Annotated in this window: 58 protein-coding genes and 1 tRNA gene (2 of these 59 cut by a window edge); 45 read left to right on the forward strand and 14 right to left on the reverse strand. The window is 43.7% G+C overall.

The window, feature by feature from the left end; all coding sequences use genetic code 11:
• The 6 genes from AC04MM_RS02340 to AC04MM_RS02365 form a co-directional block, all read right to left on the reverse strand.
• Window positions 1–352, reverse strand: partial view of a tetratricopeptide repeat protein gene (locus AC04MM_RS02340; RefSeq protein WP_475378703.1) — the 5' end (the start) only. It extends 3,299 nt beyond the left edge of the window; only the first 352 of its 3,651 coding nucleotides appear in the window; it begins with the start codon at window positions 350–352; its stop codon lies beyond the left edge, outside the window.
• Between the two features lie 54 nt (window positions 353–406).
• Window positions 407–898, reverse strand: a complete 492-nt coding sequence (locus AC04MM_RS02345; protein ID WP_475378704.1) for an ExbD/TolR family protein — start codon at window positions 896–898, stop codon at window positions 407–409.
• A gap of 2 nt (window positions 899–900) precedes the next feature.
• Window positions 901–1,449 carry an ExbD/TolR family protein gene (locus AC04MM_RS02350; protein ID WP_475378705.1) on the reverse strand — a complete coding sequence of 183 codons (549 nt, stop codon included), beginning with the start codon at window positions 1,447–1,449 and terminating at the stop codon, window positions 901–903.
• Between the two features lie 30 nt (window positions 1,450–1,479).
• Window positions 1,480–2,199: a MotA/TolQ/ExbB proton channel family protein gene (locus AC04MM_RS02355; RefSeq protein ID WP_475378706.1), complete on the reverse strand. Its 720-nt coding sequence runs from the start codon at window positions 2,197–2,199 to the stop codon at window positions 1,480–1,482.
• Between the two features lie 67 nt (window positions 2,200–2,266).
• Window positions 2,267–2,839 carry a PilZ domain-containing protein gene (locus AC04MM_RS02360; protein WP_475378707.1) on the reverse strand — a complete coding sequence of 191 codons (573 nt, stop codon included), beginning with the start codon at window positions 2,837–2,839 and terminating at the stop codon, window positions 2,267–2,269.
• 48 nt (window positions 2,840–2,887) lie between these two features.
• Complete coding sequence (locus tag AC04MM_RS02365; protein WP_475378708.1) at window positions 2,888–3,991, reverse strand: hypothetical protein; 1,104 nt, start codon at window positions 3,989–3,991, stop codon at window positions 2,888–2,890.
• 437 nt (window positions 3,992–4,428) lie between these two features.
• Here AC04MM_RS02365 and AC04MM_RS02370 point away from each other — a divergent pair, with 437 nt between their 5' ends.
• Window positions 4,429–5,076, forward strand: a complete 648-nt coding sequence (locus AC04MM_RS02370) for a hypothetical protein (RefSeq protein ID WP_475378709.1) — start codon at window positions 4,429–4,431, stop codon at window positions 5,074–5,076.
• Here the strand turns inward: AC04MM_RS02370 and mazG are convergent.
• Window positions 5,073–5,870, reverse strand: a complete 798-nt coding sequence (gene mazG, locus AC04MM_RS02375) for a nucleoside triphosphate pyrophosphohydrolase (protein WP_475378710.1) — start codon at window positions 5,868–5,870, stop codon at window positions 5,073–5,075. The two genes, AC04MM_RS02370 and mazG, sit on opposite strands and share 4 nt — an antisense overlap.
• 15 nt (window positions 5,871–5,885) lie before the next feature.
• Here mazG and ybeY point away from each other — a divergent pair, with 15 nt between their 5' ends.
• From ybeY to AC04MM_RS02440, 13 genes are all read left to right on the forward strand, one after another.
• Complete coding sequence (ybeY, locus tag AC04MM_RS02380; protein WP_475378711.1) at window positions 5,886–6,335, forward strand: rRNA maturation RNase YbeY; 450 nt, start codon at window positions 5,886–5,888, stop codon at window positions 6,333–6,335.
• A 16-nt stretch (window positions 6,336–6,351) separates the two neighbouring features.
• Window positions 6,352–7,504, forward strand: a protein-coding gene (gene prfB / locus AC04MM_RS02385; RefSeq protein WP_475378712.1) for a peptide chain release factor 2 whose coding sequence is annotated in 2 segments (ribosomal slippage) — window positions 6,352–6,432 and window positions 6,434–7,504 — 1,152 coding nt in all. Because the reading frame shifts where the segments join, the coding sequence is not laid out codon by codon here.
• Entirely contained in the window at window positions 7,497–8,723 is a 1,227-nt protein-coding gene (locus tag AC04MM_RS02390; RefSeq protein WP_475378713.1) for an FtsX-like permease family protein, read from the forward strand. The genes prfB and AC04MM_RS02390 overlap by 8 nt, the downstream gene beginning before the upstream one ends.
• Window positions 8,724–9,392: an ABC transporter ATP-binding protein gene (locus tag AC04MM_RS02395; protein WP_475378714.1), complete on the forward strand. Its 669-nt coding sequence runs from the start codon at window positions 8,724–8,726 to the stop codon at window positions 9,390–9,392.
• Window positions 9,393–9,412: 20 nt separating this feature from the next.
• Window positions 9,413–11,803: an outer membrane protein assembly factor BamA gene (gene bamA, locus AC04MM_RS02400; protein WP_475378715.1), complete on the forward strand. Its 2,391-nt coding sequence runs from the start codon at window positions 9,413–9,415 to the stop codon at window positions 11,801–11,803.
• A gap of 44 nt (window positions 11,804–11,847) precedes the next feature.
• On the forward strand, window positions 11,848–12,369 hold the full coding sequence (locus tag AC04MM_RS02405) for an OmpH/Skp family outer membrane protein (protein ID WP_475378716.1): 522 nt from the start codon (window positions 11,848–11,850) through the stop codon (window positions 12,367–12,369).
• Between the two features lie 35 nt (window positions 12,370–12,404).
• On the forward strand, window positions 12,405–13,223 hold the full coding sequence (gene lpxA / locus AC04MM_RS02410) for an acyl-ACP--UDP-N-acetylglucosamine O-acyltransferase (RefSeq protein ID WP_475378717.1): 819 nt from the start codon (window positions 12,405–12,407) through the stop codon (window positions 13,221–13,223).
• 1 nt (window position 13,224) lies between these two features.
• On the forward strand, window positions 13,225–14,142 hold the full coding sequence (locus AC04MM_RS02415; RefSeq protein WP_475378718.1) for a Gfo/Idh/MocA family protein: 918 nt from the start codon (window positions 13,225–13,227) through the stop codon (window positions 14,140–14,142).
• Window positions 14,142–15,323, forward strand: coding sequence for a lipid-A-disaccharide synthase (gene lpxB / locus AC04MM_RS02420; RefSeq protein ID WP_475378719.1), 1,182 nt, complete (start codon window positions 14,142–14,144; stop codon window positions 15,321–15,323). Before AC04MM_RS02415 ends, lpxB begins: the two co-directional genes overlap by 1 nt.
• Window positions 15,320–16,297, forward strand: a complete 978-nt coding sequence (gene lpxK / locus AC04MM_RS02425; RefSeq protein WP_475378720.1) for a tetraacyldisaccharide 4'-kinase — start codon at window positions 15,320–15,322, stop codon at window positions 16,295–16,297. The genes lpxB and lpxK overlap by 4 nt, the downstream gene beginning before the upstream one ends.
• On the forward strand, window positions 16,272–17,144 hold the full coding sequence (locus AC04MM_RS02430) for a lysophospholipid acyltransferase family protein (RefSeq protein WP_475378721.1): 873 nt from the start codon (window positions 16,272–16,274) through the stop codon (window positions 17,142–17,144). The genes lpxK and AC04MM_RS02430 overlap by 26 nt, the downstream gene beginning before the upstream one ends.
• Window positions 17,145–17,196: 52 nt before the next feature.
• Entirely contained in the window at window positions 17,197–18,204 is a 1,008-nt protein-coding gene (locus tag AC04MM_RS02435; RefSeq protein WP_475378722.1) for a DUF3108 domain-containing protein, read from the forward strand.
• Window positions 18,205–18,206: 2 nt separating this feature from the next.
• Window positions 18,207–19,253 (forward strand): glycosyltransferase family 9 protein, encoded by a 1,047-nt coding sequence (locus AC04MM_RS02440; RefSeq protein ID WP_475378723.1) that lies wholly within the window; start codon window positions 18,207–18,209, stop codon window positions 19,251–19,253.
• Between the two features lie 6 nt (window positions 19,254–19,259).
• On the opposite strand, the gene AC04MM_RS02445 is transcribed toward AC04MM_RS02440, so the two are convergent.
• Complete coding sequence (locus AC04MM_RS02445) at window positions 19,260–20,681, reverse strand: sigma-54-dependent transcriptional regulator (protein ID WP_475378724.1); 1,422 nt, start codon at window positions 20,679–20,681, stop codon at window positions 19,260–19,262.
• A gap of 52 nt (window positions 20,682–20,733) precedes the next feature.
• Entirely contained in the window at window positions 20,734–22,548 is a 1,815-nt protein-coding gene (locus AC04MM_RS02450; RefSeq protein WP_475378725.1) for a sensor histidine kinase, read from the reverse strand.
• 40 nt (window positions 22,549–22,588) lie between these two features.
• On the opposite strand from AC04MM_RS02450, the gene AC04MM_RS02455 reads away from it, so the two are divergent.
• From AC04MM_RS02455 to AC04MM_RS02495, 9 genes are read left to right on the forward strand one after another with little or no spacing between them, the layout of a single operon-like run.
• Complete coding sequence (locus AC04MM_RS02455) at window positions 22,589–23,518, forward strand: bifunctional riboflavin kinase/FAD synthetase (RefSeq protein WP_475378726.1); 930 nt, start codon at window positions 22,589–22,591, stop codon at window positions 23,516–23,518.
• A complete protein-coding gene (locus tag AC04MM_RS02460; protein WP_475378727.1) occupies window positions 23,515–24,252 on the forward strand; it encodes a hypothetical protein in 738 nt (245 codons plus the stop codon). The genes AC04MM_RS02455 and AC04MM_RS02460 overlap by 4 nt, the downstream gene beginning before the upstream one ends.
• Before the next feature lie 50 nt (window positions 24,253–24,302).
• The gene (gene pilB, locus AC04MM_RS02465; RefSeq protein WP_475378728.1) at window positions 24,303–26,021 is read left to right on the forward strand and encodes a type IV-A pilus assembly ATPase PilB; all 1,719 of its coding nucleotides are present in this window, start codon (window positions 24,303–24,305) and stop codon (window positions 26,019–26,021) included.
• A 12-nt stretch (window positions 26,022–26,033) separates the two neighbouring features.
• Complete coding sequence (locus tag AC04MM_RS02470) at window positions 26,034–27,053, forward strand: P-loop NTPase fold protein (RefSeq protein ID WP_475378729.1); 1,020 nt, start codon at window positions 26,034–26,036, stop codon at window positions 27,051–27,053.
• Between the two features lie 3 nt (window positions 27,054–27,056).
• Entirely contained in the window at window positions 27,057–28,292 is a 1,236-nt protein-coding gene (locus AC04MM_RS02475; RefSeq protein ID WP_475378730.1) for a type II secretion system F family protein, read from the forward strand.
• Window positions 28,293–28,299: 7 nt separating this feature from the next.
• Window positions 28,300–29,814 carry a two-component system sensor histidine kinase NtrB gene (locus tag AC04MM_RS02480; protein WP_475378731.1) on the forward strand — a complete coding sequence of 505 codons (1,515 nt, stop codon included), beginning with the start codon at window positions 28,300–28,302 and terminating at the stop codon, window positions 29,812–29,814.
• 22 nt (window positions 29,815–29,836) lie between these two features.
• Entirely contained in the window at window positions 29,837–31,243 is a 1,407-nt protein-coding gene (locus AC04MM_RS02485) for a sigma-54-dependent transcriptional regulator (RefSeq protein WP_475378732.1), read from the forward strand.
• Window positions 31,236–32,126 carry a MipA/OmpV family protein gene (locus tag AC04MM_RS02490; RefSeq protein WP_475378733.1) on the forward strand — a complete coding sequence of 297 codons (891 nt, stop codon included), beginning with the start codon at window positions 31,236–31,238 and terminating at the stop codon, window positions 32,124–32,126. Before AC04MM_RS02485 ends, AC04MM_RS02490 begins: the two co-directional genes overlap by 8 nt.
• Window positions 32,127–32,174: 48 nt before the next feature.
• A complete protein-coding gene (locus AC04MM_RS02495; protein WP_475378734.1) occupies window positions 32,175–32,783 on the forward strand; it encodes a YiiX/YebB-like N1pC/P60 family cysteine hydrolase in 609 nt (202 codons plus the stop codon).
• Window positions 32,784–32,797: 14 nt separating this feature from the next.
• Here AC04MM_RS02495 and AC04MM_RS02500 read toward each other — a convergent pair whose 3' ends face one another.
• Entirely contained in the window at window positions 32,798–33,196 is a 399-nt protein-coding gene (locus AC04MM_RS02500; protein WP_475378735.1) for a response regulator, read from the reverse strand.
• Window positions 33,197–33,374: 178 nt separating this feature from the next.
• On the opposite strand from AC04MM_RS02500, the gene AC04MM_RS02505 reads away from it, so the two are divergent.
• A complete protein-coding gene (locus tag AC04MM_RS02505; protein ID WP_475378736.1) occupies window positions 33,375–33,776 on the forward strand; it encodes a hypothetical protein in 402 nt (133 codons plus the stop codon).
• A gap of 32 nt (window positions 33,777–33,808) precedes the next feature.
• On the opposite strand, the gene AC04MM_RS02510 is transcribed toward AC04MM_RS02505, so the two are convergent.
• Window positions 33,809–33,895 (reverse strand) — tRNA-Leu (locus tag AC04MM_RS02510).
• Window positions 33,896–34,171: 276 nt separating this feature from the next.
• Between AC04MM_RS02510 and AC04MM_RS02515 the strand changes: the two genes are divergently transcribed.
• The 16 genes from AC04MM_RS02515 to AC04MM_RS02590 all read left to right on the forward strand — a co-directional run bounded on the left by AC04MM_RS02515 (window position 34,172) and on the right by AC04MM_RS02590 (window position 51,078).
• The gene (locus AC04MM_RS02515; RefSeq protein WP_475378737.1) at window positions 34,172–35,323 is read left to right on the forward strand and encodes a hypothetical protein; all 1,152 of its coding nucleotides are present in this window, start codon (window positions 34,172–34,174) and stop codon (window positions 35,321–35,323) included.
• 107 nt (window positions 35,324–35,430) lie between these two features.
• Complete coding sequence (locus tag AC04MM_RS02520) at window positions 35,431–35,949, forward strand: hypothetical protein (RefSeq protein WP_475378738.1); 519 nt, start codon at window positions 35,431–35,433, stop codon at window positions 35,947–35,949.
• On the forward strand, window positions 35,915–36,358 hold the full coding sequence (locus AC04MM_RS02525) for a GNAT family N-acetyltransferase (protein WP_475378739.1): 444 nt from the start codon (window positions 35,915–35,917) through the stop codon (window positions 36,356–36,358). The genes AC04MM_RS02520 and AC04MM_RS02525 overlap by 35 nt, the downstream gene beginning before the upstream one ends.
• 194 nt (window positions 36,359–36,552) lie before the next feature.
• On the forward strand, window positions 36,553–37,095 hold the full coding sequence (locus tag AC04MM_RS02530) for a ribosome maturation factor RimP (protein WP_475378740.1): 543 nt from the start codon (window positions 36,553–36,555) through the stop codon (window positions 37,093–37,095).
• Window positions 37,096–37,133: 38 nt separating this feature from the next.
• The gene (nusA, locus tag AC04MM_RS02535) at window positions 37,134–38,522 is read left to right on the forward strand and encodes a transcription termination factor NusA (RefSeq protein WP_475378741.1); all 1,389 of its coding nucleotides are present in this window, start codon (window positions 37,134–37,136) and stop codon (window positions 38,520–38,522) included.
• Window positions 38,523–38,554: 32 nt separating this feature from the next.
• Window positions 38,555–41,377: a translation initiation factor IF-2 gene (gene infB, locus AC04MM_RS02540; protein WP_475378742.1), complete on the forward strand. Its 2,823-nt coding sequence runs from the start codon at window positions 38,555–38,557 to the stop codon at window positions 41,375–41,377.
• A gap of 32 nt (window positions 41,378–41,409) precedes the next feature.
• Entirely contained in the window at window positions 41,410–41,853 is a 444-nt protein-coding gene (gene rbfA / locus AC04MM_RS02545; protein ID WP_475378743.1) for a 30S ribosome-binding factor RbfA, read from the forward strand.
• Entirely contained in the window at window positions 41,853–42,815 is a 963-nt protein-coding gene (gene truB / locus AC04MM_RS02550; protein WP_475378744.1) for a tRNA pseudouridine(55) synthase TruB, read from the forward strand. The genes rbfA and truB overlap by 1 nt, the downstream gene beginning before the upstream one ends.
• 141 nt (window positions 42,816–42,956) lie before the next feature.
• Entirely contained in the window at window positions 42,957–43,226 is a 270-nt protein-coding gene (gene rpsO, locus AC04MM_RS02555; RefSeq protein WP_475378745.1) for a 30S ribosomal protein S15, read from the forward strand.
• A gap of 149 nt (window positions 43,227–43,375) precedes the next feature.
• Window positions 43,376–43,795 (forward strand): hypothetical protein, encoded by a 420-nt coding sequence (locus tag AC04MM_RS02560; protein WP_475378746.1) that lies wholly within the window; start codon window positions 43,376–43,378, stop codon window positions 43,793–43,795.
• Complete coding sequence (locus tag AC04MM_RS02565) at window positions 43,782–45,071, forward strand: hypothetical protein (protein WP_475378747.1); 1,290 nt, start codon at window positions 43,782–43,784, stop codon at window positions 45,069–45,071. The genes AC04MM_RS02560 and AC04MM_RS02565 overlap by 14 nt, the downstream gene beginning before the upstream one ends.
• A gap of 229 nt (window positions 45,072–45,300) precedes the next feature.
• The gene (gene pnp / locus AC04MM_RS02570; protein WP_475378748.1) at window positions 45,301–47,394 is read left to right on the forward strand and encodes a polyribonucleotide nucleotidyltransferase; all 2,094 of its coding nucleotides are present in this window, start codon (window positions 45,301–45,303) and stop codon (window positions 47,392–47,394) included.
• A gap of 18 nt (window positions 47,395–47,412) precedes the next feature.
• A complete protein-coding gene (locus tag AC04MM_RS02575; RefSeq protein WP_475378749.1) occupies window positions 47,413–48,690 on the forward strand; it encodes a M16 family metallopeptidase in 1,278 nt (425 codons plus the stop codon).
• Between the two features lie 56 nt (window positions 48,691–48,746).
• Window positions 48,747–49,187, forward strand: a complete 441-nt coding sequence (gene dut, locus AC04MM_RS02580; RefSeq protein ID WP_475379031.1) for a dUTP diphosphatase — start codon at window positions 48,747–48,749, stop codon at window positions 49,185–49,187.
• A gap of 1 nt (window position 49,188) precedes the next feature.
• Entirely contained in the window at window positions 49,189–50,268 is a 1,080-nt protein-coding gene (locus AC04MM_RS02585) for a hypothetical protein (protein ID WP_475378750.1), read from the forward strand.
• An 18-nt stretch (window positions 50,269–50,286) separates the two neighbouring features.
• Entirely contained in the window at window positions 50,287–51,078 is a 792-nt protein-coding gene (locus AC04MM_RS02590; protein WP_475378751.1) for an enoyl-CoA hydratase-related protein, read from the forward strand.
• Here AC04MM_RS02590 and AC04MM_RS02595 read toward each other — a convergent pair.
• Genes AC04MM_RS02595 through AC04MM_RS02605 form a run of 3 tightly spaced genes read right to left on the reverse strand, consistent with a single transcriptional unit; the run spans window position 51,075 to window position 52,485 of the window.
• On the reverse strand, window positions 51,075–51,419 hold the full coding sequence (locus tag AC04MM_RS02595) for an Mpo1-like protein (RefSeq protein ID WP_475378752.1): 345 nt from the start codon (window positions 51,417–51,419) through the stop codon (window positions 51,075–51,077). The genes AC04MM_RS02590 and AC04MM_RS02595 overlap by 4 nt on opposite strands.
• A 17-nt stretch (window positions 51,420–51,436) precedes the next feature.
• Complete coding sequence (locus AC04MM_RS02600; RefSeq protein WP_475378753.1) at window positions 51,437–51,979, reverse strand: YIP1 family protein; 543 nt, start codon at window positions 51,977–51,979, stop codon at window positions 51,437–51,439.
• A gap of 17 nt (window positions 51,980–51,996) precedes the next feature.
• Window positions 51,997–52,485, reverse strand: coding sequence for a hypothetical protein (locus AC04MM_RS02605; RefSeq protein WP_475378754.1), 489 nt, complete (start codon window positions 52,483–52,485; stop codon window positions 51,997–51,999).
• A gap of 87 nt (window positions 52,486–52,572) precedes the next feature.
• Between AC04MM_RS02605 and AC04MM_RS02610 the strand changes: the two genes are divergently transcribed.
• The 5 genes in view from AC04MM_RS02610 to AC04MM_RS02630 are tightly spaced (at most 39 nt apart) and all read left to right on the forward strand, a layout consistent with a single transcriptional unit that may run on beyond the window.
• Window positions 52,573–53,010: a hypothetical protein gene (locus tag AC04MM_RS02610; protein WP_475378755.1), complete on the forward strand. Its 438-nt coding sequence runs from the start codon at window positions 52,573–52,575 to the stop codon at window positions 53,008–53,010.
• Between the two features lie 24 nt (window positions 53,011–53,034).
• Window positions 53,035–53,895, forward strand: a complete 861-nt coding sequence (locus AC04MM_RS02615) for an SH3 domain-containing protein (protein WP_475378756.1) — start codon at window positions 53,035–53,037, stop codon at window positions 53,893–53,895.
• Between the two features lie 39 nt (window positions 53,896–53,934).
• Window positions 53,935–55,758: a DNA mismatch repair endonuclease MutL gene (mutL, locus tag AC04MM_RS02620; protein ID WP_475378757.1), complete on the forward strand. Its 1,824-nt coding sequence runs from the start codon at window positions 53,935–53,937 to the stop codon at window positions 55,756–55,758.
• Window positions 55,755–56,705 (forward strand): tRNA (adenosine(37)-N6)-dimethylallyltransferase MiaA, encoded by a 951-nt coding sequence (miaA, locus tag AC04MM_RS02625; RefSeq protein ID WP_475378758.1) that lies wholly within the window; start codon window positions 55,755–55,757, stop codon window positions 56,703–56,705. Before mutL ends, miaA begins: the two co-directional genes overlap by 4 nt.
• 38 nt (window positions 56,706–56,743) lie before the next feature.
• Window positions 56,744–57,457, forward strand: partial view of a YicC/YloC family endoribonuclease gene (locus AC04MM_RS02630; RefSeq protein WP_475378759.1) — the 5' portion only. Its footprint extends 177 nt past the window's final position; the window shows 714 of its 891 coding nt (coding positions 1–714); it begins with the start codon at window positions 56,744–56,746; the stop codon falls past the right edge of the window.

The raw sequence follows: 57,457 nt of genomic DNA on the forward strand, positions 1-57,457 counted from the left end.
TTGATTTCTGGCTGGTAATGCCGATTCGTTCCAGCTTACCGTTGGCCCCTTCGTTTAAATCGAAAAAACGACCAGATTTAGCACGGCGCATGTAAAGCTCGGCTAAACGGTATTGCAGATCCGCTTCTTCGGGGGTTCCTTTTTTCTTAGCAATAATTTTTTTTAGTGAATCGATCGCTTTATTTTCAGCCTTAGTAATCAATACTTCAGACTTGAAAGCTTTCTCGGTGTTAACTTCTTCGTTATCAGAATTAAGCTTAACTTCAGGTAAAAGGCCTTTGGCTTCTTCTTGGGCAGCTTGAGTGATTTGCGCCGCGAACAGAAGAGCAATAATCAATGAAAATTTATTCATCTGACATCATGTTTACTTCATCCTTTTTTTGTGAAATTAATTGTGTCGTCATTGTTAGTTACCCACAGTTGTGACTAGTTTAAGATTTGGAAAGCCGGCCATTGATGCGGTATACATGATTTTACGTAAAGTCGCATAAGGGATATCCTGGTCTGCCTGTAGTAAGACCTTGCCGGTTTTTGCCAGTTTTTCATTGTCCGTATTTAACTTCTTTAACTCGTCAAACAGCGGCTTAATAAATTGTTTGTCGTTTTGATCAAGAGCGGCTGTGTCGACCTGGTTATCTTTTATTAACGCCACCACTTTTTGGTCGAATCTGATTTCTTTGGCCGAAACAGATAATTTCGCACCATCAACCGGATTTTTTTCGGTTGAAGATTGCGGCAGGCGTAAACCTTCAACCGGGTCGATTTGTACTTCGCTGGCAGCAAAGCTTTGTAATAAGAACACCAGTAGGATCGTGAACATATCCGTCATTGACGTGATATTCAGACCGAACGATTGATTCTTTTTTATCGGAATTTGAAATCTTTTTCTTTCAGCCATAATTAACCATCCATCGTGTTGCCAAAAACGATTTCAGGAAACATGTACTCAGTCGTAGTTTCTTTTCCTGACTTTTCGTCTTTAACCGGAAATGCGAGACCTTTTTCGCGCGCTTTGCGGGCTTCATCCATTACTTTGACCACATCTTTGTAGGCCACATCGCCATCCGGTTGGATATCAATTTTAAAAATAGCCGGGTGGCTCTTTTTAAGCTCTACGAACTTAGCATGTAGTGCAGGGTAGTCGATTTGTTTTTCTTGGTTTAAGCCGACAACTTCAACGTGCGCCTGACCTTTTTCAGTTAATGTGATTTTTACGCCTTCGGCTTTAGTCACGGCTACTGAAATTGAAGCCGCATTTGGGTCTGCTTCTTGTTTTTTAATGGCCTCTTGGACAACTTGCGGAAGCTCGGTTTCGATAATCATCATTTGCACGAAGGCAGATGAAACTAACAGAACCGGTACAAGTTTAACCATCACCGCTAATAATGGCGCTAAGTCCAGTTCGAACTCAGCGTTGCGGTCAATGTGTAGTTTAAAACGTTTACCCATAAGGTATTCTCCTTCGTAAAAGCGTCTTAATTACGACGCTTTAGAGTTGTGAGATGGCGGTACCGATGTGCCCGCCGGAGCATTAGCGACATCCGGGTACACATGGCCTTTACCAAGACCTGGGATTGAACTGCTAGTCAGTGTTTCAGTTAACTTCGAACATTTTTCTTGTAACTGCTCAAGTAACTCGTTTTGACGGGAAACTAAGAACGAGTACAGAACCATGGCTGGAATCGCCACCGCAAGACCTAATGCCGTTGTATACATCGATACCGCGATACCGTTAGCTAACATCGCTTGTTTGGTTGCTGGATCAGCTTGTGCGACCGCCTGGAACGATAAGATAAGACCGTGGATCGTACCTAATAGACCAAGTAAAGTTGCCACGTTGGCTAACATTGAAAGGTAGTGTAAACGTTTAGTGTAAAGTGGTACGGCTTCTGACATCGCGATGTCTTGCGCCTGGAAAATTGTTTCATCGTCGCGATCAGCTTTTTCTAAGATTGTTTTAAAAGCGCGGGCCAATGGTTTATCTTCCATTTGTGCGCAGGTAACGATAGCCTCATCAACTTTTTTTGATAAAACCAATGTTTGGATTTTGCCGGTAAAAGCTTCGACATTCATGCCGTAGTGAAAGTAAAGAGTGCGGGCACGCTCTACAACTAATGCTCCCACTGCTACGCCGGTACCTAAAATAGTCCAACCGACAAATCCTGAATCCTTAATAAAGCCTAAAATTTCTGTAACCATAAATCCTCCGTAAATTTCTTTCGTTTAATTTTTAAATTTAAGTCGCTTCAGTTAATTCCGAGCGATATCATGCGGCCTTCGCTGGTGCTTGTATCCAGGTCTTGATAGTCTGCACTCCCACTGGTTGAATATCGTGAAAACGTACCGCATAATAGAGGCCAGATTTTGAGTTAAGTCGCTGTTTTGAAAAGTTTTTTCTGATTACTTCGCACTCCACATTGAATGGTGCTGAATTCTCAGAACCAGACTTAATGTGCAGCTTTAAACGGTCACCCACCTGGATTAAAGGCGAGTTTAGTAGGCATAAAGCACCTACGGTCGACACGGAGACCATTTGCCCGTCGAAGAATCTTTGGTGATTGTGTCCCAAAATAGGAACGTCAATATCTTTGCGGGTGTGTTCGCGTTTGATGAACGCACTTAAAAGATCTGATTCTTTCTGGAGTAAATTAATAAAACGGTCTCTGCCGAACTCTTCTAACTGGTGGATCTGCGTCCACGAGTCTAAGTGCGGAGCCCATACGTAGTTATAATCCATAAGCTGGTTTGTCTGAATCATATTGATGATCGACTTGTATTCATAGGGGCCGTATTTTTGTTCGCCCATTAACACATACCAGTTATTTTCGTTTTGCGCCATTTTCGTAATTCCTTTTTATTTCTTTAAAATTAATCTTCTAAAATTTAATTAAGTTAAATCCGGGTCAAAGTTGATCGCAATGCTCGAGCCGGGGCCCGGTTTGTAAGTTGCACCGTTGATGGTGATTGTGTTGTCAGCAGCATCGTATGACCAGCCATCTGTTGAACTTTGTGGAACCTGTACACCGTCAATAACTACGCGGATAGAGGCAATAATCGGCTTTTTATCCAAAGTGTACACCGGCTTTTGCTCAGTCATGATTTGAGTCGAGATATTATCAAGGGTTTGGTCAAACGGACTACAGATCGAATTTTTGGTACCACCTGTTAAATCCACTAAAGCGTTGTAGCGGGTAGCGATTTTTTGTGCCCCACCACTGCCGCCGGCCAGCTGGTCACGGCAAGCCTGGTCAGAGATAGAGATTGCTGATACCGAGTAATCTTCAGAAGATGCGCCGCCGGTAAAGCTGTCTAAGAAGGTTTTATATGAAGCCACTGTATGTAAGTTAGGGTTTGAATAGCTTTCATTCATTGTGTACTCAGATTGTGAGAAGTCTTCTTCGTCAGATACAATGACAATTGCCAAGAAAGCATCTGGTCTGTGAAAGCCCACATTTAAGCTTGAAGTTAAAGCCGCTTTAAAGCTTGAAAAGGCACGTTCATCACCAGAACCGTTAGTTCCGACTTTTACGTTTAAAGTAAAATCAGATTTTAAACGCGCTTCTTCTGAAGCCTGGCTTAAATCGTAATCCGCGCGGTCGATCACGTACACCGGTGGGTTTACGCCAGATCTGAAGCGGGTTTGTTGAGTATTACATAATGAACAACCGCTTGCGATAAACTGATCACCATAGAAAGCGTCAGTTGTTGTTACCGCAATACGGAAGTCGTAGCCTTTATCAATAAACTTATCGATAAAAGACGGAAAGTTGTTAGCTAGGTTGTTTTGTGAAGAAGCCATCGAACCAGAATTATCGACTACGAATAACACGTCTAACTTACGTGGTGTGAAAGTCACAGCCTGTTGGAACTGTGAATTGTCAGAAAGAATTGAGAAAGACCCGGCGCCTTTGTCACACGCGACAGCAGTCATTGCCAGAGCGGTTAACGCCAGTGTTTTTGTAATCTTCAGTTTCGTTTGGCTTAAGAACATTTTGTTCTCCTTACAGTAAAATTATCGTCCAGTGATTAAAATAAGTTAAATTAACGAAATCAGAATAAAAGAGCCGTAAGCGAAGCGCGAGCGGGCGTGTAAGTAGTGATTTTCTCTCATGAATAAATGCTGCCGGGTTAAAATGAGACACGCTAAGGGCTTAAAAACACTCGAAAAAATAATTTTTTTAATGAAAAAAAATTTTTAATGCGTCAATTCTTTCAACAGTATACTTGGAAAACAACACAACTTGGAATTTGCTGAAAAACAGAGTCGGTTTTTTCGCAAAAACATTAGACAGAATTCGGTAAAATTATTTTTGGTGTTTTGGCGGGAGCAACCACTTAATCTCTGCAACCAAAAAATCTGATATTTTATGAAGCTAGACTTAATACAGGTGTTTTGCACTCCGAACAATACAAGGGAGAGAGGCGAATATGAAAAACCTACTAATGACGACCATCTTATTTGCGCAAATTCAACTCTGGGCTCAGGAGAAGCAAGCCGTTATTCTTCCCGAAGCTTTAGAGAAGTACGATATCTTAAATCATGATACAGTGATCAAAATTCTTCCCGGTAAAGAAATGTATTTTCCATATGACAGAAAAAAGAAAACAGTTTCTGTCAGTGTAAAGAATTCGATGAAGGTTATGGATGAGCAGGTTAAATTTATCTGTGGCGCCAGTGTGAAATACACCGATCCGCAGAAAAAGTTAGGTAACTTCTTTTTTACAGACAAACACGATTGGACTTTAGCTGACCGCCAATGGTTTAACCGCGAAAAAGACGGCTTTGACGAATACGCAGAAAAATACAACGGCAAAGATAAAGGCGATATCGATTCAGAATTGACGTTAAAATGTGTGGCGGCGATTGACCCCTGCAAAAAATTTAATGCCCTGACCGGTGAGTACCAGGCCTGCCGAAACCAGACCAAAAATGCCTACGCTAAAACGCTGCATAAAATGTTAGAGGGCTTGAGCGCTAAATTTATCTATTACGAATCAGATGCACAGATGAAAGAGCGCCTGTCAAAACCTGCGGCGGCACCGGCTAAAAAAAGTAAAAGCAAAAAGTCATCTTAAGCTAAGTCTTTTTTGACTTTTTTCCACAGTTCTTCTTTTTGTTCGGGTGCAAGTGCAGTGAATTTTTCGATGTTATTATCGCAGTAACCCAACATGGCATTAAATCGTTTTTGAAAACGTAAATTGGTGCGGCGTAATGAAGACTCTGCATCTAAGTTTAAGTGACGCGCTAATTGCGCGGCAGTAAACAACACATCACCCATCTCGTGATCTAAGCTGCCGTTGTCTTGTTCGGCCCGGTTCATTTCGATTTCCAGTTCGGCAATTTCTGATTTTAGCTGCGCTAATACCTGGCGGGCATTATTCCAGTCAAATTTGAGTTTTTCGGTTTTAGATCCGATTTTCTCGGCAGTAGGTAAAGCGGGCAGTCCTTTCGGGATACTGAAAACCGGTTTTACTTTGCCCAGTTTTTCTTTGGCCTTAATGTCGTTCCAGTTTTTAATCACTTCATCGGCGCCCGAAACTTTTACTTCTGAAAACACATGCGGGTGACGGCGCACCAGTTTTTCACCGATGTTTTTAATCACATCATGAATATCAAAGGCTTTACGTTCGCTGGCCAGTTGCGCATGCAGCACCACCTGAAACAGTACATCCCCCAGCTCTTCGCAGAATTCGGCATCATCTTGTTTTTCCAGTGCTTCAACCATTTCAAAGGTTTCTTCGATGGCATAGGGGGCTAAAGATAAATGGGTTTGTTCTTTATCCCAGGGGCAGCCGTCCGGGCCGCGTAAATCACGCATAAGTTGCAGAAGACTTGAAAATTCATTGAGATTTTTTGGCGGAATTGGCATGCTGTATTTGAAATTATGAAAGCTCAGGTTGTCAATCAGTCAAAAAACCTAACTCACGCGAAAAAGATCCAGAAAAATCTGGAGGCGGTGATTCGTGGGCTAAACAAAGTAAAACTGCGTAGGCAAAAGCTTTTAAAATCTAAAACGATCACCCTGGTGTTTTTAGATACAGCGCAGATGAAAAAAATTAACAAACGGTTTCGTGGTAAAAATAAGCCAACCGATGTTTTAAGTTTTGCACCCATAGAGCCCGGTTCAATGGGTGAACTTCTTTTTTGTCTTGATGTGCTAAAAAAACAAGCGAAGCAGCACGGGCACTCTTTAGAACATGAGTTTTTATATATGCTGATTCATGGCGTATTGCACCTTTTGGGCTACGACCATGAGCTTTCAGCCACTGAAGAAAAGCTGATGTTTCGCATTCAAGATAAGCTGTTTGAACAGTTGACCGCAAAGACCAAGTAAACCTAGACTAAGTGGCATGTCTATAGTCACAGAATTATCCGAAGTAAAAAAACAAATTGCAGAGCTGGATCAGTTTTCTGTAGAGCTTCGGGGGTATCTTTGACCTTGATCGTAAGAAAAAACGTCTTGAAGAACTAGCTATGGCGGCAGAAAACCCAGATCTCTGGACAAAGCCTGCCGAAATGCAAAAACTCAATAAAGAAAAAACCCTTTTAGAAAAAGCCTTCAACGAGTGGAATCAGTTTTTTAACCGTCTTGAAGATGCCAAGGTCTTATTGGAAATGGCCGTCGACGGGCATGATGAAGGCTCATTCAAAGAAGTTAAATCCGAGCTGACCGAAGTGCGTAAGATCGGCGAACAATTAGAGCTGCAAAAAGTCTTAGGTGGCGAGCTCGATGCCAACAGCACCTATTTATCTATTAATGCCGGCGCCGGCGGCACCGAAAGTTGTGACTGGGCTGAGATGTTGCTGCGCATGTACACCCGTTATGCCGAACAAAACGGTTATCGCTGCGAAATTTTAGATATGACCGAGGGCGAAGGTGCCGGTATCAAATCCTGTACGCTGTTAATCTCTGGCGAGTATGCTTACGGCTATCTAAAAGCCGAAGCCGGTGTACATCGGTTGGTGCGAATTTCGCCGTTTGACTCCAATGCCAGACGCCACACTTCGTTTGCCTCGGTTTTTGTATGGGCTGAAGTTGATGACGATATCCAGATCGAGGTTAGACCCGAAGATATCGAAGTTGAAACCTATCGCTCCAGCGGGGCCGGTGGCCAGCACGTCAATAAAACCGATTCGGCAGTGCGTATCCGCCATAAACCTACGGGCATCGTAGTCGCTTCGCAACAGCAGCGCTCACAGGTTCAGAACCGTGAAAAAGCGATGAAGATGTTAAAAGCCGCGCTTTACGAAAAAGAAATCGAAAAACGTAATAAAGAAAAAGATGCTTTAAACTCAACTAAAAAGGCCAATGAGTGGGGCTCGCAAATCCGCTCTTACGTGATGCACCCGTATCAGATGGTTAAAGATCACCGCACCGGTTACAGCACTAATCAGGTTGATAAGGTAATGAACGGTGAATTCGGTGATTTTATCATGGCCTATTTAAAAGCGCAGATTCACGGAACTCTTGGGCAAGCGGCTGACGGAGATGCCGATGTTTAGCAATTTAAAGTTTAAGTTTTGGCTATCGGGGCGTTTATTATTTAACAAACAAATTTTATTTGGCGGATCTGCACCGCTGTCGTTTCTGGGATTAGTGTTAGGTGTTGCAGCCCTTGTGGCCAGTATGTCGGTGATGCGCGGCTTTGAAAGTTCACTCAAAAAAGCGATGATCGATGTGACCAGCGATATTCAGATTATCAAAAAAGGTAAACTGATCGAAAGCTGGGATGAGTTTGCGGCAGAAATTAAAAGTATCGACCCGAGCATTCAAAAGATGGCGCGTTTTGCCTACACCGAGGCTGTGATTGCCGCTAAAGGCAAAGTTTCAGGTGTGTTGATTCAGGGTTTTGATTTTGAGCAGGTCGGTGAAATATTAAGCTTAGATTCACGTGTTCGCGAAGGAAGTCTTGCCTCGCCGTCCGGTAGTGTGGCGGTAGGCCAGGGGCTGGCCAAGCGTTACAACTTAAAATTAAATGACGAAGTTTATCTGGCGGTCTCATTAGCTACGCCATTTGAAGACGATAATTTTAAGCGTCAGGCGCGGCCGTTTAAAGTCGCCGCTATTTTGGATTTTGGCAAAAATGACTGGAATGAAAGATTGGTGCTGTCGCATCTGCCGGATTTTCAGGAACTGACCCAGATAGGGGATCGTTATACCGGAGCGTTTGTAAAGATCGCAGATTCAGATAAGGCTCCGGATCTTTCAGGCAAAATCGAAAACGAATTGGGTTCACGCTATGCTGTTTTAAACTGGTACGAAGTGAATAAAAATCTTTTTAAGGCCGTAAAATACGAGATGGTTGTGATCTTTTTTGTGGTATTTTTGATCGTCGTCGTGGCTGCATTTAACATTTCGAGCACCCTGTATGTGTTAATCCGCCAGCGTTATCAGGATATCGCGATTCTTAAAGCCTTAGGTTCAACCCAAAAAAATATCCAGATTATTTTTGTCATGCAGGGATTGTTTGTGGCGACCTTAGGTTGTTTGTGCGGTTTTTTTACCGGCTATCTGTTGTCGCAGGGATTTATGTTTTTACAGTCGCAGTTTCCGCTGATTTCTGGTTCGGTTTATAAGATCGACCGTATTGATATCCGCCTAAGCTGGATTGATTTCTTTTTAATTTTTGTCGCAACAACGTTTGCGTGTTTACTTGCAACGTATCCGCCGGCACGTAAGGGCAGTCAACTTACGGTTGTTGAAGGATTACGGGAGGACTAGATGATTGTAGTTCAGGGATTAAGAAAAAACTATATTACGGGAGCTTCGCAGGTTTCGGTTTTACGCGGAGTGGATTTAACTATTCAGGCGGGCGAGGCGGTATGTTTGTTAGGTTCATCGGGAGCGGGAAAATCGACGCTTTTGCAGATTCTCGGAACCTTAGACCGTCCCACTGAGGGGGAAGTGCTGTTTGAAGGGGCGTCGCTGTTTGATAAATCTGACGATGACCTGGCATTATTTCGCAACGAGACAATGGGCTTTGTGTTTCAGTTTCATCATCTCATTCATGAGTTAAGTGCTTTAGAAAACGTCATGTTGCCGGGGTTATTGGCAAAACAACCCAAAGAAGAGACTCGTCAAAAAGCATTAGAGTGGCTTGAGTTTATGGGTTTAGCCGAGCGTGCCGAACACTATCCGAACCAATTAAGCGGTGGTGAGCTGCAAAGAGTGGCTATTGCCAGAGCATTGATTCGTAATCCGCGCATTTTATTGGCAGATGAGCCTACCGGTAATCTGGATTCCGAGAATTCAGCTAAGATCCAGGGGCTGTTCTTTGAGTTGCAAAAAAAGCTCGGATTGACTTTGATCGTCGTAACTCACGATCTGCAATTTGCGCAGGCGTTTTCGAAAATCTACCGCATGAAGGATGGCTATTTGACATCAAACTAAAGTCTAGCTAGCCTTTTCTGGTGTTAAATAACTCATTAAAACAACTGAACTTTTTATTCTTCATCATGTTTATCACCGTGGGCGTTTTTACGGTTCAGGTGGCCTCTGCGCAATCCAAGCCGGCAGGCAAACAGATCGGCAAACAGACAATCAGCGAAATCGAAGTTCTTGGTTTGAAAAAAATCGAGAAAGATGCGGTTTTAGCAAAGCTTATTTCAAAAGTCGGCGCAGGCTTTGATCCACAAGACGTAAAACAAGATATCCAGAATTTATTCGGGATGACTTACTTTATCCAGGTCGAAGTTTTAAAAGAAAATACACCTAAAGGTTTAAAATTAATTTATAAAATCGTCGAAAAACCGGTGGTGGCTGAAATCGTTTTTGAAGGCCACTCTGAAATTAAATCGGAAGATTTGGAAACTCAGTCAGGCTTAAAAACTTTTGAAGTTGTAAATAACGCCAAAATTCAGTCGGCCGTTGATAAACTCTTAAAGTACTACGAAGAAAAAGGTTACTACCTGGTTAAGATCGAGCCGGTGATTGAAGATATCACAGCCGGCGAAACCGCGCGTGTTAAATTCGTAATTACTGAAAATGATAAAGTGAAAGTTAAAAAAATCACATTTATCGGCAATAAGCAGTTAAAAGATAACCAGCTAAAAGACCGCTTATTTACCAAAGAAGCAGGTTTTTTCTCGGGCATGTCGAATTCGGGCTCTTTTAAACAAGAGGCTTTTGATCAGGATCTTCAGGTCTTAAAATATGTTTACTGGAATCAGGGTTTTTTACAGGTTAAAATTGACCGTCCGTTAGTGACGGTAACTCCTGACAAAAAATCAATCTACATTACTTACCATATCGAAGAGGGCGAGCAGTACTTTGTCGGCGAAGTTGATTTTGCCGGTGATTTGTTGTTTCCAAAATCAGAACTTTTTGATGCAGTAAAAATCAAAGATAACGGTATTTTTTCAGTCGAGGTGATGCGTAAAGATATTACCGATCTTCAGGCGAAGTACGGTGATCTGGGGTATGCTTTTGCCAACGTGATTCCTCGTTATAACTTCCGCGACTCCGACCGCAAAGTCGATCTGGTGTTTGAATTTGAAAAAGGTAATAAGGTTTACTTTGGTGATATTACTGTCACCGGTAACAGCAAAACCCGCGATAAAGTTCTTCGCCGCGAATTAAAAATTGAAGAGGGTGAGCTATATAACGAAACCCGTAAACGTTTATCGCAGGAAAATATCCAGCGTCTGGGCTTCTTTGAAGAAGTTAACTTTAAAACCAGCACCCCACCGGAAAAACCAGATCAGTTAAACATCGAAATCGTAGTTAAAGAGCGTAACACCGGACAGATCCAGTTAACGGCTGCTTATGGTAATACCCAGGGCTTCAGTTTAGGTGGTTCGGTTCAGCAGAACAACTTCCGTGGTCTTGGTCAGTCGTTAGAAGCGCGTATTGATGCTTCGAAAAACCGCCAGGATTATAAATTAGGTTTAACTGACCCTTATTTCTTAGACACGAAGTGGTCGTCAGGCTTTGATGTGTTCTACATCGAAAATAAAGCCCGTATCAATTACGATATCCGTAAAACCGGTGGTAATTTAAGATTCGGTCACCCGGTGTACGGTGATTACACGCGTGCCTATGTTCGATACCGTCTGGATAAAACAGAGCTATTTGATAACGAAAATACTGATCCATTGATTTTCCCGTTAGACACCGCCCGTGGTGTGACATCGGCGATTCAGACGACCTTAGAGTTTGATACCCGTAATGACCGTGCCGAGCCATCTAAAGGTATCTACACTGATATCAGCTACGAGCGCACCGGTTTTGGCGGCGATTTAAAATATCAGGAAATCTCAACACGTTTTAAATTTTTCCATAATTTATTCTGGGATGTGGTGTGGAGAAATAATATTTCTTACTCAAATATCCAGCCGATCGAAAAAGGCGGCACAGTGCCGTTCTCTGAGACTTACCAATTAGGTGGTCCGTACACGTTACGTGGTTTCGGTTCATCGGGCGTCGGTAAGCGTGTTTACTCTGCCTTACGTTACCAACAGATCGGAACGCCAGGGTCGCCGTTTTACCGTGAAGGTATTTCAGAGGCCGACCGTCAGAAAGCTTCAAACTTAATTGTCGGCGGTACGAAGCAGTTATTATTCCAGACTGAACTTCAGTTTCCGTTAATCAAAGAAGCCGGCTTAACGGGTGTGGCTTTCTACGATATCGGTCAGGCCGAAGATGAGATCGTATCAACAAAATTCTTAAGTGACGTGGGTATCGGTTTTAGATGGAAATCGCCGCTGGGTATTTTACGTTTTGAGTGGGGCTGGCCAATTCAAACTGATGAATTCAACGATGATTCGGTCAACTTTGAATTCTCGATCGGACCTCCGTTCTAATTTTTTAGTGATAATTTAAACTTTTTATTTTTAAAGGAGATAAAATGAAAAAAAACATGTTAACAACAATGATCGCTACAATCGTAATGATGTTTGCTCTTTCGGCCAACGCCCAATTCAAAATGGGTTATGTGGATGTGCAAGAAGTTATTAAAAACTCTAAAGCCGGTAAAAAAGCTTTTGAAGAATTAAAAAAAGACCAGGAAAAGAAAAATAAAGAATTAGAAAAGAAAAAATCCGATGTCGAAAAAATGCGTGAGGACATCGAGAAAAAACGTTCTGTTTTATCTGAAGAAGCTTTCGGCAAAAAAGCTCAGGAACTTCAGGAAGAAATGATGAAGTTCAACCAAAACGCACAAAAAGCACAAGCGGACTTAGCTAAAAAAGAAAATGATTTAGTGGCGCCGATTGTTGAAAAAATCAAAAAAACTATCGAAAAAGTAGCCAAAGACAAAGGTTTACAAATGGTTATCCAATCTAGCCAGGCTACGCCTATCGTTGTTTACGCAGTGTCAGAGGTAAATATCACTTCTGATGTGTTAACGGCTTTCGATAAAGAAAAATAGTCATAGGTTTTATCAGTTAGATTAAAGAGTTTGTTATGAAGATTCATCCATCGTCGGTTATTTCGGCCGACGTGAAGTTAGAAGAAGATGTAGAGATTGGGCCCTATTGCAATATCCAGGGCCATGTAAAAATCGGCAAAGGCACTTTTGTTGAAGGCCATTGCACGATCGGTTCGCGCTACGGCATCGTAGAAATCGGGAAGAATAACCATATTCTTCCCGGTGCGGTGATCGGCGGACCTCCTCAGGATATCAGTTATAAATCTGAACCAACCAAGCTGATCATTGGCGATAATAACGTGATCCGTGAGTTTACGACTTTTAACTTAGCAACCTCAAAGGGGGACGGTATTACCCAGATCGGTAATAACTGTTATTTTATGGCTTACTCGCACGTTGGTCACGATTGTAAAATCGGCAACAACGTGATCGTAGCCAATAACTCTCACTTTGGTGGTCACTGCGAAGTAGAAGACAATGTGGTGATCGGTGGGGTTTGTGCTTTTAACCAGTTTTCAAAAATCGGCCGTTATTCATTTGTTGCGGGATCTTCAATCGTAAATAAAGACATTCTTCCGTTTTCACGTGCACAGGGTAACTACGCTGTTGTACGCGCGACAAATAAAGTCGGTCTTTTACGTAAAGGATTTTCAAAAGAAGAAGTAGCCAATATTCATAAAGCAATCCGAATCATTATTATGGGTCACGGCACTGTCGATGAGGCGCTTGCGCGTATTCAGAGTGAGTGTACACCGTCAGAAAACATTGCGGTATTAACTCATTTTGTTAAATCATCGAAACGCGGTATTGCGATTCACCGTCACAACGCTTCAAGTGCGGGGATGGAAGATTAGTATGAGTAAGCTTAAGGGTGCAGTAATTGGTGTTGGTTATTTAGGTAACTTTCACGCCCAGAAAGTAAAAGGTTCAGAACACGCCTCATTAGTGGGTGTGTTTGACCAATTCGCCCCGCAAGCTGAAAAAATCGCCGGTGAGTTAGGTGTTAAAGCTTTTAAAACGTTAGAAGAGATTCCTTCACAGGTGGATTTTGTAACGATTGCGGCCGCAACTCAGGCTCACTATGATTTAGCCGCTTTTTTCTTAAAAAATAATATCCCGACGCTGGTCGAAAAACCGATTGCGGCAACCAGTGCGCAAGGCTATGAACTGTCGGCCTTGGCCAAAAAGAACAATGTGGTGTTTTCGGTAGGCCACATTGAACGTTTTAATCCGTCATATAAGATTGTTAAAGAATCGGCGGCGAAAACCAAATATTTCGAAATTAACCGATTAGCTCCGTTTCGTGCCCGTGGTGCGGATGTGAGTGTGTTGCATGATCTGATGATTCATGACCTGGATCTGGTGCAGTACTTATTTAATTCTGATATCGAAAAATTTATGGTCTATGGCCACAAGTTTATAAAAGACACCATCGATGATGTGTCGGTTCGCTTGCAGTTAAAATCCGGCGTGCAGGTTACAATCAACAATTCACGTTTAAATCCGACGATTGTCCGTAACTTTCGGGCGGTACAGGATGAACGTACGATTTTTGTGAACACCGCCACACTTGAAGGTGAAATCTTAACCGGCGATAAAAATGACCCGTTTTATAAAACTGAAAAATTTAATGTCGAAAAAGTTGATGCTTTAAATCTTGAAATTAACCACTTTATCCGTGCCGTTAAAAAAGAAGTGCCGGTTGCCATTACCGGCGACGAAGCAAGTCTTGCTCTGGCAAATATCGAGAAGATCTTAGCGGAGATTAAGTAGTGAGCGAGTTTAGCTCGAAGCCCCAGATTATGATGGTGGCCGCCGAAGCGTCGAGCGCCTATTATGCGCTAAAGCTCATGAAGTACTGGAAGCAGAACAATATCGACGTCGAAATTACCGGCGTCGGATCTAAAGCCATGGAAGACTTCGGCATGCGCAGATTAGGTAAATCTGAAGAAATGGCCGTGGTCGGTATTGCCGAAGTGATCGCCCATTACAAAGACCTAAAAGCTGTGTTTGAAAACCTTGTCGCAGAAGCAATCCGCATTAAACCTAAATTTTTACTGTTACTTGATTATCCCGATTTTAATTTAAAGCTGGCCAAGACTTTAAAACAGAAACTGGGCGAACACGGTATTAAAGTGTTTTATTATATTTCGCCGCAGGTCTGGGCCTGGAGAAAAGGGCGTATTTTTGATATTAAAAAATACTGCGATAAAGTTTTTCTGTTGTTTCCGTTTGAACGTGAATTCTATGATCTGCATCAGGTGCCGTATGAATTTGTCGGTCATCCGCTCTTAGAAGATTTAGACCCGAATTTACTTGATGCAAAACAGCTCGAAATGGCCCGGCAAAAATACGGGATCAGTCCGCAGGAGCGGGTGCTGGCACTTATGCCTGGCTCACGCAAGGGCGAGATCGAACTTAATTTCGGGGTGCAATTAGAAGTTGCACGTGCACTTGCCAAAAAATACGATTTTTTACGTGTTATGATCTTGGCCGCACCGACATTATCAAAAGATTATTTAAATGATTTTATTGTCGAAAAACTTGATTACAAGATGCCTTACATTCTGGTGCAGGATGATCCGAACAAAATGATCTCGCTTGCACATTATGTACTGGCGACATCGGGTACCGCGACGTTAATGGTTGGTTTACTGCAAAAACCGATGGTGATCATGTACCGTTTAAAGTGGATCACCGGTGTTTTAGGTAAACTGCTGGTGCGCGGGATTAAGTTTTTCGGTTTAGTAAATCTGATCATGAACGAAGAAGTTGTGCCTGAGCGTCTGCAAAGCGAAGCCGACAGCGATAAACTTATCCCGTTAATCGAAAGATATATCAACGATGAGGCCTATACAAAAGCTACCATCGAAAAATTGTCGCAGTTACAGTACAAACTGGGCGATGTCGGGGCGACAGCGCGCGTAGGGCAGGCGTTAGCCAAGTATTTATGAAATATCTCAATCCCTACCGCATTGCTGTAGATACTAAGAATCTTTTTTATGACAAAGGCTGGTTAAAGCCGGCCCGTTTTAATGTGCCGGTGATTTCTGTTGGCAATCTTACCACCGGCGGCACCGGAAAAACTCCGGTGGTGCTGGAATTAATTTCCATGCTTAAAGGCAAATCTATTCTCGTTGTTTCAAAAAGCTATAAAGCCAAACTGCCACAACCGGCGGAAGTTACGCTAGAAAACCTAAAGCACACCTTTATGTACGGTGATGAGCCGTGTTTAATTAAAACAATGGCTCCCCATGTGAAGGTGTGGAGCGGGCCGCATAAAACCGATACGGTTGAGTTTGCGCTTGAATACTGCGAGTTTAATAAAATTAAAATCGATATCGTGATCGTTGACGATGCGTTTTCACATCGGGCCTTAAAGAGAGATTTAGATATTGTGCTGATCGATACTTCGCAGCCCTTATCGCATTACCAGCTTTTGCCGTTAGGCCACCTGCGTGAAGATTTAGAACAGGTGTTTCGCTCGCAGCTGGTTATTTTGACCAAAACCAATAACGCCAACGCAGAAACGCTTAAGTTTTTTGAAAACTTTCTGGCCCAAAAAAATCATCCGTGCATCCGCTCTGAAGCGGTATCGTCGGTCTTGGCGACAGTCAAAAAACTCTTCGTTTATTCGGCGATCGGTAACCCGCAACAACTTAAAGCCAACTTACAGAAATCCGGTTTTACCGTGGTTAAGCATCTTGAGTTTGCTGACCACCACCAGTTCACAGCAAGTGAGCAAAAAGATATTTTGCACCAGTGGCAGACTGGCAATAAAGACAGCGTCTTGTGTGCAACGGCCAAGGATCTGGTTAAAGTAACCAATGAAGAACTGCGTTCGTCTACCCAGACCATTGAATTAAAATTACAGTTTCCTCCGGCGGATAAGGAATTATTAAATGCGAAAATTAGCCAGATTAGTTAGTGCCGTCTTTGCTTTTTTTGTAAATCTACTGCCGTGGTTTTTTAACGATCTGTTTGCCAGATTTTTTGCCTGGTTGTGGGTTGATGTCTTAAAACTGCGTAAAAAAGTAGTCTATGACAACATCGACATCGCATTTCCAGGCACAAAGGAAGAGACCAAGAAGAACTGGATGCGTAAAAGTATTTACGTGTTAGGGCGTAATCTGGTCGATATGGGTCGAATTCCGTATCTCAATGAAGAGTGGATCCGAGACAATGTGGTGGTGCACGGTATGGAGAATGTGCCGCGTGACCAGGGGTTTTTCTTTTTAACTTTGCATCTTGGGGGCGGAGATCTTGCTGCGGCGATTATCAGCGAAAAAGTTGCACCGTTAAGCCTGATCACCAAACGATTCAGCAACGAATTTGCCGACGAGTTCTGGTTTTCGCTGCGTACGCAATCAAAGACTGAATTTATTGATGCCCACAGTAAAAATAATGCCTTTGAAATTTTAAAGGCCCTGCGGCTAAAACGTGCGGTTGTTTTCGTGCTCGATCAGTTTATGGGTAAACCGTACGGTATCGAAACCGAGTTTTTCGGCAGAAAAACCGGTACCGCCTATGGTCTAGCTGTGTTTGCGCAAAAGACTAAAGCGCCGGTTATACCGCTTTATACCTACTGGGATGAGAATAATAAACTGCATATTAGTGTAGAAACCGCAGTAAAAATTGACGATGTCGCGACAGACGATAAACTGGAAGCACAGCGCATTTTAACCAATCGTTTTAACGCGACTTTAGAAAGAATTATCAAACGTTGGCCGGACCAGTGGATGTGGGTTCACAGAAGATGGAAGCAATTTGAATAAAATCATCAGTTTAATTTTATTACTAAGTGTAACGAGCTGCTCGAGTAATTTTTTGAAATACGATAAGCAGGATAAATTCTTTAAAAATGAAGAGTTTGAACGCGAAGTTAAAATTCAGGAAGAAGCCAAAGTCGAAACGCCGAAAGCCGAAGTGGCCAAGTTAGACACGGTATCGGCAACAACAGCGGTGTCAGCACCGGTAGCGGCCAAAGAAGTTAAGAAAACTGCCGCAAAAAAAGAACCTAAAAAGATTAAAGCACCTAAAGCTGAAGCCAGTGTGGCCGCAGCTAAGCCCGGTAAACGCCAACCCGAGATCGAAGACAGTGAAGGCTTTGAACCAGGTTCACGTCGTCCGATCAAGGATCCTTTCCGTGTAGGCGAAAAAGTGATTCACGAGGTCAGCTACTTTTCGGCGAAAGCCGGCAATCTAACCATGCAGGTAAAACCATTTGCTCAGGTGAACGATCGTAAGAGTTACAATTTTTCGGTTGCTTTAGAATCAAGCCGTGTATTTTCAAGCTTTTATTCGGTCGAAGATAGAGTAAACACCTTTTTAGACTACGAGACCCTTGTTCCCCATGTCTTAAAATTAAATATCAAAGAGACCGGAAAGCTTGCCCAGTCACAGTCGTACTTTAACAACGAGACCTTAAAGGCCAGTTTTTGGGAGAAAAAATACACCGAAAAGCACGGTGAAGAGGAAAAGAAGTACACTTGGGATATCCTGCCATTTTCACAAAATGCGTTTAGTGGTCTTTTCTACATGCGTATCTTTAACTGGAAAGAAGGTAAACAGGTTTCTTTCCGTGTGGCTGAAGATAAAAAGAATATCGTTTTTACCGGTACAGCTGTTGCCAAAGAAAAGTTAACCACCGAAGCCGGCGAGTTTAATGCGATCAAGATCAAAGCGAGTATCGTAACCCGCGGCGCTCTTTCGCAGACCGGTGATATTTTTATCTGGCTATCTGACGATGACCGTAAGTACATCTTAAGAATCGAAGCTAAAATCAAAATCGGTACTCTGGTGTCGGAAGTGACAGAGATCGAGCCGGGAAGCTAACCTTGGCAAACTATCACGTGGTCGTACAGACCGCCTTTATCGGGGATGTGTTTTTATCAATTCCTTTTTTGAAAAGGCTCAAAGCACTGTATCCGCATGATAAGATAATCTTTGTCGCGAAAAAAGGTGTGGGCGATTACCTTCTAAAATTAAATGTCATTGATGAGTTGATCACGGTAAATAAAGGCGATAAAGCTTCGTACAACGACGCGGTTAAAAAAATTAACCAGCACCAGATTGAAAATGTCTTTTGTTTGCACCGCTCACTTCGATCGGCGCTGTTTACCTGGAAATTAAAAGCCAGAAAGAAATTCGGCTTCTCGCAGGGACTTAATTTTTTATTTTTTTCTGAAAGCGTAAAATATCTTAAAACATTGCCGGATGCGATCAGGCAGATGGCATTGCTTGCACCGGTTGATCCGCAGGTAACAGCCAAGATCAATGAACAGGATTGGAGTTATTTAAATTTTTCTGATCATGACGGGAAGTTTAAAGCCATCCCTGAGTTTTTTTCGATGCAGGCGCCGGCGCACAGTTTTAATTTTAAGAAAAAAATCGCGTTGTTTCCGGGCTCGGTCTGGGAAACAAAAAAATGGCCGGTTAATTATTACTCTGAATTAACGGCCAAACTTTTAGCTGAAGGTTATCAGGTCTGTCTGATGGGCGGGCCGGATGAAGCCTTGTTATGCCAGGAAATTCAAAGCCATAACCCACAGGCAGAGTTACTTGCGGGAAAGATGAAGCTGGTTGAATCAATCGAGTTTTTAAAGACCTGTGATCTGATTATCGGAAATGATTCATCACCATCACATCTGGGTGCAAGTGTCGGGACACCCGTGGTTGCGATTTTTGGTCCGACCACGCTGCATTTAGGCTTTAGACCGTGGAACAATGACAGTGTCGTGGTTGAAAACCGTGCGCTGCCGTGCCGTCCCTGCGGCTTGCACGGCCACCATAAATGCCCGCTCGGCCATCATAAATGCATGAAAGAAATTCTGCCTGAACAGGTCTTTCATTCGGCAAAAACACTTTTGCAACGACAAAAATAACACGCACTACGAAAAATCTTTAACGTTGATGTTGTACTTACGGATCTTACGTAACAGCGTATTTTTCGGAATATTTGCCTGTGCCACGGTCTGATTGATTTTTCCTTTGTTGGCTTTAAGCGCACTGATGATAAAATCTTTTTCAGCCTGTTCTTTGAATAATTCAAAATCTAGTGCACCGCCTGTCGGTGCCGTATCAGCTTTGCCGGCAGTCGCTGTTGCAGCAGGTGTCGCCGCAGGTTTTGTGGCATTGCGGATATTTTCCGGAAGGCTTGCTGTGGTCATCACCTGGCTTGATTCGACAATAAATGCACGTTCAATCACGTTTTCAAGTTCGCGGATGTTTCCTGGCCAACGGTAAGTTTTCATTAAGTCTAATACATCTGGTGCAATGCTGTGAATCTGTTTGGCGTGGGTTTTAGAAAACTTCTCTAAAAAGTTAACAGCGAGTTCCGGGATATCATCCGAACGCTCACGTAATGGCGGTAAGAAGATCGGCATCACGTTCAGGCGATAGAATAAATCTTCACGGAATTCCTGATCTTCCATCATTTTTTCTAAGTTACGGTTAGTGGCGGCGATAATGCGCGCATTGGTTTTAACTTCGCGATTTGAGCCAACCGGCGTAAATTTCTTTTCTTGCAGGGCGCGCAGTAATTTAACCTGCATTTCAGGTTTAAGTTCGGCGATTTCATCTAAGAACAGTGTGCCGTTGTTAGCTAACTGAAATTTACCGATTTTACGTTCGATCGCGCCGGTAAATGCGCCTTTTTCGTGACCGAATAATTCTGACTCCATCAGGTGTTCAGGGATCGCACCGCAGTTGATCGCGACAAAAGCGCCTGATTTACGAGGGGAGTTGAAGTGGATGGCTTTTGCCACTAACTCTTTGCCTGTTCCGTTTTCACCGCGGATAAGAACCGTTGTATCTACTTTGCACAGTTTGTAGATCAGGTTAAAAACTTCTTTCATTTTTGTGTTCTGGCCAACGATCTCACTTTCGATATCGTCGTCAAAAATCGGATTCGATGCTGTAAGTTCGGTGATCATCTCATGTGCTTCGATACTTTTGCGTACGATCGCCGTAAGTTTTTCGGGGCTTACTGGTTTTTCAACATAGTCATAGGCGCCGTCTTTGATGGCGATTACGGCATCATTTAAGTTTGAATGCGCAGTCATAATAACCACAAAAGTGCGTGGATCGTGTTCTTTGATCTGACGTAATGCTTCTAGGCCATCAACCTCGGGCATTCTTACATCCATTAAAATTAAATCCCAGAATTCTTTTTTGGCTAAGTCGATGGCTTCGCGGCCATTTGAAGCTTCGGTGATGTTAAAAGTCACATCAGGAATAGAATTTTGCAAAATACTTGCAACTGATTTGCGTAGCTCTTGTTCATCATCAACGATAAGTGTGTTCAGATTCATAGTTTATTTCCTTTGGACTTTCAGCCCAGTTCACTTCCTGCGTTTAACGCAACTATAATACCGGATCAATCGGCAGTCGAACATAAAACGTCGTGCCGACGCCGACGTCGGATTTTAACGTAATATTTCCGCCGTGCAGCTCAATAAAATATTTAACTAAGTACAAGCCAAGGCCGGTTCCTTTGGTTTTTTGGTCCTGGTTTTTGCCGCGCACGAATTTTTTCCAGATATGCAACTGGTCCTCACTGGCAATGCCTTCACCGGTATCCTGGATTTCAATAAGAATTTCGGTGTCAGTCTCTTTGGTGCGGATAGAAACCTGTCCGTTTGCCGGCGTGTACTTAATGGCATTTTCGACCAGGTTTAAAAAGACTTCGGTCATTAAAGTTACGTCGAACTCAATTAAAAACATCGGCTCTAAGGTAAGATCAATGCTGACATTTTTGGTTTTTGCCACCGGTTTTAACCGTTCAACCACGTTTTCGATCACTTCGTTTAAATCAGCCACTTCTTTTAGGATTTGGAAGTCACGCGATTCAACCCGTAATACCTTTAGGATCGATTGGATATAACGGTTCAGCTCTTCGCTGTAAACTTTAAGGTTGCCAAAATCTTCGTGCATATGGGCTGGAATATTCTTTTCGGCATCCAGGCGGTCGACCACGGCCTGAATTTTGGCAATCGGGGTTTTTAAGTCGTGCGAAATTAAGCTGATAAAATTATTTTTAAGCTGTTCAAGATCAGATAGGTAACGTTGTTCCTGCTGAAGCTCAGCATGGGCTTTTTCGATCCGCAGGGCATGGTAGCCAATGTATAACACCCAGATCAGAATCAGTAATACCAGCGGGCTCACCATCGGAATCCAAAGGTTAAACGTGTCAAAGACCCAGATTGAAAAGGCCGCCCAGATCGTGCCGATCCAGAAAAATAAAAACAGCGAGACCGCCTGTGGAAAGTGGGTAATCACCAGCACGGCGATGATAGTCAGAATCAGGAGCAGTAGAGAATTGATCCAGGTGTAACCTTTTTTGATAAAGCGTTTTTCTAGAATGTTGTCGGTGACCTGCGCCCAGAACTCGTGTTTTGTCATGGCTCCGAGGGGGGTCAGAATCTGCGAATTAAGTGTTCGTTCGGTGCCGATAAATACGTTCTTGCCGCGAAAAAAATCTTTCGGGTAATCACCACGTAACACCCGTTGTAGGCCAATGGTTTTAAAGCGGTTAACTCCGCGGTAGTTGATGACTGATAACGGGTCTTTGCTTTGGCGGCCCTGATCTACGGTGGCGTGGGCGATATCCTGTAAGAAGCCGCGGTGGTCATGCAGTCTGCGCACGATACCGTCTTCGTCGCGTAACACTTCGACATGGGCAATGTTAGAGCGGTCGGGCAGTGTCGCAAACGGGAGCGACATGTTTTCCAGTAAGCTGGTATTTGTGGCCCAGGTGATTTTCGGGTCTTTGAAGACAATGATCTCCTGCGAGTTGAGGCGGGTGACGCCGATGTTTTCGCCGAAGAAAAGTGTGACCCCTATTGATTTCGGTTTTTGATTGAGGATTTGTGAAAGCATCTGAAACCAGATTTTCTGGTCCCAGAAAAAACTATCGGTGACGTCCTGTGACTCGTTCATGTTGATGAGCGAGTTGGTTTTAAGGTCAAAAATTTTAACAAAGTCACTGGGCTTAATGGTGACCAAAACGATTTCTTTGTTGACCGGTTGCGCCCCGCGAATTTTAAACCGACTATCGTACAGGTCAACTTCATCAAATTTAAGCAGGATGATAGAGAACAGCCAGCAAAGCAAAGCTCTGCTCCAGAAGCCTTTCTTGCTATTCGTCCATTTTAGCCAATTGATGATATTGTTTTTCACAGCGTTGCAAAACTAGCATAATTCGGCTTATATTGTAACCATGAAATGGATCCGTACTGTCGATCAATCACTCCCGCATTTAACCGGTTCGGTACTAACCGTCGGAAACTTTGATGGTGTGCACTTAGGGCATCAGAAATTGCTGAAAGAGCTCGTTTTTCAGGGTAAAGAGTACAAAGTACCATCCGTGGTTTGTACTTTTAAGCCACACCCCCGCGTATTGCTCAATCCGGGTACACCGGTGCACCGGCTTTTTGACTACAAAGACCAGGCTGAGCGCATGGAGGCTTTAGGGGTCGACTTTCTTATTGAAGAAAAATTTACAAAGGATTTTTCGCTAATGCAGGCCGATGAGTTTATGGACCTGTACATTTCACGCTATTTTAAGCCTAAACACCTTGTTGTCGGCTACGATTTTAACTTCGGTAAAGACCGTTCCGGCGGTATCGATTTCTTACGCGAATACTGTCAAAAAAATCAGATTGGTTTAACCGTGGTCAGTGCACTTGAGCAAAATGGTCAGGTGGTGTCTTCATCTGTGATCCGTAAACTATTAGAGCACGGAAACCTTGAGCTGGCTGAAAAGTTTCTGGGCCGCAAATACTATATCCGCGGGCCGGTGCGTGTTGGTTTTAAGCGCGGCCGCCAGTTAGGTGTGCCGACCGCGAACGTGAGCCCTGATATCGATTTTGTTCCGCGTAAAGGTGTGTATTTTTCATTGGTGTTCTGGAATGATAAAATTTTTAAATCGATCACTAACATCGGTTTTAATCCAACCTTTGAAAGTACGAATTCATACTTAAAAGTTGAGACGCATATTTTTGATTTTAACCAGGAAATTTACGGCGAACAGATTAAAGTTGAGCTGCAGCATTTTCACCGCGATGAAATGAAATTTTCAAGTGTCGATTCGCTTAAACATCAGATTCAAAACGACATCGCCGAGGCGAGAAAGTATTTTCAGCTATGAAAATTTACCGATCAATTGAATTAGGTGCGGCCGAGCTGAGCGAAAAATTACTGCATGAGCCAGACATCGAAATTCACTTTGATCCGATGACCGATGATGAACTTTTTCATTCGGATTTTGACCTGATTGAACTTTCTGAACACCAGAGTCAGTCGATTTTACAGAAGATGCCAATGCTTGATTGGCAGATCCAGTCGACCGGGGCAGCAGATGCATTTGGCAAAGATAAAAGCGGTTTTAATCCCATTCATTTGAGTGCTTCAAGTTTTGGAAATTTTTTAGAAACCAAACACATTTATCTTGATATCTCTAAGAATGCGGTTCTGGTCGGTACCTATTCATTTTTAATGACCTATGCGGTTGCGCTGGCCAAAATCGGGTTTAATAGAATTTATTTAGTTTCTCCGGGAAATGTTTCTTACAAAGAAGAGATCGCAAAGGTGCAGAAGTACCTGTTCAATGTGCAGTTACAGCAGCTGACGCTTGATGAGATGGCTAATATTTCAGAACTTTCGAGTTTACTGGTGATGGATTTTGACCAGTCCGAATATCCGGATATGGTTGAGACTCTGACTTACTTCAATTTTCTGGCTGAAAACGCGATTTTTTTCGACCTGCAGAATTACCTAAATGATGCCCTTTCTTCAGAGGCAGAAAAAGCCTCGTTAAGAGTTTTGGATTCAGTCGAATTTCATTTACACAAATACCGTTTATTTCAAAAAAAACACAAATAACCGTTCCTAGGTCCAGTTACAAAAAACGTCACTCTTAGTAGACTTATACTATGTCGAAGCTTGGGGAAATTCTAACACGTCAAGGCCTGATCCGTCCGGATCAGTTGCAGGCGGCTTTGGCCGAATCGGCCAAGACCAAGGCGCGACTTGGAACTCTCCTCGTTAATTCCGGTGTTCTAAAAGATGCACAAATCCTCAGAGCCTTAGAAAAACAATATGGCATTCCCGGTGTTGATTTAGGCCAGATCGATATTGAGTCTTCAGCATTATCACTTGTGCCGCGCGAGTTCTGTGACAAGAATAACGTTATTCCTGTATCCAAGGCGGGAACAACACTTGTCGTGGCCTTTTCTGACCCTGCAAATATCGAAATCCGTGACCAGATCCGCTTTTTAACGAAGTGTAAAGTTCAACCTGTGTTGGCCACGGATTTATCAATTGCCTCTGCGATTGAAAAATTTTACGGAACCTTCAAGCAGAACGAAAAAGATTTCACTGCCAGCGAAGAACAGTTCGGTGAATTAGGCGGCGAAGCCGAACTTGCGCAAACCGCTAGTTCAACAGAAGTGAATGAAGAGGCCGATAATAAAATCGGCTCAGCACCGATTGTAAAATTCGTAAACGGTATTTTAATCGAAGCGATGCGCAGACGTGCTTCAGATATTCACTTAGAACCATACGAGAAAAATTTCCGAGTGCGTTTTCGTATCGATGGTTCGTTACTGGAAGTAGCGGCGCCGGCGGCTTCTTCTGGGCCTGCCATAGCGGCCCGTATTAAAATTATGTCGAAAATGGATATTGCCGAAAAGCGCCGACCCCAAGACGGTCGCTTAAAAATCAATATCGCTAAAGAAAACAAAGAAATGGATTTTCGTGTGAACACTGTTCCGACCATGTGGGGCGAGAAAGTGGTTATGCGTCTTTTAGATAAATCGAATCTTCAGCTCGATATGACCAAACTTGGTTTTGAAGAAGACGATTTAAAATTATTCAAAAGTTGTGTGAATCTTCCGCAAGGGATGGTTCTGATCACGGGCCCTACGGGTTCCGGTAAGACCACCACAATTTACTCGGCGTTATCCGAGCTTAACAAGTCTGATGTGAATATTTCTACAGCGGAAGATCCGATCGAGTTTAATCTTGAAGGGATCAATCAGGTTCAGATGAATCCTGATATCGATCTTAATTTCAGCAGTGCCTTACGTGCCTTCTTACGTCAGGATCCGGACATCATTATGGTGGGTGAGATTCGTGACTTAGAAACGGCCGAGATTGCGTTTAAAGCCGCCTCAACAGGTCACTTGGTGTTAAGTACCCTGCATACGAATGATGCCCCATCGACAGTTATTCGTCTGACAGAAATGGGCGTTGCCCCGTACTTAATTTCTTCGACCGTTAATCTTATCGTAGCCCAGCGTCTAGTCGGTAAGATCTGTGAGTCGTGCAAAGAGCCGATTCAGGTGCCGGAAACAACGCTGACAAACTTAGGCGTCAGCAAAGCTGATATCCCGAGATTTCAGCTCATGCGCGGCCGTGGTTGCAGTAATTGCAACAACACCGGAATCCGCGGGCGTCTGGCGATCTACGAGTTAATGCCGGTGGTGGGGGCGATCAAGGACGCTATTTTACGAAATGCATCGGCGGCCGAGCTGCGTAAGTTAACCAAAGATCTCGGTTACCGCACGTTACGTCGAAGCGGTTTGTTAAAATTAGCCCGAGGACAAACAACGATTGATGAAGTTTTAAATACATCGGTGAGAGACGACTAGAGGATAACCATCATGATTGAAAAGATTTTAACCAAAGTTAAAGATTCATCAGCTTTAGAAGTGCAGTTTCGCCTGGGGCATAAAACCATTGCTAAAGTAAAAAATGAATGGATTGAAATCGACAAAGAAAGTCTGGGTTTTTCCGAGTGGGAAGATCTTAAAGACCTATGCCTGCAGAATAATGACAAACTGACTTTGGAAACCAAAGGTTTTGTCAGAGGTGTTTATAAATCGTCTGACCAGCAGTGGTTGTTTTCATTTACCGAGCACAAAGATTGTTTAAAGGCTTATTTCAGTGTGATTCCGAATTTTGAATTAAGCCAGTATATCCAGTCGCCGGTTTTCTGGGATTCTTTAAAAAAAACCAGTGGTTTATTTATTGTGACCGGCCAGCGCGGCCAGGGTAAATCGTCGTTGTTAAAAGATATTATTTCTGAGATTAAAAAAGATTCGCCAAAGTTAATTGCCGTGCACGGAAATTTCTCGACCCTGTCGCTTTTAAACCTGGATTCGTTAATCCATTTATCTGAAGAAACTCTGGCGTGGGAAGCGCACCATCCGATTTATGATGGTATCGACCAGTTCGTCGTAGATTTTAACAGCATCAAAAACTGGGAAAAATGGATTAAGCTTTGTGAAGAAGGCCGTTCAGTTTATTTAACGATCTCTGGTCTGTCGGTTGAAAACTGTTTAGAGCAGATTATTTCGCAGATCGGATTTCAAACTAACTTAGCCCGCCGGTTTTTTCAGGTGTTAAACAGTATCTGTTACCAAAAAGTGATCGGCATCAGAGAAGGTGCGGTTCACGAATTTTTCGTGGCCCAGCAGGGATTTAAAGAAGATTTATTCAAAATGTCTTTTGCTGAATTCAAAAAACAGCACGAAGGCGAAGCGTTTAAAAAATATTTTCAGAGTTTAAATCAGTCCATCATTCAGGCGCTGGTACGCCGTCGTATTGATGTTAAGTCCGCATTTGCCGCGAGTGATTCGCCGGATGATTTAGATACGCAGTTAAAGAGAATGGGGTTGTAGAGTATGGCAAAGTTTCAATTCCAGGCCCGCAGCTTAAGCGGAAAAATCCAGTCCGGCTATTTAGATGCCAGGGATGAAGCCGAAGCGAAGGTTCGCCTGCGCGCCAAACAGCTTATGCCGATGACTTTAAAACTAGTAGCTAATGCTCCGGGTAAAAAGAACGCCCATGACATCCACGCGTTAGGGGCATTCTTTGCGCCGAAAGTAAAAACCAAGGATCTGCAGATTTTTACACGCCAGTTTGCGACCCTGATCAATTCGGGTATTCCGATTGTTGATGCGTTAAAAATTCTTTCTGAATCGACGTCAGACCGGTTGATTAAAGAAGCCGTTTTACAGATCAAAGCTTCGATTGAGACAGGTAAAAGACTGTCGGATTCAATGAAAATGTTTCCGCGTGTTTTTGATGATCTGTACTGCAATATGATCCGTGCCGGTGAAGAGGCGGGTATTATCGATGTGATCTTAAACCGTCTGTCGATATACTCGGAAAAGAACGAAAAAATTAAAAATCAGATTAAAGGTGCCATGGCGATGCCGATAGTGATCGTGATTGCCGCAGTTGCCGTTATCTCAGGTATTATTATTTTCATTATCCCGAAATTCCAGGAGTTATATAAAGGCAGTGGTAAGGAACTTCCGGGGCTTACCCAGATGCTGATTAATATGTCGGACGGTTTACGTAACAACTGGTTTTCAATTATTGTGATGTTGTTTATTGCGACGTATCTGATTATCAGCTTTTTTGCCAGCAAAGAAGGGCGCATTGCCCTGGATAAATTTTTAATCAATGCACCGGTCATTGGCGACGTTGTGCAAAAAGCATCGGTTGCACGTTTATCGCGAACGATGTCGACATTGTTGTCTTCAGGTATCAGTATGCTTGAATCGATTGATATCGCCGCAAATACCGCCGGAAATTATGTGATCGAGCAGGCCCTTAAGTCGTGTAAAGAATCTATTTCAGTCGGTCGTCCGTTTCACTTGCCGTTATCGCGCCAGAAAGAAATCCCGCAAATGGTTTCGCAAATGGTGGCTATCGGTGAGCAGACTGGTGCGCTTGATTCGATGTTGGGTAAGATTGCCGATTTCTACGAAGATGAAGTTGAAAATGCGATCCGTGCGATGACTTCGTTGATTGAGCCGTTATTAATGATCGTGTTAGGCGGAATTATCGGCTTTATCCTGGTAGCGATGTACTTACCAGTATTCCAAATGGGAGATACCGTTGTTCAATAGTGCCAAGTTGGAACAATATTTTGCTTCATTAACAACCCGCGACTGGCGGGTTGTGGTGCTGTTTTTGTATTGCGTCTTATTTCAGTTGGCAATTTTTTCGCAGGCGCCGTTTCTACAGATAAATTTCTTAATGCATTTTTATGGTGCCGTGCTGCTGTTTTTTGCCCACCACTTATTTTTGTATCTTACCAACAGCAAAAATCATGTGCTGTCATTCATGTTTGATTTTTCGATCTTGTTTTACCTGATGGCCCAGCATTCGGTGCTCTCAAGCTTTAACCTGATCGTATTGCTCATTTTACTGTTTATCGCCGGTTCTGAGTTATCAAAGAACTCTTCGTTAATTTTAACGGTATTTAGCTCGGTGTGTTTATCGCTGGTTAACCTGTTGTCGATCCGTTGGGAAGGCATTCAGAACCTGTTTACCCTGGTGCTGTTTAACTTTTCGTTTATAACGGTATCGATTATTTCGCAGCAGTTTCGGGTGCAGCTGAAAGACCTGCACAGCGAGCTTAGCTCGGTCACGAAAAAACTGCGTTCGAAAGAAGAGTTTTCCGAGATTTTAATCCAGCAGATGCCAACGGGTTTGACGGCTTTTAATCAAAACGGTGATGTTTTATTTGCCAATAGAAATTTAACCGAGAAGTTAAATCTTACGGTCAACGACCTGCGCACGATCTTTACCCAGACGCAGGCCCGCGGGCAGGGAGAATTTGCCTATTACAATGCTCAGCTGCAGGATAAGAAGATTTACGAAGTTAACCAGGCCAGCTATGAAGACGTGTTTTTGAATGAAACCGTTAATCTAATGATGTTGAAAGATGTCACTGAAGTAAAACATCTGCAGGATCAGATGCGCCAACGCGAAAAACTTGCGGCGATCGGTCAGTTAGCTGCCGGCATTGCCCATGAGATCCGAAATCCGTTGGCGGGTATTTCGGGAAGTATTCAGTTGCTTTCAAATGATGCGCAAAATCCTGATGATCAGAAATTGATGAAAATCATCTTAAAAGAGATCGACCGTTTAAATAACTTAATCACTGAATTTTTAGATTACTCAAAACCTGAGCAGCGCCCGGATCAGAAAATCGATTTAGCACTGGTTATGAATGATGTTATCCAAAATATCAAAGCCAGCCCGCAGACCCCGAAAAATCTTGAGTTGGTTTTGCAGGTCAATTCGGGATCTATTTTAGGTTATGCAGATAAGTTAAAACAGGCGTTTTTAAATATTTCGATGAACGCGGTACAGGCGATGTTAAATAACGAAGAGCCGAAGCTGACCATTAAGCTCGATACGTTCGGCGATGAGGTTGTGCTTTCGATCAAAGACAACGGCAGCGGAATGCCGGAAGAAGTTAAAAAAAGAATTTTTGAACCGTTTTTTACGACTAAACCTAAAGGGACTGGGTTGGGGCTTGCGATCACGCATAAAGTGCTGGAATCACATCAGGCGCAGATGCAGATCCACAGTGAAATGGGTTTAGGCACGGAATTTATTTTAAAGTTTAATAAAGCATAAGGATACAAAAACAGGAGACATCATGAAATCACGCATTTTGGTAGTAGACGACGAAGAATCGATCAGAGAATTTCTCGAGATCATGCTGAAAAAAGAAGGCTACGAGGTAACGACAGCTGAAGACGGAGCTAAAGCCAAAGAAATTTTAACGAAAAAATCATTCGATATGATTATTTCAGACATGCAGATGCCGAACGTAACCGGAATTGAATTGCTGCGCCACGTGCGCGAAAGTTACCCGGATATTTGCTTTATGATTATCACTGCATTCGGCACAACCGAAACCGCAGTTGAGGCAATGAAGCTTGGCGCCTACGATTACCTAACAAAGCCGTTTAAAATCGATGAAGTGCGCCTAAATATCGCTAACGCCCTACGTTCTAAAAATTTGGAAACCGAAGTTCGTGTTCTTAAAAAAGAACTAGTAAAAGAGTACTCGTTCCAGAATATGGTTGGTAACTCAGATGCCATGCACGCCGTGTTTAATTTAATTCAGCGTGTATCGCAGGCGCCTACCAACGTGTTAATCACGGGTGAGTCAGGTACCGGTAAAGAGGTCATCGCAAAAGCTATTCACTATAACGGGCCACTTAAAGACAAGCCGTTTGTAACCGTAAACTGCGGTGCGATTCCTGAAAATTTAATGGAATCAGAAATGTTCGGTCATAAAAAAGGCTCGTTCACGGGAGCTATCGCTGATAAAGCCGGTTTATTTGAAGTGGCTGACGGCGGAACCTTGTTCCTGGATGAGGTCGGTGAGTTACCGGCTTCAATTCAGGTTAAGTTACTCCGCGCGATTCAAGAGCGTATTATCCGCCGCGTAGGTGCAACGGATGATATGAAAGTTGAAGTCCGTATCATCGCCGCGACCAACAGAAATCTTGAAGAGATGGTTTCAAAAAACACATTCCGCCAGGATTTATTTTACCGTTTAAATGTTATTAACATCAAATCTCCTCCATTACGTGAGCGTGCTGATGATATCCCATTATTGGCAAACCACTTTTTGCGTAAATATAACGAAAAGCTCAATAAGCAGATCCAAAGCATCTCTGTTGAAGCCATGGATATCTTAAAAAAGTATAACTACCCGGGTAACGTGCGTGAGTTAGAAAATATGATCGAGCGTACCGTGGCTTTAGAAGCAGGATCGACGATCCTGCCTGAGTCACTGCCGCCGATGGTTAACACGCCGTCAGGCCGTAAAATGGCATCATCTAACGAAATTGAAATCGGCGAAGATGGTTTAGATTTAGATAAGGTGATTGGTCAGATCGAAAAAGAACTTTTAATCAAAGCGATTCATGCTTCAAACGGTGTGAAGAAAAAAGCTGCGAAGTTATTGAAAATTTCGTTTCGTTCAATGCGCTACCGTGTAGAAAAATACAGCCTTGGTGTGATGGGCGATGATGAAATGGACGATGAATAAGACTCTGTATCTGTTTTCATTTTTAATTTTTTTGAGCCCGCTGTTGCGGGCTCAAAACGTTGACCAGGATCTTATCCAGATTATTGAAGTCGAAAAAAGTATCCAATTACAAAAAGAAAAAGTGCCGACCTATTCTGAACTTGAAATCGGCGTAGGGTACGGTTACGGCTCTATTGCCGATTACCCGGCTTCTGATGAGTATTCACGTAAAAGTCTATTGCTGCCGCTGGTGATCTACCGGGGTGATGTTTTAAAATCCGACCAGGAAGACGGGACCCGCGCCGAACTATTTAAATCACGTGAACTGGAAGTTAACTTAAGTTTCGGGGCCCGTTTTAATAATGACAGCGATGGGAACAAGGCGCGCGCCGGTATGCCGGATCTGAACTATATTTTTGAGACCGGCCCAAGTCTGAATTACAAATTATGGAAAGCCGCAAAGGTTGGTTCGTTGACTCTGCAAATCCCGGTAAGGCTTACGTTTGAGACCAATTTTAAGGCGAGCGAATTCTTAGGATGGGTATTTGAGCCAGAATTAAGGCTGCAGAAGCTGAATTTCGTGGTGCCGAATTTGTCAGCGATCACCTCGGTTTCTGTGGAGTTTTTCAATGAACGCGTGGCGAATTACTACTATCAGGTGGAAAACCGCTACGTCACTTCAGAGCGTGCCGCTTATGATGCCAAGGCCGGGTTATCCACATTGAGTATCGGCCAAAACTTCCTTTATGAATATAATCGTTTTAATTTAATTTTTGGTGTAACCCACAGTTATTACGGTACGTCAGAAAACCGCAGTTCTCCACTTTTTAAGAGCGATAGCAATACCGCTGTGTTTGCGGCAGTTGCATGGTTTTTCTACCAGCGAACTACAGAGCGACAATAATTTTAAAGTATTGCCTGGTTTAAAAAATCACGCCTATACTGGTCTGGCATGAAAGCATTTTTTACTTTATTGATTTTGTTATCCAATGTGGCTTTTGCCAATTCTTCGTTAGAAAAAAAATTGGCTGAAGGCGATGTGATTTTTATTCAAAGTCAGACTGAACAGGCCAGGGCCATCGCAGAGGGCACAGCCTCGGAGTGGACTCACGTTGGAATGATCGTTAAAAAATCCGGAGCATGGCATGTGGCCGAAGCTGTCGGTCCGTTGCAGGTTAATACTTTAAAATCTTTTATCGGACGCAGTAAAAACAATGCCTATAAAGTTATGCGCTTTAAACATTTTACGCCCAAAATGGTGCCGATGCTGTATGTGAATCTGTATAAATACAATCAACCTTACGATATCTTTTTTGAGTTTTCAGACGAGCGTATCTATTGCAGCGAGCTGGTTTATAAAGTCATGAAAAACGTAACCGGTCATCCGATCGGGCAATTACAAAAAGTCGGTGATTTGAAACTTGATGGCCCGTACGTAAAGCGTCTGATCGAAGAGCGGTTGACGGCGATCGGTAAAGAGTTAGATCTTGAAGAGCCGATTATTACGCCATATGCCCAGACGATCGACCCCGATATGACTCTGATCAGTGAGCGCTTCTAACTTAGCCACTGTCGTTAGCCGTGGCTTAAGCTGTCTTGTGAACACCATTTTTTAATAACGTCGAAAAGAGCTTTAAGGTTAACCGGTTTTTGGAAAATACTTTTGGCTTTAATATCTGGGGCTTGGTCATCAAAAGCACTGACGACAACGATTGGAATGTTGGAGTAAGATTGGTCGGTGGCCACACGGTCTGCGAACGTCCAGCCATCCATCACTGGCATCATTAAATCTAAAACGATCAAGCAGGGGCGAAGGCCATCTTGTAAAAGGTCTATCGCGACTTGACCGTTTTCGGCCGTAGCTACAGCGTAACCTTCATATTCAAGCGCCGCCTTTAGGGCTTCACGAATCCCGTAGTCATCGTCGACGACAAGAATTTTTTTGTCGAGTGAGTCGCAGTTTTCCTTAACCATATTAAAAGGTTAATGACTCAAAGTTTGTTGAGTCAACTACAGCTGAACAAAATGGCAAAAAATTGGATTTACGCCCCGAGGCGCAGTTTTAAGCCTTATCGGCTAGTCTGTGTGTCGAGCCAGCTCTTGGTAAAACTTGGTCACCTGTTGCAAGCAAGTGCTTAACAACATTTATCTGGTGAATTTTTCTCCTAGTTTGTTAGCTACAGTTGATATTTCGACGCCAACTGCACCCACACTGATAGATTCAACGACTTCGGGATTTGGTTTTCCCAACGATCTGACCTTTTCAGGAAACAGGGGCTACATCGTTGGTAGCAATACGCTGACGATTTTTGATTACCTGGCATCGACTACGCTCGGCGCCTGTTCGAAAGCCGGCGAAGTCATATACGATGTACCTCAGGCAACATTAAAATACTGCAACGGGACTACTTACTATGCCATGGGGCCATCACCGGGGGCCGGTGGTGTCGGGTGTGTTGCGCCGATTGCGGCTCCCGGGCAGTATCAGTATTCATCAGCGGATAATCGTTTTAGGTATTGTGACGGCACCAACTGGGTATTGGTGGGTAATTAGTAGAGTTTGGGTGTAAATCAAAGAGTAAAATTTGGTGCCTCGGGCCGGAATCGAACCGGCACGGGATTGCTCCCACAAGATTTTGAGTCTAGCAAGTCTACCAATTTCATCACCGAGGCACCGGCAAATATATAGACTATAAAGGTGCCCTTATTTAAAGGTACGGAGACGTACTGTTCAAGTATTTTTTTCAAGCTTGGCTGAAGCCTATTCACTTCTCTGAAGGGCTACTCTATTTCGTTTAATTGGGCCGCTCGATAGAAAAATCAAGGTTTTCAACCAGTTACAAGAATTGTCACCGCTTTGGAAAAAGCTACATTTGTTGGCACTTCGGTTGCTAATTTGATTCCCTGTAGTAAAAAGACAAGGTTTAAAAAAGGATCAGGGGAGTATTTATGAAACTATCATTAACCGTAGCGGCGGCGATTTTTGCAAATCTGTATTTTGCTGAAATGGCTATCGCTCAAACTTCAGGTGCTGAATTAAGTGCTGAAGTCGATTCAGAAATCGAGCAGATGTATCAACAACAAGCAGCATCTTCTCAAAGCGCGTCGAAAGCCGAAACAGGCGCAGTTGTTACACAAACAGTTGTAGTACCTCAACAGTACCCAGCGACAACAACTCCAAGCGTGCAAAAACAACCGGAAACAACGGTTGAGGGTTCACCTCTTAGCAACTCACGAGCTGATAGCATCCGCCGTGGCCGCCAAGAAGAAGAATTAAGAACTGAATCACGTATCGTTGAAAAGCTTGAACAAAGCCGTTTAGAAGACGAGAAAAAACGTGCAGCGGTTTTATTCGGTGATAAGTTTGATACTCTTCAAAATCAACAGGCACAGCCGGCTCAACCGGTACAAGTAGCTCCGGTGCAGGCTCCATCTTCACAGGTTCAGCCTCAGCCGATCATTATCAACCAAAACGAGACTTTAACCCGCGATGCAGTTCGTGAAGAAGTTCGTGCAGCATTAACTGAAGACGAAAAAGCAATTGTTCCGTCTTTAGAACAAAAGTATTTCACGGCAAATGCAGCCATCGGTCAGTACCCGGACATCGAATCCATCAAAGGTAACTACGCCTTAGGTGCTGGTTTTGGTACTCGTTTTGATTATTTCTTAGTTGAAGGTGCGTTCATGTACTCTAACTATACGTTAGATGCAAGATACGTGGATTCTTTTAACCAAGTTCGTGCAGCTAATTTTGATATGAACCAATACCAAGGTATCATCTCTACGAAATATCAATTAATCGGCGGTTTTGTACGTCCGGTAGTTGGTGGTTTAATTTCTTACTCTTACCGTCAGTATGTTGCTAACAACAACACATCGTACGGTACGGCAGGCACTGAGTTCGGTACTTCACACGCGATCGACTTAGGTTTAATCGCCGGTGTTGATTTAGAGTTTAACGATAAGATGTCAGCAGGTTTTGATATGAAGTACATGTTTAACATGTCGAACAAAATCAGCGGATCTACGGCAGCTGGTTCAACTCCGGTTGAACAGTTACAGTACTTCACAACGGGTTTATTCGCCCGCGTGAATTTTTAAGGCGCGGACGCGCAAGAGGCGTAGCTGGATTACGCCGCACAATACAATCTTCCTGAATCTAGAAAGGTCAGCTTTACAGAGCTGGCCTTTTTTTTTACCATTAGGGTATGTTTTTACGGTTTCTTTTATTTTCAGTTTTATCTTTTGCTTTAACTGCCCCGGCTGCACAAAAGCCGGCCGCAGAGATCGTGGTCGTTGATGAATTGTTATTTGATCTAAACGGCGAGGGTAAAACCAACTACGATTTTAAGATCTTTGAAGAGATCATTAAGCCGCTGGAGCGATATTTTGCGCCGTCAGTGGTTAAGTCGTTTCAGGATAAGGCCGAGTTTTATGTGTTTAGCTGTCTGGCGCTGAAAGAGGCCGAACAATTAGATATTCAGGCAGATCCTGAAGTTGTTGAACGTTTTTTGCAGACCTATCGGTTTCCTGAAAACGGAAAAAAAGCTGAGGCCGTAAAAAGCGAAATTGAAAAGCTGTTTCGTGTAGCTGAGCTGGTAACGATTAAAGAGCGCCAGTTATCAAGCCGACAGGCGATCACTGCCTGGCTGGTGGTTTTAAAGCGTAAATACTCGCTTGGGTGGAAAGCCAATGACTTTAAAAGTCGCACAGCCTTCGGAATATAAAGAACTCACCGAGCTGTTTTCTGAGATCTATGCTTCCGTGGCGAACAAGGCCCAATTCAATTGGCCCCCGGAAAACATTGAAATTGAGCTTTTGCTGTCGCAGTTTTTGATCTGTCGGGATGAACATGGGCGCATCTGTGGTTTTATCTCTTTTCGTGATAATGGCGACGTCTTTGAAATAATGGCGCTAGGGACTGCGGCGTGGGCCCGCCGTAAAAGCGTTATGAGCTTGCTTTTGCACGATTTGCAGGACAAAAGTCGCAAGGCGTCTAAGGAGCTGCTGCTCGAAGTGCATGCGCAAAACAGTTCGGCGATCGCCCTGTATCAGAAAATGGGATTTAAACAAATAGGAACTCGTAAAGGCTACTATGCCGATCGGGCCGATGCCCTGACTTTTCAATACCTGTAGAGTATATATAGATTGCCTTTCTGACGCTCATTTGTTAAGTTGGGTACTGAATTGGGCCCCTTAGCCCAATTTTTTTTTGCCTCAGTCGCCTTTGTGTGGCTGGAACGGAAAAGACCCATTGAGGTCTTTTTTTAGTTTTAAAGGGTGAATAAGGTCAGCTTAAGGTTGATCAAAGACAGCTTAAAGGAATTTATTTGGACGCCTGGATTAAAAATATTGAAAAAATAGTTACCGACATTGCAACAGCGCAAGGGTGTGAGTTGTACGATCTTGAAGTTGTCGGCACAGGTAAAGGTCGTGTTCTTAGAATATTTGTCGATAAAGCCGTAGATGAAAACGGACAAGGGGTGGGCATCGAAGATTGTTCGAATGTTGCGCGCGCCTTGAATGAAGTTTTAGATGCGGCGGGGAATGAAGATCTTGTTCCCGGCGGCGAATACAGTTTAGAGGTTTCATCACCGGGTCTTGATAGACACTTAAAGACGAAAAACCACTTCGAAAAAGTAGTAGGTAAAAAAATCTATGTACAGCTGGATCAAAATTTAGGTTCTTTGGGAGCCCAGGAAAAAGCGATTCAGTTAACGAAGAAGTTTGAAGAAGTGCTAAAAGGCGTTGAAGACGACAAATTGGTTTTCGATTTTCGCCAAGAGACGATCAAGGTTCCGATGAATCTTGTGCATAAGGCGAAGTTAACATTTGATTTTAAAGAGAATACTAAAGGTCCTAAGAAGAAATAGAAGGTCTCTTCTTAGAACAGAAACGAAAAGAGGGTAAAATGGCAGAAAATTTACTAAACGATTTATCAAAAGTTATCGACCTGGTTGGTAAAGACAAAGGTATCGATAAAAATGTTATCGTTGAAGCCGTTAAACAGGCGATGCTTGTTGCTGCTAGAAAGAAATACGGAACATACCGTGAAATCGAAGCTCAATACAACGAAGAGACTGGTGAAGTTGAACTTTACGAGTTCAAAGAAGTTGTTGAGCGCGAAAAATTTATCGATGAAGAAGTTGAAATCCCTCTTGATGAAGCTTTGAAACTTGATCCAGGTGCGCAGTTAGACGATTCAATCGGCATTAAATTAGAATCAAACGATTTAGGCCGTATTGCAGCGCAAACTGCAAAACAAATTATCTTACAAAAAGTTCGCGATGCTGAACGTGAAATCATTTTCTCTGAATTTGAAGAGCGCAAAGGTGAAGTGGCTTCTGGTATTGCACGCCGTGTAGAAAAAGGCGCGATCGTTGTGGATTTAGGCCGCACTGAAGCGCACATTCCTCCACGTGAACAGATCCCTGGCGAAATTTTCAAACCGGGTGACCGTATCCAGGGTTATTTATCAGAAGTTCGTCAAACTACACGTGGCCCGCAAATCATCATGTCACGTGCCGATGAGCGCTATTTAGTTAAATTATTTGAAATGGAAGTTCCTGAAATCTACGACGATATCGTTGAAATTATGTCAGCGGCCCGTGAACCGGGACAGCGTGCTAAGATCGCGGTTCGTTCTAAAGACAACTCAGTTGACCCGGTGGGCGCTTGTGTTGGTATGAAAGGTTCGCGCGTACAAAATATCGTTCAGGAGTTACGTGGCGAGAAAATCGATATCGTATTATGGGACGAAGACGTTACCCGTTTTGCCTGCAATGCATTAGCACCGGCAGAAATCTCTAAAGTTTACTTAGATGAAGAAAATAAAGAGATGGAAATCGTGGTACCGGATTCGCAATTATCGTTAGCCATCGGTAAAAAAGGGCAAAATGTCCGCCTGGCTGCTAAATTAACAGGTTGGAAATTAGACATCGTATCTTCGACAGCAATTCAGTCTAGAACGGCGGAGTCGATCTTCAACCTAATGTTAATGCCGGGCATGAGTGAGACCATGGCACAAAATATTCTTCAATCAGGATTTGGTTCGTTCCAGTCATTAGCTAAAGCTAAGGCTGAAGAAATCATGACTATCCCTGGTTACGAAGATCAAGAAAAGGCACAGAAGTTGATTTCTGATGCGGCTGCATTAATTGCGAAGTACGAAGCGGAAGGCAAATCGGTTCCGACTTCACCGCAAGCACAGGCTGCTAAAGAAGCTACTTCATCTGCAAAACAAAGAGCAGAAGATCAGTTAAAAGCTGAATTATCTAAGCTTAAATCGGACGAGAACTAATTAAGGCTCGAAGAGAAAAAGGTAACTAACGCGTGAGTAATCCAAAAGTTTTTGAATTCGCAAAAGAAATCGGTATGACACCGCTAGCTTTGATGGACAAGATCAAAGAATGGCATTTGCCGATTAAAAATCACATGGCTGAACTAGAGCCAGAGATGCTAGCCACTATTAAGGCTAAACTCGAGGCTCCGGCTGAGTCTGTAGCTGAAGAAAAACCGAAAAAGACAGCGACGAAAAAAGCCGCTGCTCCGAAAACGGCAGCTACAAAAACCGCAACAAAGAAATCGGCAGCAGCCGCAGAAGCTCCAGCTCCTGAAGCCGCGCCAAAATCGAGTGTAATTCGCCGTAAAACGAAAGATGCTGAACCGGTTGCTGAAGTCAAAGCACGCGTGATTTCTAAACCAGAAGAGACAGCAGAAGTCGTTGTCGAAGAAACGCCGGCTCCAGTTGCAGCAGCACCTGTTGCTGAAACAAAAGTAGAACCTAAAACTGAAGCGGTTCCTGCGGCAGCGGCGGCAGCAGCCCCTGTTCAGCCGACAGCACCGGCAGCGGCAGCAGCCGCAGCGGCAGCTCCGGCGCGTAAAAAAGAAGTCGCGATCGGTGACAGCGGTGTTGCAAGTTCAACAACTGTTGCTTCTCGAAGAAATATCATTGGCCGTATGGATTTAAGCCGTGTGCAAGCTCCTCCGGGTGCGACAAACACCGGCGGTTTCCAGTCACGTCAAGCTGGTCAAGGTGGCGGATTCCAACGCAGCCCTGGTGGCCAAACTGGTGGGTTCTCTGGACCTCGCCCGGGTGGTGCAGGTGCCGGACGTAACATCCGTCCTGGATTTGTGGCTCAGCAAACAATTCCAGATCCTTCGCAAATTCCATTTAATGATTCCCATCACCGCGACCGCGATAAAAAAGCGCGCACGTTCGCACAATCGGGCGGAATGTCTGCTAAAGAAAAAGAGCAGGAAGAATTAAATCAAAGCTTCAACGCTGTTGAGTTCCGTAAGCGTGAGATGGTTTTCCAACCTAAGAAAAAACAAGCGGTTTTAAACCGTGACGCCATGAAAACCCAGATCACAACGCCGAAAGCTTCTAAACGTGTTTTAAAAGTGAACGGTAAAATTAAGCTTGGTGATATGGCTTTAGAGATGGGCTTAAAAGCAGCCCAAATCATTAAAGTGTTAATGAAAAACGGTGTTATGGCTAACGTAAACACTGATTTAGATTTTGATACTGTAGCATTAACTGTCCCTGATTTCGGATGGGAAGCAGAAAACACATTCAAAACAGCAGAAGATGTTGTTGTTGAAATGGCGTTCGGTGGTACTGATGCAGATTTAGTTATCCGTCCACCGGTTGTGACCGTAATGGGTCACGTCGATCACGGTAAAACCTCATTGCTTGATGCGATCCGTTCTGCGGATGTAGCAAGTGGCGAGGCCGGCGGTATCACCCAGCATATCGGTGCTTACTCGGTTAAGGCGCCGGATGGATCTTTAATTACATTCTTAGATACACCGGGCCATGAGGCGTTCACCGCAATGCGTGCGCGTGGAGCCAATGCCACAGATATCGCTATTATCGTGGTAGCTGCGGATGATGGTATGATGCCACAAACTGCTGAGGCGATTAACCATGCCAAAGCGGCAGGGGTTCCGATTATCGTGGCTGTTAACAAAATGGATAAGCCAGGGGCAAATCCAGACCGTATTAAACAACAGTTAACAGAGCTTGAAATCGTTCCTGAAGAATGGGGCGGTAACACGATCTTTGTTGAAGTGTCGGCGTTAAAGAAAACCGGTATTGATACGTTATTAGAAAATATTAAACTATTAGCTGAAGTTGCAGAGCTTAAAGCTAACCCTGAACGTTCGGGTACAGGTCTTGTCATCGAAGCTAAACTTGAAAAAGGTAAAGGCCCGGTTGCAACAATCCTAGTTAAAGATGGTCACGTTAAAGTTGGTCAGTACATCGTAGCGGGTGCTATGAAAGGCCGTGTGAAATCGTTAACAAACGATAAAGGCGAGCGCGTTGAACGCGTAAATCCAGGTATGCCGGTTGAGGTTTTAGGCCTTGAAGGTGTTCCGGGCGCTGGCGACCGTTTCGACGTTGTTAAAGATGATCGTACAGCTGAAGAAGTTGTTCAGATCCGTAAAGACGCGATCCAAAAAGAAAAAGAAGTTCAGAAGAAAGTTTCATTAGAAGATTTATTCTCTAAAGTAACCCAAGGTGAAGTTAAAGATTTCAACATCGTTTTAAAAGCTGATGTGCAAGGTTCGTTAGAAGCGATTCAGGGCATGTTAGCGAAAGCGACTTCGCAGGAAGTTAAACCTAAAGTTATTCACGCAGCCGTTGGCGGTGTGACTGAAAATGATGTGATGCTGGCGCAGACCTCTAAAGGGGTTGTGATCGGTTTTAACGTGCGTCCGGATGGAAATGCTTCAGCGAAAGCTAAGCAGTTAGGTGTTGATATCAGAACCTACTCAATCGTGTACGAAATGATGGATGACATCAAAAAAGCGATGCAGGGTTTACTTGCGCCGCAAGTGGTGGAGAAAGTTATGGGTACAGCCGAAGTGCGTAACACTTTCACGGTTCCAAAAATCGGAACTATTGCAGGCTGTTTCGTAACTTCAGGAAAAGTACAACGTTCGAACATGTTACGTTTAGTGCGTGAAGGGAAGATTGTTTACGAAGGTAAAGTCTCTTCATTAAAACGTTTCAAAGATGATGCTAAAGAAGTTTCAGAAGGCTTTGAATGCGGTATTGGCATCGAAAATTTCAACGATATCAAGGTTGGCGACACTATTGAAGCTTACCTCAAGGAAGAAATCGCTAGAGAACTTACACCGCTTAATTAGTTAAGCGGTCTAATTTCGAAAGGAATTTCGACATGAAAAATATGGGTGACGGGCGCCGTGTGGCGCGCGTTGAACGTGAAGTTCAATCTGTAATCTCGACATTTATTATTCAGCGCCTGCAGCGGGAGCTTCCGGGGCTGATCACGGTTGCGCGTGTGCAAATCCCGGCGGATTTACGCCAGGCCCGTGTCTATGTCAGTCTTTTGCAGACAAATGTAGAAGAGTTAAATACAACGCCGCAAGTAAAAGTTTTAAAACAGGCGGTCGATATCCTGCAAAGCTGGGCTCCTGAAATTCAGGATGAAATCGGTAATAAATTAAACATGAAGTATCTTCCGAAATTGACGTTCTTCGCTGATGAATCAACTGAGAAAATCCTGAAGGTTGAAAAAATTATTTCTGAAATCAGTAAGAACCCAGGCAAAGGCGCGGCACTAGATGATGACGACGACTTTGAAGATGACGAAGAAACTTAATGCAGCAAAACACACCGAAACAACCTAAATCCAGAACCAGTCTGCATGGGCTGTTACTCGTTGATAAACCATCGGGTATGACTTCGCACGACGTGGTCTCAAGGGTGCGGCGTTTGGCCGGCACCAAAGAGGTTGGGCATTCGGGAACACTGGATCCGTTAGCCAGTGGTTTAATGGTGGTGCTGTTAGGTGAGGCTACAAAGTTATCTTCGATTGTGACCGAGGGTGATAAAGCCTATGAAGTTCAGGTTCAGCTCGGTATCGAGACCGACACGTTAGATATCACCGGTCAGGTAGAGAAAACCAATCCGGTCACGGTAAAAAAAGACGATGTGGTCGCAAAAGCGTTATCACTGTTAGGCGAAATGCAGTTACCGATTCCGCTATATTCAGCAAAAAAAATCGACGGTAAAAAGCTCTATGAATACGCCCGTGAAGGTGAAGACGTTGAAATCCCGATGAAGGCGATGACTTTCTGGGATGTGACTTACATCGAAAATACAGAAGCGGAAAAAGAACACCGTTATAGCTTTCACTTACATTGTTCGAAAGGCAGCTTTATCCGTTCCTGGGTTAAACTTTTGGGCGAGCAGCTTGGCTGCGGGGCCACGATGTCAGGCTTACGCCGTACTAAATCGCATGATTTTTCGATCGGTCAGGCGCTCGGGTTAGAACACTTGATGGCGGCTAAAGATGCCGGCTCTCTGGATCTGAGCCATACAATTGTGCCCATAAATGAAGCTGTCAGCGGGGTCCGCAATATCAAGGTGCATGGCCATGATGAGGTCTTATTAAACAACGGCCAGATCAGCCATGACCTCAGATCGAAATTAATCGTTTTATTCAACCCTGAGCGCGATCAATGGGTTTTTGCCTCTTCCCGTGACGGTAAGCAGGTGCTGGCGATTATCGGCCTTGAGCCTGAGGTCGGTTTTAAGATCAAACGCGGGTTTCGCTACTAGTCTCTTGTCTTTCGGCAAGAAATTAATCCCTTGCCATAACCCCTCGAAATTGCTAAAAATTTGCTTCCCACAAATCGGGGTCCTAAGTCAGTCATGACGGGGATTCGGAGAGGGTTTAAACAATCATGCGAGGAGCATTTAATGGCAGTTACTAAACAACAAAAAGCAGATATCTTAAAAAAATTCAAAACAGCTGAATTAGACACTGGTTCTCCAGAAGTTCAAGTTGCGTTACTTACAGCTCGTATCAACGATATGACTGTTCACTTCACAACTCACAAAAAAGACAACCACGGCCGTCGCGGTTTATTACAAGCAGTTAATGCTCGTCGTAAATTATTAGATTACTTAAAATCTAAAAACACTTCACGTTACGAAGCTCTAATCAAAGCGTTAGATATCCGTAAATAGTTTTACGATTTACATAAATCAAAACTTCAAAAAACCCAGACCGAAATGTCTGGGTTTTTTATTTGGTTTTTAACCGCGCGGGCTTTACGAAAGTCCTGTGTTCGCGATGTCATTTAGCTAACTTTTACAAAAAGTGGTTAAATATAAACATGGCGAAAATCACATTTATCTTAGTGCTATTTTCCTGTTTCTCTGCGTTTTCTCAGAACGCTAAGACCACCTTAAAAGAATCTTTTTTATCCGAATATGTGGCGCAAAAAGAAAAAGTTAAACCTGAGGCCGTCAGACGTATCGTCTTGAAAAAAGACAGCGAATTTAAAAACGGTGTGATTCTGTTGTACGCGTCTGATACTTGCGGTGTGGGTCTTTGCAGTTACTACACTTTTATTAAAAATGCGGGCGGAAGCTTTGATTTTGCCGGGTTTATCGACGGTGTTTTTACCGAAACCAGAGCTGTGCAGGGTTCTGATCTTCCCGAGATCTGGACGCAGACGCGCTCTGGCCGTAGCAAATCTTCGGTTATGAAGTGGTCATTCAACAAAGAAACAAAAGTGTATGAAACTAAATAGATTTTCAATACTTTTGCTTTTAGCCGGCGCAAATGCCGCTGCTTTTGAATATCAATTCACCTGTGCTGGTAAAAAGCTTACCAAATTTGAATATGTCTCGGTTAACCAGAACAGCGATGAATGTAAGGCGTTTAAGGCCAGTGGCTATCAACTTTGTTATGATTCGAAAAAAGCCAATCGTAATCCGAAACATCTCACGCTTTCAACGCCGAATGAGCATTACTATCAGAGTAAAGAATCAAGCCGCTATTCACGTAAAACCATACAAGCGGTTATTGATTCGGCCATTAAATCCGGCAATGATCCTTACCTGGCATTAGCCACAGTCATGACCGAGAACCCGCCGGTTGATGACGGTAAAGTCGTCGTCGATGGTCAAAATGCATCTGAGTTGTACGCTTCGGATTTCGGAGTTGTGCCACTCGATGCGATTGCTGTTGGCGATACGATGGGTTGTGACCGTGAAGTGACCGGCTATGAAGTAAATGGGCTGATTGACCTCAAAAATCGCAGCCCGCGGATAAAATCGTTAATTGATGACCCAGCCGGTACGAATCATTTGGTTTGTCTGGATAAATTTGTTTCCGGTCAGAGTGCATCCTTTTATTCGGTGGGAGCAAAGGGTGACGATGAATGCTGTATGACCGTCAAAACCAAGTCAGCCCGGTTTGTCCGCGAAAAATTTAAAGATGAAAACGGTAAGGATCAGGTATTGATTTATCCGGACCGTGAGCTGCGTTCGCGAATTTTAGATATGCTGGCGCACAAGTACATGCAAAGTCGCTATCTGGCCGCCAAAGAGCGCAGTGCCGGTTTAAGAACTCCAGAAGAAAAAATGGCCATGACGGCTCAGGCCTTTAATGGTTTTGGGCGTTTTGGCGTGAGTGAAGCGGTTGATAACCGGTGTCTGCATAAGGTGCACATGGGAACAACACCGATATACGGGGCGGGTACATCCGAGATCATGCTCAATTCGTTAATGAATAATTCAGAGATCAACGAAATGGTTTTAAAGTCGCTGAACAGCAATAAAAAGGCACATCCGGAATCGCAATTATGTGCTGCTTACGGTGCAGGAACGCATATGGTTTCAGGCTATGCCTTTACCGGGTTGCTGGGCCGTTATTTGGATAACCGCAAAGCTTGTCCGAGTTACACAAATAAACTTAAAAACTTGAGAAAGTTCTCGAAAGCCGATCTGCCGGCAAATCCGTTACGTGAAAATTCGCCTACGAATGATGCAGATTCAAATACAAAAGAGGGCACTTCCCGCTAGAAGCGCACTCTGACGCACACCGAAAAAAGTGCTTAGTTTAAGGCCAAGGCTCACTCGAGAAAGAGGGCCTTTTTTGTCATTGGCGAATGGGTCATTTTGTGTCTAAATATCAGTACGAAAAGAAGAAAAAAATTATAGAGCGGAAACGACTAATAAATTTCGTAAAAACGTTTCCCAAAAAAAGAATAAAGGAGAACGTCGCACCTCAGGTGCGCGTTGAATAAAGAACATGGTCAACACAGTTACTACCTCAATCGCAGGCAAACAAATCACAATCGAAACCGGTCGCTTAGCTAAACAAACTGATGGTTCAGTTTTAGTTACTTGCGGCAACAACATGGTTTTAGTTACTGCGGTATCAGCTAAAGAAGCAAAACCAGATCAAAGCTTTTTCCCGTTAACAGTTGAATTTATCGAAAAATACTACGCGATCGGTAAAATCCCGGGCGGTTACTTTAAACGTGAAGGTAAACCATCAACAGACTCAGTCTTAAGCGCACGTATTATCGATCGTCCGATCCGTCCGTTATTTCCAGAAGGTTACTTAAACGACACGCAGGTTGTTGCCACTATCCTTTCAGCTGACGGTTCATTCCCAATGGATGTGTTAAGTTCATTAGGTGCCTCAGCGGCGTTACATATTTCAAATATTCCGTTCAACGGCCCGACGGCGGCTTGCCAAGTTGGTCGCGTAAACGGTCAATTTATTGCCAACCCGACGCCAGAGCAATTAGCTATGTCTGATATGGATATCATCGTATCTGGTACTAAAAACGGTATCCTGATGGTGGAAGGTGAAGCGAAATTTATCTCTGAAGCAGATGCCTTAGCGGCTTTAAAATTTGGTCACCAATCTTTAATGCCATTATTACAAATGCAAGAAGAGCTGCGTGAAAAAACCGGAAGCGTAGCTAAACGTGCGTTTACTCCGGCCGTGATCGATGCAGATTTCAGAACTCAGGCTGAGAACTTAATTACTCCGCTTATCACTAAAGCTTTATCGCAAAAAATTAAGCAAGACCGCTATGCTGGATTTGATGCTGCTAAAGAAGCCGCTATCACTGCTTTGGTAAAACCAATCACCGATGAAAAACTTCAGGCTCAACGTAAAAAAGAAGTTGGCGTTATCATCGAAGATATCAAATACAAAATCGCCCGCGCCCAGATCTTAGATGGCGCTCGTATTGATGGTCGTGATTTAAAAACAGTTCGCCCGATCGCTTGTGAGGTTGGTTTATTACCTCGCGCCCACGGTTCTGGTTTATTCCAACGTGGAGAGACTCAGTGTTTAGGTACGGTTACGCTTGGTACAGCTGATGACGAACAAACCGTAGAAACATTAAACGGCACAGTTAAACGTAAATTTAACTTACACTACAATTTCCCTCCATACTCAGTAGGTGAGGTAGGCCGTTTTGGTGGTCAGGGCCGTCGTGAGATCGGTCACGGTAACTTAGCAGAGCGTGCGATTAAAGCGGTTACTCCTGATCACGTTCAGTTCCCATACACAATCCGTATTGTATCTGAAGTTTTAGAATCTAACGGTTCAAGCTCGATGGGTTCTGTTTGTGCCGGCACTTTAGCGTTACTTGATGCCGGTGTTAAAATTAAAGCCAACGTTGCAGGTATTGCGATGGGCTTAATTAAAGAAGGCGATCGCGTTGCAGTATTATCTGATATCTTAGGTGATGAAGATCACTTAGGTGATATGGATTTTAAAGTTGCGGGTTCTGCTACAGGTATCACGGCTTTACAGATGGATATCAAAATCGATTCGGTTTCATTTGCGGTTATGGAAACAGCTTTAAACCAGGCGAAAGATGGCCGTCTACACATCTTAAACGAGATGGAAAAAGTGATGAAAGTTCCTCGTGGCCAAATCTCTGAATTTGCTCCGCGTATTGAAACTATCAAAATCAAACCAGACAAAATCCGCGAAGTTATCGGATCTGGTGGTAAAGTTATCCGCGGCATCACTGAAGCGACAGGTGTTAAGATCGAAATCCAAGATGACGGTACAATCAACATCGCTTCGGCTGACCCACAGGCTACTAAAAAAGCTATTGCCATGATCGAAGCAATCTGTGCAGAGGCTGAAGTAGGTAAAACCTATACAGGTAAAGTTATGAAAGTGGCTGAATTCGGTGCTTTCGTTGAGATCTTACCTAATACACAAGGTTTATTACATATTTCTGAGCTGGCAAATGAGCGCGTAAGACAAGTAACTGATGTCGTTAAAGAGGGCGACATGGTTGATGTAAAAGTGCTTGAAGTAGATCGTTCAGGACGTATTAAATTATCTCGCAAAGCTTTATTACAGTAGATTTTAATTTAAGAGATAATGTCGTCTCACTTTAAAAAATCTATATTATCTAACGGAGTGCGTGTGGTGAGTGAATATCATCCGCACTCTAAGTCTGTGGCGATAGGCGTGTGGGTTTTAACTGGCACGCGTGATGAAGATCCTGAACAAATCGGGATGTCGCATTTTGTTGAGCATATGGTCTTTAAGGGCACAAAAAAGCGCACGGCCTACCAGATTGCAAAATCCTTAGAATCTTTAGGTGGTGATTTAAATGCTTACACCACTCGTGAACACACCACCTATCACTGTACAGTATTAAAAGAGGACTGGAAAACCGGTTTAGAGGTTTTATCAGATCTTGTATGCAATATGAAAATCTCGAAAAAGGATTTTGAGCTTGAGAAAAAAGTCATTTTGCAAGAAATCCAGATGAGTGACGATTCTCCGGAAGAAATCATTTACGATTATTTATTTGAACACAGTTATGCCAATCATCCGCTCGGCCGCCAGATTTTAGGTAAGGCAGAAACGTTATCTAAACTTACGCAGAAAAGTCTTTATGATTTTTACAATAAATTCTACCAAGGCAGTAATTTAATTGTTTCAGCTGCTGGTCCGTTAGAGCACGATGCTTTGGTGATTGAAGCCCAGAAGATGTTCCGCTCACGCAAGAAATTTACCGTGCCGGATACTCGCCGGGCTCCACGCTGGAAGGCCGCTCGTAAATTCTATGATGATGATTCTGAACAGGTTCATATACTTATGGGGCTGCCTGCGACCAGTTTTCACGACAAATACCGCTTTGAGGCGTTTATCGTAAACTCGTTACTGGGCGGCGGTATGACGTCAAAGCTGTATCAGGCCGTGCGTGAAAAGCAGGGCCTGGCCTACAGTGTGTTTTCTTCTTTAAATACGCAGGTTGATTCAGGCAATATCACGATTTATGCCGGTACTGATCCGAAAAAAGTTAAAAAAGTTATTACCATAATTAAAGATGAATTATTAAAAATTAAAAAAGAGGGTATTAAAAAATCCGATTTGGATTTGTTTAAAACCCAGGTTCGCGGCCAGTTATTAATGGGCTCTGACGATATTGAAAACCGCATGACTTCACTGGGTGTGAACGAAATGATTTTTGAAGACTACCGTTCGGTAGAAAGTGTTATTCAAGAAGTTGAAGCCGTGGATGAAAAATCAATAAGAGCTTATCTGAAAGATCATTTTGATCTGGAAAAAATGGCTATTATCTTAATGGGCCCGCACGTTTCAAAAATGAAACCATGGGTTATGGATATCGACTTCTCGCGCCGGTAGGTGCGCGGATGTGCAGAGAGGCGAAGCTGGACTTCGCCGTGATGGAGACAATTATGATGCAAGTTAAAATTAAAAAATGGCCACACTTTAAAGGTGAATTACCGGCGTACCAGTCACATGGTGCCAGCGGCTTTGATGTGCGTGCGCAGTTAGAGAAACCGATCACGTTAAGGCCGATGGAGCGTGCAATGGTTCCGACGGGATTGACGTTTGAAATTCCGGTCGGCTATGAGATTCAATGCCGCCCACGCAGTGGATTGGCGGCAAAACAAGGTTTATCGGTTTTAAATACTCCGGGTACGATTGATGCCGATTACCGTGGTGAAGTAAAAGTGATTTTAATTAACCTTGGTCAGGAACCGATCACAATTAACGATCAAGAGCGCTGTGCGCAGTTTGTGATTTGCCCGATTATCCAGGCAAGCTTTCAGGTTGTTGAAGAATTATCAGATACAGCCCGTGGTGCCGGCGGATTTGGTTCGACAGGAAAGAATTGATTTGAAAGAGGCGGCAAGAAACATTTTTTTTGCTGTCGCGGTTATTGCCGTTGTAGTTCTTTGGTACGGTATTTCCAATAATTTCTCTGGCGTTATTACGGCCAAAGATGAATTTAAGCCATCGGCTGAAACCCTAAAAGCCCAATTACAATCTGAACAGGCGCCGGCCTTGGATGCCGGCGAAGTCGCAGCTACCACGACGACTGTCAGTGCGACAGAACAGGCCGTGGTTTCACAGCCGCTGTCAGCGCACGAAATTTACTTACAGAGTGCCCTTTGCCGCTCCCAGCACGATGATCTGCTGGCAAAAAAATCCTATGCCGAAATCGTTCAGGAGCGAAAAGCCAACCCGCAACGTTATGATGTTAAATGTTTTATGGTCAACGAGTCGGTTGATCAAAGTATCCTGCAGCGCTGTTTAGGTGAAAGTGCGGCAACCGGTCTTACCGGTGACCAGGTTCGCGAAGTGATGTGTCAGGCCTTTTTAAAAGTGTATCAGACGTATGTTACAGATTACCGGTTTCCAGATTCGCTGGATGTAAAAAGTCTGCCGCAGGAAGTTTTGCAGAAAAAAATCCAGGCCCAATTATTAAAACATGTTAAAAATCCGAATTTATTGCTGGCGATGACCAAAACCTTGATTGAATCGTACCCGAATGATTTTGACGCTTTAAAAGTTTATATTAAAGCACTGGGTTTCGGGCAAAGGCCGCAAATGTATGCCGAAGGCGGGCCGCTATTTAAATATGTGGTCAGAGCCTACGGCTTAAACCCGCGTGATCTTGAAATGCGCGAGATGTATATGTACGCATTAATTCACTCAGCAGATGGTGAAAAAAAATTGTTACAGGTGTTTCCCAACGTCAAAGAAGACGGCAAGCTTCAGGCCTTAAGATATTACTACTTAGCCTGGGCTGGCTGGAACAAAGGGGATCGCACTCAGGCGCTGAATAATTTAGAATTTGCCAAATCGCTTTCTAATAATGACGCCCGCTATTCTGAGACCTATGATAAAGTAAAAGATGAGATAAATGTGCCGAAAGCAGAAGGCCTGTTTTATCTGTCGTTTTCATTGATTTAAACTTAGAGGTAAAAAGCTATGACACAGAAATTACCGCATCTGATGACTGAGATTAAGAACCAGAACCAGCTCTGGATCACCCTGGATCACTCTGAAAAAATGAATGCCATCAGCTATGAAATGATCGACTCATTAACGACTACTCTTTTTAAGGCTGAGATGAATCCTGATGTTAAGGTGATCGTAATCCGCGGTGCAGGTAAAGCTTTTTCGGCCGGCGGTGATGTCCAGGCGATGAAAGATAAAGCCGGCATGTTTCAGGGTGACAGTAATGAGCTTCGTATGCGCTATATGCAGGGGATTCAGAAAATCCCGAAGTGCATGGAAGATCTGTCTAAGCCGATTATTGCTATGGTCAATGGTGCCGCCATCGGTGCCGGATGTGATCTGGCGATGATGTGCGATCTGCGTATTGGCTGTGAAGAGTCCAAGTTCGGCGAAACTTTTGCCAAACTTGGGTTGGTTCCTGGTGATGGCGGTACTTTTTTCTTAACCCGTATCGTTGGCTTTGCCAAAGCGATGCAGATGACCATGACCGCAGAGATTATCAGCGGCAAAAAAGCATTTGATTTCGGATTGATGAATTATTTCGTCGAAACCGCAGAACTGGAAAAAGAAACCGCCCTGTTGGCGGCAAAAATCGCGGCTTTGCCAGCGGTCGCACTACAGATGGCCAAAAAATCGCTAAAGGCTGCGTACCTGCACGATCTGCAGGTTAATCTGGATTTACTGGCGGCGTTTCAGGGGATCGCCCAGCGAACTCCCGATCACGAAGCTGCGGTAAATGCTTTTTTTGATAAAAAATCTTAGAACGAATAGGTGCGGGATTTTTCGATGTCTTTATCGAGTTTTCCCGTCAGAAAATAAAAATACATTTTAAAATCAGAGATTAAACTCCAGAGCGGGTACTTAAAGGTCGCCGGACGGTTGTGTTCAACTTTAAAGTGGCCGATCCAGGCAAAGGCATAACCTGCAAGCGGGCACAGCCAGAACAGCTGGTAATTCTGGCTGAATAATGCAGCGACCGCAAAAAGGATAACTAAAGTTGTGCCGATGTAGTGAAGTTTACGGTTGGTCGGGTGGGCGTGCTCCTGCAGATAAAAAAACCAAAATTCTTTGTACGTCTGAATTCTGTTACCTGTGTGGGGCATGGGTTGATTCCTTTAAATTAAATATATTTATTTAATAACCAGGTTGCCAATACCAGTAAGTACAGAAAGACCGCAATCTGGTACGAACGTTTACGGTCGACCTGAAAGTTTTCTGTTAACCCCACCACGCACAGTAAGCTGGTAAAACCAAAGCCGATTAACGTGACCGGCGGAAAGTATTCTGAGGCGATCTGAAAAATATAGAAAGGAATCGACGCCAGTGTTACAAACGCGAAAAGACGGCGATAGCTTTCGGTGCGGTTTTCAAAAAACTGAAAGTAGTAATAGAAAAATGTCGTAAGTAACATGCTTGAGACCGTCGATACGATCGGCATTAGAAAAATACCTGAAAGGGCGCGCAACAGATTCAGTTTGATCGCACCGGCTAAAACGCCGGAGACCACGGCGAAAGTAATTTGTACGACGATAAGAGACATCCAGTCCCAAGACGGAATTTCTGTGATTTTAAGTACGGGATTTTTAACGAACTCTTTAAGGTAATGAAGAATTTCTCTTACGTTCGTTTTCTGCGGGTTCATCTGGGGGTTAACTTCTCTCATGAATGAAATTATCGCACCTATTCAGACAGGAAATCAAGTTCTGCCAGCTTCACGCAGTGATCTATAAAGGCATACCAGGTATCTTTGCCGGCATTTACGAACAGATTCTGCGGATCAGTGACCGAATAACCCAAGTATTTAAGCCAGCACCGGTGAAGTGAGTATGAAAGTGAGCTTGTGCGGTAGTTCGGTTTAAAAGTTTCGCCGATAATATTTATGGTCGCATTTTTTACCAGTTTCAGGCTCTGCGAAAACTCCTGGTAGGTTTGTTCGTCGATAATGATATGGGTGTTATCAAGTTCAGACAGACGGTTTGTAAAAGCCTGTTGGCGTAAGGATTTATTGTTAAACGGCAGCTGCATGACAGATACGCGGTAGCCATGCTCGTACAGGACCTCAGGCAGATCCCCCCAGGGTTTTTGATAATGAAAGATGCTCTTTGGACCAGAGACCAGTATCAGAGGGCGTTTAGTCAATAAACAGTTTGGTTTTAGTTCTAACTTCATAGTCTCGCTTAGGTCTTAGGGCTAATCCTTTAAACAGGCTGTCTAGAGCATAGAAAATAATCCTGATCTTTGGCAAACTAGAAATATATGATTCAAATGCAAAACCGTAAATCCTGCTACTGTGCTTTTTGTAAGAATACCCGCAAGGTTTATGCGAGTAAGCACATGAGTCTTTCAGCTATCGTCGGCATGGTGGTCTTAAGTTACGTGATGACCTATGCCATCTGGCACCAGCCGGATATCCGCGGGCTTGTTATTTTAGGCACTTTGCTGATGGTCGGTGAGACGGCCACCCAACTGCGTTGGCGCCAGTCGATGGTGTGTCAGCACTGCGGATTTGATCCCGTTATTTATGTGCGCAGCCCGGAACTTGCCGGTGCTAAGATTAAAGAATTTATGAAAATACGTTCAGAGCGCCCGGAGTTTTTATTAAAGCCGGCTCTGAATTTAGCTACGCGCCGCGCGCAGGCCACTTCTGAATCACCTAATAACCGCCGTGGTGAAAATTTATCCTTGCGTGGATAATCTGTTGATTTAATAATTACGGTGATGCGAATAGCTTCACTGGTTTTTATTTCTATTCTTCTTTCATTTAGTTGTGTTTTCGCGCAAAACAAAGGCCGTGTAATTAATAACGATACCGATGTGTATGGAAAAGCGGATTTTGATGCGCAGGTTATCGGTAGCGTGGATCCGGATGAAACTTTTTTAGTCTCAAAAAAAATATACGGTGGCGCATTTTACAAGGTTAAATTTAAAGATGGCACTATCGGATATATCCCTGATACGGATGTATATATCGAAGGTATCGGTACCGTGAAAGAGACGCCGTTTCGCGGTGAAGAGATCGATCCGAAAAGTAAAAAATCCCAGCGTAAAAACGAAGATGATGAAGATCCGTCTGAAGATACCGAAAATCCGAATATTAACTATAAAGGGGTTACTTTTTCGTTAATTAATTTTCGTGAAGATACGATGGGAGGCAGCCAGATTTCTGATCTTGCCGCTTACGGATTTCGTTTTCAGCCGATGCAGGGTAACTACCAATCAGGCTTAGCCTATGACTTGATGGTGGCAACCCAGCCTCCGGATTATTACGAAGAAAAAACCGGCGCTAAGACCTCTGGTGCTGTAATTTGGGGCAGTGCGGGAATTTCGAATGTTTCTGCGTTAAATTCAAACACTTCGCTGCGCTACGGGGCCGGTCCGTTTTTGCGTTATTCAAATTTTACCATTTCGGATGCGCCCTTACGCCCCCAGAGCAAATATAACCTGCAGGATTTGACGGCGGGCCTGGATTTTCAGTTTGGTATCATGCTTCACAGCCGCTACGTGACGATGGATTTAGGCCTTCGTTATTTCTGGGATAAAGAGAGCTACGGCGGCTTCGGCGTCGGTTTCTTATTCTAATTTCTTGAAACTGTAATTCGCCCTGATTAGAATCCTCGCATGAATAATATTCAGGTTTTGTCTCCCGATGTCGTGAATCAGATTGCCGCTGGTGAAGTGGTCGAACGTCCGTCACATCTTGTGAAAGAGCTTGTTGAAAACTCACTTGATGCTAATTCAACGCAGATTCAGATTGATGTGAACTTCGGCGGTAAATTTATCAAGATCACCGATAACGGCGATGGTATCGTTAAAGAAGATCTGCCTTTAGCTTTGCAACGTCATGCGACCAGTAAAATCACCCAAACCAACGATCTTTGGAAGTTATCAACCTATGGTTTTCGCGGTGAAGCTTTAGCCTCAGTGGCTGCGGTTTCAAAACTGACCTTGATGAGTAAAAGCAAAAATGCGAAGTCGGGTTTTCAGATTAAATCCGATTTCGGCTTGATCAGTGAGGTCATGCCGTCATCGATCGATCAGGGCACCCAGCTTATTGTGGACGCTTTGTTTGAGAATGTTCCGGCCCGTTTAAAATTTTTAAAATCTGATTCTGCCGAACTTGCGCAGATCCGCAATGTGATCCGTGCACTTGCTTTGGCGTACCCGCAGGTTGAGTTTAAACTGATCGAAAACGGCAAGCTGGATTTGTTTTTTAAGGCACAGCCAGCGGCCCAAGATCTGTCGGTGCGGGCCTCGCAGGTGCTGGGGTTAGATAAGATCTATATTCAGGAGAACCGCTATAAATCATTTGTGGTTAAAGCCTATTTTTCATCACCGCATGATGTGGCTAAGACCTCAAAAAATATCTGGATCTTTGCGCAAAAGCGCTGGATTCAGGATCGCGGTCTGCAAGCGGCAATTACCGAAGCTTACCGCAGCCTGCTGATGCATGGGGAATACCCGCAGGTGGTGATTGACCTTGAATGTGCGCCGGATTTAGTCGATGTAAATATTCACCCGACAAAATCACAGGTTAAGTTTCAGGATGCTTCAGAGGCGTTTCGTGCCGTGCATGGGGCGGTCAGACAAGGCTTAGAATTAGCGCCGTGGATTCCGAAAGTTTCGCCAGCAAACAGTGATAACAAAGCTCCGGCACAACCGGCGGGAGCAAGTTATCAGTCTTTTGTACGTGAAATTCCGGCCATGCAGGTTTCTGATCAGACCCGCTTTACCGATCTGGGATCGTCGTTAGGAAACACACAGTTTAAAACCAAGTTAAGTGTGCTTGAGCAGCTGTCGCAGTTAAAAGTTGATTCGACGCCTGTTGAAGATTTGGCGGTTGCACAGACCGGCGGCGGCTACTGGTCAAGCCTGCAGGTTTTGGGACAGCTTAATTTAACCTACTTAGTTTGCCAGAAGCATGACCGGATGATTTTAGTTGATCAGCATGCAGCCCATGAACGTGTGGCTTTTGAAAAGCTGATGCGTAAGTGGAAGGGCGGAGCCATCGACCAGCAGGATTTTCTGTTTCCGCTGGCGATTGATTTATCTCCGGAAAAAACCGAGGCCTTATTGGCCCAGAGTGAAAACATCGCCAAAATGGGAATCGAGATTGAATCCCTCGGGCCTACGGTGATCGGGGTAAAATCAGCACCGTTGTTTGTTAAAGAAGCGGCATTGCCGAAAATTTTTGATAAGATGGCCACTGATCTCGTTGATTACGGCGGCAGTTACTCTTTAGAAAAATCGATCGCCGATCTGTTTGCCACGATGGCCTGTCATTCGGTGGTGCGCGCCGGGCAGAGTCTGTCGCCGGCAGAAATGGTAGAACTTTTAAAAGCAATGGATGAGTTTCCGTTATCCTCGTTTTGCCCGCACGGAAGACCCGTGTCGATTGAGTTTAATTTTTCGGACATTGAAAAGCAGTTTGGTCGTACCCTGTGAGAGAACAAACCAAAGTCATCTTTGTCGTGGGTCCTACAGCCTCAGGCAAAAGCCAGCTGGCGCTGCATTTGGCGCAAAAGTTTAATGGCTGCATCATCAATATTGATAGTGTGCAGTTTTACGAAGGGCTGATCGTCGGATCGGCGGCACCCAGTGAAGCCGATAAAAAACTGGTTCCGCATTATTTATTTTCTTATGTGAAAGCGCCGCAGGAGATGACGGCCGGCCAGTATATCCGTGATTTTTATGAATTAATTGAGTCAGGTAACGTCAGTACGCCGATTTTTGTGGTCGGCGGCACGGGATTTTATATTCAGGCGCTGGAAAAAGGCATGTACGATCTGCCTGAAGTCAGCGAAGAAATTAAACAAGAAGTCTTAAGTGATTTTGAAACTTTCGGCAGTGAAAAAATGTTTGCCGAACTTAAAAGTTTTGATCCCGACACCGAACTGCACCCGAACGATCATTACCGCATAGGCCGCGCCCTGGAAGTGAAGCGGGCTTTTAATTTAAAGATGTCTGAATTTAAATCGGCAGCTTCTAAAGGTGCGGCGGCCGCAGAAAATAAAAATAAACTGCCGTATCCGTCGATGAAAATCGGCTTAACCTTTGAGGCTTCGGCTAAAGAAAAATTTATGAACCGCGTGCATGCCCGCACTTTAAAAATGCTTGAAGAGGGTATTATCAGCGAGACGCAAAGTTTTTTAAGTCAGGGCTATGAAAACTGGGCGCCGTTATCCAGTGTAGGCTACCTTGAAACGAAAGCCTATTTACAGGGAGCGCTGACCCGCGAGCAATTGCCGGCGGCTATCACCCAGGCGACGATGAAGCTGGTTAAAAAACAGAAAACCTGGTTTAAGCGGGATACGACTATACTTTGGTCGGATGTTTTTACCCCTGATTACGGGGGCATAGAGTCGGCTGTTCAGGACTTCTTAGCAAACTAACTTTGACGCTTAAGTGTTAAGCGCACTATCATTGATTAATGAAGAGCATGACTGGCTACGGACTCTGCCGGGCCCAAACCAATGAAGTAGCATTAGAGATCAGTATCAGAGCGGTTAATGGTCGCTTTTTAGAAACCCGTTTTCACTTACCAAAACCTTATTTTATCTTTGAATCCGACCTGAAAAAAAGGCTGCAGGTTTACGCTTTACGCGGAACTATTGATATTTACATTTCCCGCAAGCTCAAAGCGAGCCACACCGCCGGCAAAATCGTGATCAACACGCGTCTGGCGCAAGAATACTTAAAATCGTTCAAGAAATTAGCCAAAGATTTAAAGATGAACGAGGCTATCCGCTTTGACCTGATCTCGCGCCAAAACGATGTGATCGTGATGGAAGAAGTCGATACTTTAAACCCGCAGGAAGTGGTTTTGCTTAAAAAAGCTTTCGAAGCAGCTTTAAAAAAATTTGAGCAAGAAAAAATCCGTGAAGGCGGGGCACTTAAAAAAGACCTGTCTAAAAATTTAAAAGATCTGCAAAAACACGTGTTAAAAATCTCTAAATTACGTGATGATGCGAATAAAATTTTACAGGACAAGTTCGAGGCAAAAATTAAATCTCGTTTGCCAAAAGAAGTGGTCGGCCAATCAGTTGATCCTTTACGCATTTCACAGGAGATTGTTATTCAGCTCGAGAAAGCTGATATCAATGAAGAATTGATCCGTTTAACAGAGCATTTAAAGAACTTCGAA

The sequence above is a fragment of the Bdellovibrio sp. SBM16 genome (assembly GCF_056175625.1).

Coding starts and splice junctions, on each gene's coding strand:
- AC04MM_RS02345 (WP_475378704.1), bottom strand. CDS start 898: ATGGCTGAAAGAAAAAGATTTCAAATTCCGATAAAAAAGAATCAATCG.
- AC04MM_RS02350 (WP_475378705.1), bottom strand. CDS start 1,449: ATGGGTAAACGTTTTAAACTACACATTGACCGCAACGCTGAGTTCGAA.
- AC04MM_RS02355 (WP_475378706.1), bottom strand. CDS start 2,199: ATGGTTACAGAAATTTTAGGCTTTATTAAGGATTCAGGATTTGTCGGT.
- AC04MM_RS02360 (WP_475378707.1), bottom strand. CDS start 2,839: ATGGCGCAAAACGAAAATAACTGGTATGTGTTAATGGGCGAACAAAAA.
- AC04MM_RS02365 (WP_475378708.1), bottom strand. CDS start 3,991: ATGTTCTTAAGCCAAACGAAACTGAAGATTACAAAAACACTGGCGTTA.
- AC04MM_RS02370 (WP_475378709.1), top strand. CDS start 4,429: ATGAAAAACCTACTAATGACGACCATCTTATTTGCGCAAATTCAACTC.
- mazG (WP_475378710.1), bottom strand. CDS start 5,870: ATGCCAATTCCGCCAAAAAATCTCAATGAATTTTCAAGTCTTCTGCAA.
- ybeY (WP_475378711.1), top strand. CDS start 5,886: ATGAAAGCTCAGGTTGTCAATCAGTCAAAAAACCTAACTCACGCGAAA.
- AC04MM_RS02390 (WP_475378713.1), top strand. CDS start 7,497: ATGTTTAGCAATTTAAAGTTTAAGTTTTGGCTATCGGGGCGTTTATTA.
- AC04MM_RS02395 (WP_475378714.1), top strand. CDS start 8,724: ATGATTGTAGTTCAGGGATTAAGAAAAAACTATATTACGGGAGCTTCG.
- AC04MM_RS02405 (WP_475378716.1), top strand. CDS start 11,848: ATGAAAAAAAACATGTTAACAACAATGATCGCTACAATCGTAATGATG.
- lpxA (WP_475378717.1), top strand. CDS start 12,405: ATGAAGATTCATCCATCGTCGGTTATTTCGGCCGACGTGAAGTTAGAA.
- AC04MM_RS02415 (WP_475378718.1), top strand. CDS start 13,225: ATGAGTAAGCTTAAGGGTGCAGTAATTGGTGTTGGTTATTTAGGTAAC.
- lpxK (WP_475378720.1), top strand. CDS start 15,320: ATGAAATATCTCAATCCCTACCGCATTGCTGTAGATACTAAGAATCTT.
- AC04MM_RS02430 (WP_475378721.1), top strand. CDS start 16,272: ATGCGAAAATTAGCCAGATTAGTTAGTGCCGTCTTTGCTTTTTTTGTA.
- AC04MM_RS02445 (WP_475378724.1), bottom strand. CDS start 20,681: ATGAATCTGAACACACTTATCGTTGATGATGAACAAGAGCTACGCAAA.
- AC04MM_RS02455 (WP_475378726.1), top strand. CDS start 22,589: ATGAAATGGATCCGTACTGTCGATCAATCACTCCCGCATTTAACCGGT.
- AC04MM_RS02460 (WP_475378727.1), top strand. CDS start 23,515: ATGAAAATTTACCGATCAATTGAATTAGGTGCGGCCGAGCTGAGCGAA.
- pilB (WP_475378728.1), top strand. CDS start 24,303: ATGTCGAAGCTTGGGGAAATTCTAACACGTCAAGGCCTGATCCGTCCG.
- AC04MM_RS02470 (WP_475378729.1), top strand. CDS start 26,034: ATGATTGAAAAGATTTTAACCAAAGTTAAAGATTCATCAGCTTTAGAA.
- AC04MM_RS02475 (WP_475378730.1), top strand. CDS start 27,057: ATGGCAAAGTTTCAATTCCAGGCCCGCAGCTTAAGCGGAAAAATCCAG.
- AC04MM_RS02485 (WP_475378732.1), top strand. CDS start 29,837: ATGAAATCACGCATTTTGGTAGTAGACGACGAAGAATCGATCAGAGAA.
- AC04MM_RS02490 (WP_475378733.1), top strand. CDS start 31,236: ATGAATAAGACTCTGTATCTGTTTTCATTTTTAATTTTTTTGAGCCCG.
- AC04MM_RS02495 (WP_475378734.1), top strand. CDS start 32,175: ATGAAAGCATTTTTTACTTTATTGATTTTGTTATCCAATGTGGCTTTT.
- AC04MM_RS02500 (WP_475378735.1), bottom strand. CDS start 33,196: ATGGTTAAGGAAAACTGCGACTCACTCGACAAAAAAATTCTTGTCGTC.
- AC04MM_RS02515 (WP_475378737.1), top strand. CDS start 34,172: ATGAAACTATCATTAACCGTAGCGGCGGCGATTTTTGCAAATCTGTAT.
- AC04MM_RS02520 (WP_475378738.1), top strand. CDS start 35,431: ATGTTTTTACGGTTTCTTTTATTTTCAGTTTTATCTTTTGCTTTAACT.
- AC04MM_RS02525 (WP_475378739.1), top strand. CDS start 35,915: ATGACTTTAAAAGTCGCACAGCCTTCGGAATATAAAGAACTCACCGAG.
- nusA (WP_475378741.1), top strand. CDS start 37,134: ATGGCAGAAAATTTACTAAACGATTTATCAAAAGTTATCGACCTGGTT.
- rbfA (WP_475378743.1), top strand. CDS start 41,410: ATGAAAAATATGGGTGACGGGCGCCGTGTGGCGCGCGTTGAACGTGAA.
- truB (WP_475378744.1), top strand. CDS start 41,853: ATGCAGCAAAACACACCGAAACAACCTAAATCCAGAACCAGTCTGCAT.
- rpsO (WP_475378745.1), top strand. CDS start 42,957: ATGGCAGTTACTAAACAACAAAAAGCAGATATCTTAAAAAAATTCAAA.
- AC04MM_RS02560 (WP_475378746.1), top strand. CDS start 43,376: ATGGCGAAAATCACATTTATCTTAGTGCTATTTTCCTGTTTCTCTGCG.
- AC04MM_RS02565 (WP_475378747.1), top strand. CDS start 43,782: ATGAAACTAAATAGATTTTCAATACTTTTGCTTTTAGCCGGCGCAAAT.
- pnp (WP_475378748.1), top strand. CDS start 45,301: ATGGTCAACACAGTTACTACCTCAATCGCAGGCAAACAAATCACAATC.
- AC04MM_RS02575 (WP_475378749.1), top strand. CDS start 47,413: ATGTCGTCTCACTTTAAAAAATCTATATTATCTAACGGAGTGCGTGTG.
- dut (WP_475379031.1), top strand. CDS start 48,747: ATGCAAGTTAAAATTAAAAAATGGCCACACTTTAAAGGTGAATTACCG.
- AC04MM_RS02590 (WP_475378751.1), top strand. CDS start 50,287: ATGACACAGAAATTACCGCATCTGATGACTGAGATTAAGAACCAGAAC.
- AC04MM_RS02595 (WP_475378752.1), bottom strand. CDS start 51,419: ATGCCCCACACAGGTAACAGAATTCAGACGTACAAAGAATTTTGGTTT.
- AC04MM_RS02600 (WP_475378753.1), bottom strand. CDS start 51,979: ATGAGAGAAGTTAACCCCCAGATGAACCCGCAGAAAACGAACGTAAGA.
- AC04MM_RS02605 (WP_475378754.1), bottom strand. CDS start 52,485: ATGAAGTTAGAACTAAAACCAAACTGTTTATTGACTAAACGCCCTCTG.
- AC04MM_RS02610 (WP_475378755.1), top strand. CDS start 52,573: ATGATTCAAATGCAAAACCGTAAATCCTGCTACTGTGCTTTTTGTAAG.
- AC04MM_RS02615 (WP_475378756.1), top strand. CDS start 53,035: ATGCGAATAGCTTCACTGGTTTTTATTTCTATTCTTCTTTCATTTAGT.
- mutL (WP_475378757.1), top strand. CDS start 53,935: ATGAATAATATTCAGGTTTTGTCTCCCGATGTCGTGAATCAGATTGCC.